The organism is Sphingomonas sp. STIS6.2 (genome assembly GCF_000732685.2).
In the GTDB taxonomy this organism is placed as follows: Bacteria; Pseudomonadota; Alphaproteobacteria; order Sphingomonadales; family Sphingomonadaceae; genus Sphingomonas; species Sphingomonas aerolata.
This window is the reverse complement of the sequence record NZ_JPDP02000038.1, coordinates 1-50,316: the sequence shown is the minus strand read 5'-3', so window position 1 is coordinate 50,316 and position 50,316 is coordinate 1. Positions and strand designations below refer to the sequence as shown.

Genomic DNA, 50,316 nt, shown 5'->3' with positions numbered 1-50,316 from the left:
GGAGGTCATCGCAGAGGTCGAGCAGGCCCGCCCCCGCGGCCTCTATACCGGCGCGATCGGCCGGTTCGATCCCGGCGGCGACGCCGCGCTGAACGTCGCGATCCGCACGCTGACGGTGCGCGACGGTGACGCGGTGATGGGACTCGGCTCGGGGATCGTCGCGGACAGCGTCGCCGACCAGGAATGGCAGGAATGCGCGGACAAGGCGGCCTTCGTCACCGCCGGACAGCGCAAGCTGGACCTGATCGAGACGATGGCGTTCGATCCCGAACACGGGGTGATGCGGCTCGAACTGCATCTCGCCCGGCTGACCGCGAGTGCTGCGGCGCTGGGGTTCAGCTTCGATCGTCACGCCGTTCGGAACGAGCTGCAGGCGGCGACCTTCCGGCTGCGCGGTCCGCGGCGGATCCGGCTGGTCGTCGCAGCATCGGGCGCGGTCGCGATCCAGGTCGGTCCGATGCCGGTCACGCCCGCGCAGATGACGGTCGCGATCGTCCCGCTGCCCGTCGCGCCCGCCGATATCCGGCTGCGCCACAAGACCAGCGACCGCGCCTTTTACGACGACGCGCGGCGTGCCGCGGGCACCACCGAAGTGGTATTCGAGGGGCCCGACGGCTTCCTGACGGAGGGCAGCTTCACCTCACTGTTCGTGCCGCGTGACGGGGTGCTAGTGACCCCGCCTGTGGGCGCGCTGATCCCCGGCGTGCTGCGCGCCGATCTGCTCGCCAGCGGCCAGGCGGTCGAGGGACGGTTGACGCGCGCCGACCTCGCCAACGGGTTCCGTATGGGAAATGCAGTACGTGGGCTCGTTCCGGCCGTTGTTGCGGTTGCGAAATCAGGCGATCGCGGCGTATAGCCCGCGCGAATTCCGCAGGCGCCGCTGCGGTCAACCGCAGAGGTTTCACCATGCACGCATCCGCCGCCCTTGGCCGCATCAGCCCTTCGCCGACCCTCGCGATCACGTCGCGTGTGCTCGAACTGAAGCGCGCCGGCGTCGACGTGATCGGGCTGGGGGCGGGTGAACCCGATTTCGACACGCCCGATTTCGTCAAGGAGGCCGCGATCCAGGCGATTCGCGACGGCAAGACGAAATACACCAATGTCGACGGCACGATCGAGTTGAAGCAGGCGATCGCCGCCAAGTTCGCGCGCGACAACGGCCTGACCTATGCCACCGACCAGATCAGCGTGAACGTCGGCGGCAAGCACACCCTGTTCAACGCGATGGTCGCGACGATCGACCCGGGTGACGAGGTCGTGATCCCCGCGCCCTATTGGGTCAGCTATCCCGACGTCGTGCAGTTCGCCGGCGGTGTACCGGTGATCGTCAAGGCCGGCCCCGAGGTCGGCTACAAGCTCGCACCCGAGGCGCTCGACGCGGCGATCACGCCCAGGACCAAATGGGTGATCCTCAACTCGCCGTCGAACCCGACCGGCGCCGGCTACACGATCGACGAGCTGAAGGCTCTGGGCGCGGTGCTCGCGAAGCACCCGCATGTCTGGATCTTCGCCGACGATATGTACGAGCATATCGTCTATGACGGCTTCAAGTTCGCGACGATCGCCGAGGCCTGCCCCGAGCTGTTCGAGCGCACGCTGACCGTCAACGGCTGTTCGAAGGCCTATGCGATGACCGGCTGGCGGATCGGCTATGCGGGCGGCGCAAGCTGGCTGATCAAGGCGATGGCCAAGCTCCAGTCGCAGTCGACCTCGAACCCGTGCTCGATCGCGCAGGCCGCGGCCGTCGCCGCACTGAACGGCGACCAGTCGTTCCTTGCCGAGCGCAACACCGCATTCCAGGGCCGCCGCGATCTGGTCGTGTCGATGCTGAACGAAATCGACGGCATGGAATGCCCGACGCCCGAGGGGGCGTTCTATGTCTATCCGTCGTTTGCCGCGCTGATCGGCAAGTCGACGCCGAACGGTCGGCTGATCGACACCGACGAGGCGATGGTCGGCTATCTGCTCGACGATGCCAAGGTCGCGGTCGTGCAGGGCGCGGCGTTCGGCCTCAGCCCGGCGTTCCGGATCAGCTATGCCACGTCGGACACGCTGCTGCGCGAGGCCTGCACGCGGATCCAGACCGCCTGCGCCGCGCTGCGCTGATCCGGCACGCCCCGGCAACATCGCGGACATGCCCGGACATCCGCCAGCAACCCTGCTGGCGGATGAACGGATTGGCCACATCGCGTTAATCGACCGTTTCATAAAACGGCATTGTGAAGACGCGGCATCCCCACGACATGCTGGGTCGTAGCTGACGTGATCCACCGGGATCACGCCAAGTCTGATTTCAACAGGAGCGCATGATGCGCAATCTTATCAAGTCGAGCTTTCTCTGGCAGTTTACTGGCGGTTTTGTTCTGGGTGCGCTGGGTCTCCTTGCGTTCCAGCCCGCCGAGGCAACGCAGCCGGTGTATGGCGCGCCCGTGCACACCGCGCCTGCCCAGCACTGAGCCTGCTGAATCCCGGTGATCGGTCGCCGAAAGGCATTCCGCGCCGGGGCTGGAAACGTCATCGAGACGCCCCACATGATCAACATGCACACGCGCCTTTTCGCAACGCTCGCCGCCGTCGGACTCGCCGGTGCGGTCATCGCCACCGGTTCTGCGCAGGCAGAGCGCGCGGTCATCATCCCGGCCGCGACCGTCGACGTCCCGCGGACGGGCGGCCTGCAGACCGCGGTGCTGGCGGGCGGCTGCTTCTGGGGCCTTGAGGCGGTGTTCGAGCATGTCCGCGGCGTCAAGGGCGTGACCGCAGGCTATGCCGGCGGGACGAAGGCGACCGCGAATTACGAGCAGGTGTCGAGCGAAACCACGCGGCATGCCGAGGCGGTGCGGATCAGCTATGATCCCCGCGTCGTGAGCTACGCCACGCTGCTGCGCGTCTATTTTTCGATCGCGCATGATCCGACGCAGCTGAACCGCCAGGGTCCCGACAGCGGAACCAGCTATCGCTCCGCGATCTTCCCGCAGTCCCCGCAGCAGGCGCAGGTCGCACGCGCCTATATCTCACAACTCGGTCAGACGCGGGCGTTCGCGCGGCCGATCGTCACGACGCTGGAAACCGGCAGTTTCTATCCCGCCGAAGCCTATCACCAGGACTTTTTCGACCGGAATCCGACGCATCCCTACATCGTCGCCTGGGACAAGCCCAAGCTCGCGGCGTTCCGCAAGGCCTTCCCGACGATCGCCAGCTGACGCCGGCTGATCGGCTCAGGCGGACATGGCGATCCGCGTGTCCGGTCGCTGCGCGGCGACCGGAAAGCGCAGCATCCGGTCCGCGACCGGCAACAGCGCCTGCGCACCAGGACCCACCGCGCGGATGATCTCGGGATGGTCGACGTCCAGCCCGCCCGTCAGCGATCCGAAGGCGGGCAGGATCAGCTTGGTCTCGGTCGCGACGAAACACCGTCGCGCGACCTGCTTGCCGCGCAGCCGAAGCCGCAATTTGGGATGGAAATGGCCCGAGAGTTCGGGTCGGGTTTCACGGGGATCGGCCTCGTGGCGCAGCACCAGGCCATCGACACAGGCCTCATCGACGACCGTGCCACCGCATCGGTCGAGGATCATCGGGTCATGATTGCCCGTAATCCAGGTCCAGTGGGTCTTTTGCGTCATGGCGCGCAGCATCTCCTGCGCGCGCTGCGGCAGCCGGTCGCAGCCGTCGCTGTCGTGGAAACTGTCGCCGAGACACCAGATCTCGGTCGCGCCGGTCGCGTCGAGCACGGCGGCGAGTTCGGTCAAGGTCGCGATCGAATCATAAGGTGGCAGCATCTGGCCGCGGCTGGCGAACCAACTCGCCTTTTCGAAATGCAGGTCGGCGACCAGCAAGGCGTGTCGCGCGGGCCAGTAAACCGCACCTGCCGCCAGCGCCGAAAGCGTGTGTCCGCCGAACGAAAAGGGAACCATCAGGTGGCCATGCCGTCGGTCGACGTTCGAATCAAGCGATTGTGCAGCGCAGCGTCGAACACTTGCGCATGGCTGCAATCGGCGTAAAGCGCGCCGTCCCATCAGGAGGAGCGCTTTTCGCGCCATGTCGTCCGTCGCCGGAACACCCCAGCCCGCTGAAACGTCCACCGATCTGTCGGCGGCGCATCTTCACCCGCACCCGGCGCTTGCCGCGCTGACCGTGGGGGCGATCGGCGTGGTGTTCGGCGATATCGGCACCAGCCCGCTCTATGCCTTCCGCGAAGCGCTCGGCCAGAGTGCTGCGGGCGGTATCGATCCGAGCGAGATTCTCGGCGTACTCAGCCTCGCGCTCTGGTCGCTGTTCCTCGTCGTCACCGTGAAATACGTCATCTTCCTGATGCGCGCGGACAATCAGGGCGAGGGCGGCGTGCTTGCGCTCGCAGCGCTCGCAAGGCGCGCGCTGGGGGTGCGCTCGAAGATCGCGATCGTGCTCGGGGCCGCCGGCGCGTCGCTGTTCTACGGCGATGCGATCATCACGCCGGCCCTGTCCGTCCTCTCGGCGATGGAAGGGCTGCGCACGATTCCGAGCGCGGCGCACATCTTCAACGAGGGCGTGGTGCGCGCGTTGACGATCGCCATTCTCATCGTCCTGTTCGTGATCCAGTCGCGCGGGACGGCGCATGTCTCGAAGCTGTTCGGTCCGGTCTGCATCGTCTGGTTCGTCGCGATCGGTGCGCTGGGCGTGTGGCATATTGCCGACGAGCCCTCGATCGTCCGCGTTTTCTCGCCGACCTACGGTGTCGCGTTTCTCGCGACGCACGGCGTCACCGGGCTGTTCGTGCTCGGCGCGGTGTTCCTGACCGTCACCGGAGCGGAAGCGCTGACCGCGGACATGGGCCATTTCGGCAAGATGCCGATCCGGATCGGCTGGTTCTTCCTGGTCTTTCCGGCGCTCGCGCTCAACTATCTCGGGCAGGGCGCGTTCGCGCTGTCGCAGCTCGAGGATGCCGCGCGTCGGGGCGTCCCGTTCGTCAATCAGGACTGGTTCTTCCTGATGGCACCCGAATCACTGCGCCCCGCGCTGATCATTCTCGCGGGCTTCGCGACGGTCATCGCCAGCCAGGCGGTGATCACCGGCGCGTTCAGCCTGACGCAGCAGGCGATCCAGCTCGGCCTGCTGCCGCGGCTGCGCATCCGCCAGACCTCGGCGGTGTTCGCCGGGCAGATCTACCTTCCCGCGATCAACTGGCTGCTGCTGATCGGCGTGCTGGTGCTGGTGATCCAGTTCAAGACCTCGTCGGCGATGGCCGCGGCGTACGGTATCGCGGTGACCGGCACGATGGTCGTCACCACGCTGCTCGCCTATATCGTCGTGCGGCACCGCTGGAACTGGTCGCGGCCGCTGGCGCTCGCCGCAATCCTGCCGTTCCTGACGCTCGACCTGATCTTCTTCGGCGCGAACATCCTGCGCGTGATCGAGGGCGGCTGGGTGCCACTGGTGATCGCGGCGTCGATCGGGCTGATCATCTTCACCTGGGTGCGCGGCAAGAAGATCGTCAGCGCGTTCGAGAAGCGGCAGAGCATCCCGCTCAGCGATCTCGCCGCCGCGCTCGAGAAGCGCCCGCCCGAACGCGTGTCGGGGACCGCGGTGTTTCTCACCGCCAATCCGCACGCGACGCCCGGCGCGCTGCTCCACAACCTCAAGCACAACAAGGTTCTGCACGAGCGAAACCTGATCGTCAGCATCCGCACCGCGGATCGTCCGTTCGTCGACCAAGCAGGCCGCGCCAAGGTCGAGCGGGTCGATGACAATTTCTCGATCGTCGTGCTGACCTACGGTTTCATGGAATCGCCCGACGTGCCGCGCGACCTTGGTGTCGGCGCGAAGACCGAGCAGCTCGGGCTCGACCCGATGCGGACGTCGTTCTTCATCGGCCGCAACACGCTCAAGCCCGACGCGGAAAAGGGCATGCCGCCCTGGCAGGACCGGATCTTCATGTTCCTGCAGCGCAACGCGAGCGATCCGACCGATTTCCTGCGGATCCCGCCGGGCAAGGTGCTCGAACTCGGCGAACAGGTCACCGTCTGATCTCCCTCTCCCCCTAGGGGAGAGGGAAGGGGCCCGCACGGCGAAGCCGGGTGGGAAGGGTGAGGGGAGTGTGGCTCGGGACCCTGTCCCAATACCCCTCACCCTTCCGTCGCGCGCGGCTCCTCCCTCCCTCTCCCCCAAGGGGAAAGGGATTCAGCGTCATCCCGCGAACGCCTTGACCAGATCGTACAGATAGTCGCGGCCGTCATAGAGCGATGCGATCCGGATCCGTTCGTTCAGGCCGTGGATCCCGCCCATGTCCTTGTCGATGAACACGCCCGGCGCGCCGTAAACCGGGATGCCTATCGCCTCGAAGAAGATCCCGTCGGTCGCGCCGGTCGACATCAGCGGCAGGATCGGCAGTCCGGGGAAGTGCTTGGCCGCGACCTTGGTTACCGGGCCCATGATCTTGGGGTCGAGCGTCGGCGGGATCGCGGTCGGCCGGACCGGCTGGTTCGCGGTCACGCTCACCTTGGCACCCGCGAGCGACTTCAGCTTCGCCAGCGTGCCGTCGACCGTCTCGCCGGGAAAGATCCGGCAGTTCACATTCGCGGTCGCGCGCTGCGGCAGCGCGTTTTCGGCATGGCCCGCACTCAGCAGCGTCGCGACACAGGTGGTGCGCAGCGTCGAATGCATCGCCTTGTCGCGGCTGACGATCGCATCCGCCGCCTTGTCCTGCGGATTGGCGAGCAGCCGCGTGATCGCGTCGCCCATCGTGCCCGGCATCGCCTTTGCGCTCGCGGCGAAGAAGGCGCGCGTCGTGTCGGTGAAGGTCACGGGGAATTCATGGCCCTGCACCGCCTTCACCGCGTCAGCGAGTTCGTAGATCGCATTGTCGGGCGTCGGCTGCGAGCTGTGCCCGCCGGGATTGGTTGCGGTGAAGGTGTAATTCTGCGCGGCCTTTTCACCGACCTGGATCGCCAGCAGCTGGCGCTTGCCAGTATCGTCGAGCCGCCCGCCGCCGCCCTCGTTCAACGCGAATTCCGCGGCGATCAGATCGGGCTTGCTCGCGGCGAGATATTGCGCGCCGTTCCACGCGAAGGTCGTCTCCTCGCCACAGGTCAGCGCGAGCTTGATCGTCCGCTTCGGCGTGTAGCCCGACGTCTTGAAGCGGATCATCGCGTCGGACCAGATCGCCGCCTGCGCCTTGTCGTCGACGGTGCCGCGCGCATAATAATAGCCGCCCTCCTCGATCAGCGTGAACGGATCGCGCACCCAGTCCTCGCGCTTGGCCTCGACGACGTCGAGATGGCCGAGCAGCAGCATCGGCTTGATCGACGCGTCCGACCCCTTCAGCACCGCGACCAGCCCGCCATCCTTGGGATGCTCGGGCACCGAGAAATAGGTGATGTCGGCATCGGCATAGCCCGCGCTTTTCAGCAGCGCGCCGATCTGCGCGGCGGCTTGGGTGCAGCTGCCCGAGGACAGCGTCGTGTTGGTCTCGACCAGCTCCTTGTAGAGACCGAAGAACGCCTTCTGGTCGGGGCGGCTTTGTGCAAATCCCGTACCGGGCATGGTGACGACGCTCGCCGTCAGCATCATCCCCGCCATCACCCTGCTTACAGCGCGCATCGTCATCCCCTTGATCGTTTATTGCAGCAGCGTTGCAGCGAATGATCGATCACGCAACCTCAACGCGGCGTGACATTGCGCGGCAGGGCAAGCCGCACCTCGCGATTGGCAAAGTCGATGTCGACGCGCCGGAACAACGTCAGCGCATCCATGCCGAGCAGGATCGCGGGCCGGTCCGCCAGCCCGAACTGGCGAAAGGGCGGGGCGTCGACGGCCGTCAGCGCGATCGGCAGGCTGGTGATCGTCAGGCTGCCGATCATGACGCGATCGATCGTCGAATAGTCCGCCATCACCGTCTGTCCGGTAACACCGGTCAGCGCGATCGATTGCGACCGGACCGGCTTGCGCAACAGCTTGCGGCGCAACGCGGCATTGCCCATGCTGACCGATGACCCGGTATCGATGATCACGCGGATCCGGACGCCGTTGCAATAGGCGTCGGTGACGACGAGCTGGCCGAACAGGCTGCGTGCCCGGACGACGATCTCGCCCCGCTCGGTCCGCTCGGTCCGCTCGCGGCGGTTGCGCCGGCGCGCGGGCGTCACGGTCATCGTGCGGGTGTCGAAATCGATTCCCACCGCACGTCCCTGCAGCGTGTCGATCCCCAGCAGCCCCAGCGCGCCCAGATTCTGCGCGGCGATTGCGGGCGCTTCGATTGCCGGGCTGTCGATCGTGCCGACCCGCAGCGCCGGGATGATCACGGTCGCGACGCTGTCCGATCCGGTCATGCCCGTGACGCGGACGATCCGGCCGGGCGCAAGTCGCAACACCGCCGCAAGCTCGCGTGAGATCACAGTGCGTTGTGCGCCGGTATCGACGACGAACTTCTGCGGACTGGTGCCCGCGATCGACACGGGCACGGTCATCCTGCTCTCGTCCTGCCCGAACAGCATCACCGTGTTTGCTGCCGATGCTGCATCATCGACCGGCGCAGCATAAGCGGGCGGGGCGGCGGGTTGCGAGATAGGGTCGGGGGCAGACTGCTGGGCCGCAGCCGGGGCAGCGATGATGAGCAACACCGGGCCTGACCACCTGCGCATGATCCGATGCTGCGCCCGAAACCGACGGACGACAAGTCGTTCGTCCCTGGTTCGTCGCGCGTCCGTTCAGTCGATCCGCATCGCCTCGGCCGCCAGCGCCTCCGCCTCGATCAGCAGGGCGTCGTCGGACGTGTTGGTGGCGACCTTCTCGCGCCCGATCAGCGTCAGGATCGGCACCGCGAGCGGCGTCACGCGCTCGAGATCGACATGCAGCATCGTTTCCGCCGCACGGTCGAGCAGCCCGGCCAGTCGCCCGACATCGGTCATTCGCGCCCGCGCATCCGCCCAGGCGGCTTCCAGCAGCAAATGCGTCGGCTCGTATTTGCGCAGCACGTCATAGATCAGGTCGGTCGAGAAGGTGACCTGTCGCCCGGTCTTGCGCTTGCCGGGGTGCTGGCGCTCGACCAGCCCGCCGATCACCGCGACCTCGCGGAACGCGCGTTTGAGCAGATGCGATTGCTGCACCCAGTCGACGAACTCATGTTCGAGAATATCGGCGGAGAACAGCGATGCCGGGTCGGTGATCTTGTCGATCCCGTACACCGCCAGCGCATAGTCGTTCGCGACGAAGCCGAGCGGTTTGAGCCCCTGCGTCTCCATCCGCCGGGTGATCAGCATGCCGAGCGACTGGTGCGCGTTCCACCCCTCGAAGCTGTAGGCGACCATGTAATGCCGCCCCTCGCGCGGGAAGGTCTCGACGAGCAGCTGCCCGGGTTCGGGCAGGACCGAGCGCAACCGCTGATATTCGAGCCATTCGCGCACATCGTCGGGAAAGCGCGCCCATTCGCCGGGATGCGCGAGGAAGCCGCGGACGCGGTCGGCGAGGTTGGTCGACAGCGGCATCCGGCTGCCGCCATAGGTCGGGATCCGCGCAGGCTTGGAGGTCGCGCGGACGACCAGGTCCTCGGTGTCCATCTTGATGACTTCAAGGCTGAGCCCGGCGAAAAAGAAGGTGTCGCCGGGGCTGAGCTGCGCCGCGAAGCCCTCCTCGACGCGGCCGAGCGCGCGGCCATTGCCGAACCGGACGTTGAGCATCGTCGCCTCGACGATGATCCCGGCGTTCAGCCGGTGCTGGCCGATGAACTTGGGGTGGCTGATCCGCCACGTCCCGTCGGCGTCCTGCGTCAGCCGCTTGAACCGGTCATAGGCCTTGAGCGCATAGCCGCCGTCGCTGATGAAGCCGAGCACGCGCGAGAAAGTCTCGGCCGGCAGCGCGGAATAAGGGAGGGCCGAGCGGACCTCGTCGAGCAGGTCCTCCTCGCGGAACGGCGCGGCGCAGGCGCACGCCATGACATGCTGCGCCAGCACGTCGAGCGCGCCGACGCGGAACAGGTCGGGATCGAGCTCGCCCGCCTCGACCGCGTCCAATGCGGCGCGTGCCTCGAGATATTCGAACCGGTTGCCGGGGACGAGGATCGCCTTGCTCGCCTCGTCGAGCCGGTGATTGGCGCGGCCGATCCGCTGGAGCAGCCGCGACGAGCCCTTGGGCGCGCCCATCTGGATCACGCAGTCGACATTGCCCCAGTCGACGCCGAGGTCGAGGCTCGCGGTCGCGACCAGTGCGCGCAGCTTGCCCTCCGCCATCGCGCCCTCGACCTTGCGCCGCGCCTCGCGCGCGAGGCTGCCGTGATGGACGCCGATCGGCAGCGTGTTCGCATTCACCTTCCACAGATCCTGGAAGATCAGCTCGGCGAGGCTGCGCGTGTTGCAGAACACGATCGTCGTCGCATGCTTCTCGATCTCCGCCATCACCTGCTCGGCGGCATAGCGGCCCGAATGGCCCGACCACGGAATGCGCCCCTCGGGCAGCAGGATCGCGATGTCCGGATCCGCGCCCGCCTCGCCCTGCACCATCGCGACCTGGTCGATATCGCCGTCGGGCGCGAGCCACGCGCGATAACCGTCGGCATCCGCGACCGTCGCCGACAGCGCGACGCGCCGCATCCCCGGCGAGATTGTCTGCAACCGCGCCATGCACAGCGAAAGCAGGTCGCCGCGCTTGCCGGTCGCAAACGCATGGACCTCGTCGATCACGATCGTGCGGATGCCCTCGAACATCGTGATGCTGTCGGGATAGCTGAGCAGCAGCGACAGCGATTCGGGGGTGGTCAGCAGGATCTGCGGCGGTTTCACGCGTTGCCGTGCCTTGCGGTCCGACGGCGTGTCGCCGGTGCGAGTCTCGACGCGGATGTCGACGCCCATCTCCTCGATCGGCGTCAGCAGGTTCCGCTGGACGTCGACCGCGAGCGCTTTCAGCGGCGAGACATAGAGCGTGTGGAGCCCGCTGATCGGCTCCTCGATCAGCTCGGCGAGCGTCGGCAGGAAGCCGGCGAGCGTCTTGCCCGCCCCCGTCGCCGCGACCAGCAGCGCGTGGTGCCCGGCGCGCCCCTGCGCCAGCATGTCGGTCTGATGCCGGCGCGGCCGCCAGCCCCGTGTCGCAAACCAGTCGTCAAGTTGGGGGGGAAGGTCGCTCACGGCCTGTTCACGCATGGTCGTCATATGGGTGCACTATGCCGCAACGCCATGGACGGCGCTCACCCGGTCGGCGATTTGTCGGACCATCGATCTGTTTAGCCTGTGAAAGACCAACCTTGTCGATTCTTCGCCATCTCGCGCCGCTGTCCCTGATCGCGCTGTTGCCCTTTGCCAATGCGACGGCAGCGACGCAGAAGTTCGTCGGCGCAGGCGGCACGGTTCGCCTCGCCTATCCGTCGAGCCTGACCCCGACGCGCAACTTTGCAGGCCGTGCTTTGATGACCAGCGGCTGGCGGACGATGTGGGACGGCACGCTGCCCGGGCGGGGCGTCGGCATCGTCCGGTTCTGGCAGGTCGCAAAGCCGACCGACGGGCAGGGGCAGGTGACCGAGATGATCCAGGTCGGCTTCAGCCGGAGCACGGCGGTGATCGCGCGCTGCACCACCGACGGGCTGACATCGGCGAACAGCCGCCGCCTCGCCGATCGCACGCTCGGCGGTCAGCGCTGGACGACCTATGAGACGGGCGATGCCGGGATGAGCCAGCAGGTCCGAGCGCTCACGCTGCGCAGCGTCATTGGCGGCACCTGCTACGCGGTCGACCGGATCACCTATGCGGCCAAGGCGGGATCGCCGCCGCCGCGCAATGCACCGACCCAGGCGGTCGCCGCGGCGCGGATGGATGCGATCCTGAAGTCGGTCAAGGTCGGCCGGCGGCGCTAGGCGGCCGCGTATGTGCCGCTCTGCTGCCACGCGTGGCACCGCAGCCGCGGCTCGGGCGTAGTAGCGTGATGGCAAAACTCGGCGACTGGCTCGAACCGCACCCGCACGGCATCCTCGTCAAGCCGATCGACGCGTGGATCGATCCGTCGATCCCGAGCGAAAGGGCGCTCGTCACGCACGGTCATGCGGATCATGCGCGCGGCGGCCATGCCGCGGTCTGGGCGACGCCCGAGACGCTGGCGATCATGGACGCGCGCTATGGTCCGCAATCGGGTCATCCGGTCGCCTATGGCGAGACGATCCGCATGGGCGAGGTCGATATCGGTTTCGTCCCCGCCGGCCATGTCCTGGGTTCGGCGCAGATCGTGCTCGACTATCGCGGCGAACGGGTCGTCGTCTCGGGCGATTACAAGCGGCGGAGCGATCCGACCTGCACGCCGTTCGAGCCCGTCAAATGCGACGTGTTCGTCACCGAGGCGACCTTCGGCCTGCCGGTCTTTCGCCACCCCGATACCGGCGACGAGATCGACAAGCTGATCGCCGCATTGCACGCCAATCCCGACCGCTGCGTGCTGGTCGGGGCCTATGCGCTCGGCAAGGCGCAGCGCGTGATCGCCGAACTTCGCGCGCGCGGGCACGAGGCGCCGATCTACATTCATGGTGCGCTCCAGCGGCTGTGCGATCTCTACGCCGATCACGGCGTCCGTCTCGGCACCCTGCTGCCGGTTGCGGACGCCAAGAAGGCCGACATGGCGGGGCATGTCGTGATGTGCCCGCCCGGCGCGCTCAACGATCGCTGGTCGCGGCGCCTGCCCGACCCGATCACCGCGATGGCGAGCGGCTGGATGCGCGTCCGCGGGCGCGCGCGGCAGAAGAATGTCGAATTGCCGCTGATCCTGAGCGACCATGCCGACTGGGACGAGCTCATCGACACGCTCGCCGAGATCGCACCGCGCGAGGTATGGGTCACGCATGGCCGTGAGGATGCGCTCGTCCACTGGTGCATGACCCGCCAGATCAAGGCACGCGCGCTGGCGCTGGTCGGGTTCGAGGACGAGGATGACTAGGCGGATGCCGTCCGCATCGCGGGGGTGATACGCGTTTTGCGCCACGGCAGCCGGCGCCGCTCGAGCAGCGACCGCCACGCCCATTCGACCGGCGCGATATTGAACGCGCGCAGATAGGCATTGGCGAGCCACAACAGGCCGATATTGATCGCCAGCGCGATTCCCATCAGCGCCGCCCAGCCGAACTGGCCGTACAGCCCGAGCGCAAAGGGCGGGAACAGTATCCACAGGCCGATGATCGTCTGCAGGACGTAGAGCGACAGCGCGGTCCGGCCGGCGGCGGCGAAGGGGCGCAACAGCCGCGCGCCGACGATCGTCCCGACCAGCAGATGGACGGTGCCGACATGGCCGAGCGTCATCGCCAGCCGGCTGACCTCCGCGGTCGCCCAGAGCGTCTTTGGCGCGGTGTCGAAGCGCATCTGCTCCGCCGCGCCGATCATCCGCAGCGGGATCGCGATGGCGTAAGCGACCAGCGTCATCCGTACGTAGAAGGCGCGCGATCGTCCGCCCTGCAGGACGCCGAGCTTGTACAGCGCCGCGCCGATCAGCATCACGCCCGCCGCTTCCCACACGAACACCAGCTCGAGCCCGCGGCTCTGCAGATAGGCGATGACACTCCACTGATACGCCGCCCAGGTCATGAAGCTGCCCGTCCGCGCCTTGTCCTCGGCGGCGATTCGCGCGGCATCCTCGGCCTTGGTCCTGGCGCGTCTTGCAGCCCCCTCGGCGACCTTGGTCAGCAGCGTGCGGTCTGCGGCGGTGACCGGTCGCCCGGTGCGCTGCGCGCTCTGGATCGCAGCGACCTGCGCCTGGGTCTGCGTGGTGGAGATATAGCCGTAGGTGCCGCCGGCGAACTGCAGCGCGGCCGCGGACAGGCCGATGGTCAGCAGCAGGCGGGGTCGCAGTCCGCGAAACAGGAAGGCGATCAGCGCCGCGAGACCATAGGTGTGGAGGATGTCGCCCGGCCACAGCAGGACGAGGATGTGCACCACGCCGAACGCGAACAGCAGCAGGTTGCGCGCATAATAGCGCTTCATCACCACGCGCGTCCCCGCGAGCTCCGCGGCGCGGTCGGTCAGGATCACCATCCCGGCGCCGAACAGCATCTCGAGCATGCAGCGCGCGGTCCCGTTGGCGATCACCTCGCGCAGCCACCAGGCGATCTGGTCCTGCGTCGTCCAGCCGAAATGCCGGATATCGTCGAACGACGCGTAGAGCGACCCGCCCATGTCGTTGATGTTCATGAACAGGATGCCCAGGATCGCGATCCCGCGCAGGATATCGAGCACCGCGATGCGCGGCGCGCCATCGGGCTCGGCCGCGGTCATCGGTGGCGACGTCGCGACGCGCTCGGCGTCGCCATCACGGCTGGCGGAAAGGTCGTTCATCGGTCTGGGCCCCCCCGTGATGCAAGCCGGACGCTACGCCGATCCGGTGCGAAGGCAAGCGTCAGCCGGTGCCCTCGAGCGCGCGGGCGCGGCGGCGTTGTACCGAACTGCCGATGCCGAGCGCCTCGCGATATTTGGCAACGGTGCGCCGGGCAATGTCGAAGCCCTTGCCGTCGAGCAATTCCACCAAAGTATCGTCGGACAGGATCTTGGCACCCTCGTTCGCGATCAGCGCCTTGATCGCGCTCTTGACGGCCTGCGCCGACACCGCATCGCCGCCGTCCGCCGACTGGATCGCCGAGGTGAAGAAATATTTCAGCTCGTACAGGCCGCGCCCGCACGAGACATATTTGTTGCTGGTCACGCGGCTGACGGTCGATTCGTGCATCTCGATCGCGTCGGCGACCATCCGCAGCGTCATCGGCCTGAGATGTGCGACGCCGTGGAGGAAGAACGCCTCCTGCTGCTTCACGATCTCGGTCGCGACCTTAATGATCGTGCGCTGCCGCTGGTCGAGCGCCTTGACCAGCCAGTTCGCGCTGGCGAGGCACTCGCTGAGCCACGCCTTCGACGCCTTGTCCTGCTCTCCCCGCGCCAGTTCGGTGTAATAGCTGCGGTTGACGAGGATGCGCGGCAGCGTCGCGGTGTTGATCTCGATGCTCCAGCCGGTCTTGGTCCGCGCGACGAACAGGTCGGGCACGACCGCGTGGCTTGGTTCGCCGCCGAACCGGCATCCGGGCTTCGGATCATAGCCGCGCAGCTCGCGGATCATGTCCGCCATGTCCTCGTCGTCGACCTGACACAGCCGTTTCAGGCGTCCGATCTCGCCGCGCGCCAGCAGGTCGAGATTGTCGATCAGCCGCGCCATGCAGGGATCATAGCGGTCCGCCTCGCGCGCCTGGATCGTCAGGCATTCGGCAAGGTCGCGCGCGCCCACCCCGGTCGGGTCGAAGGTCTGGATCACCGCGAGGACATGCTCGACCCGGGCGAGCGCGACGCCCAGCCGGTTGGCGATTTCGAGCAGCGGTATGGTCAGATACCCCGCCTCGTCGATCTGGTCGATCAGATGCGCCGCGACGAACGCATCATCCGCGGCGATCGCGGGGCCCGCCTGCGCCAGCAGATGATCGGCAAGGCTGAGCCCGGTATCGGCAAAGCCGTCCAGATCGAGACCGTTCCCCTCGCCATCGCTGCCACCGCCCGCGCCGGCCCCGCTCATCGACAGCGCGCCGTCGGTGCCGCTGCCACCGTCGGCGACGCTGTCCTGATGGTGGCTCTCGGTTGCATAGTCGATGTCGAGCGCGGGCTCGTCGCTGCCGACACTGCCGCTCACCAACTCGTCAGCGGCGACGCGTTCGTCACGGGGGGCGTCGCGGGGGGCGGCGTCCGGTTCCGGCCCGGCGTCGCGGTCGGGTCTGTCGCCATCGTCCGCGGCGCCCGCTTCGAGCAGCGGATTGCGCTCGATCTCCTCGGCGATGAACCCCTCGATCTCCAGGTTCGACAACGCCAGCAGCTTGATCGCCTGCTGCAGCTGCGGGGTCATCACCAGCGACTGCGATTGGCGAAGGTCCAGGCGAGGCGCGAGGCTCATGACACTAGAGCGAGAAGCCCTCGCCCAGATAGAGGCGGCGGACGTTCGCGTCCGCGACCAGTTCGGCCGGGCTGCCCGAGAACAGCACGCGACCATCGTAGATGATGTAGGCGCGGTCGACGATGTCGAGCGTCTCGCGGACATTGTGGTCGGTGATCAGCACGCCGATATCGCGGCGCTTGAGATCCTTCACGAGGTCGCGAATGTCGGCGATCGAGATCGGATCGATCCCTGCAAACGGTTCGTCGAGCAGCATGATCGACGGCTCGGCGGCCAGCGCGCGGGCGATCTCCGCGCGGCGACGCTCGCCGCCCGACAGCGCCATCGCGGGCGCGGCGCGCAGCCGGGTCAGCCCGAACTCCTCGAGCAGCGTGTCGAGCTTGCGCTCGCGCACCGCCTTGTCGGGCTCGGACAGCTCGAGCACCGTCAGGATGTTCTTCTCGATCGTCAGCCCGCGGAAGATCGACGTTTCCTGCGGCAGATAGCCAAGGCCCAGGATCGCGCGCCGATACATGGGCAGGCGCGTGATATCGTCGCCGTCGAGCATGATCCGACCCGAATCGGGCTTCACCAGCCCCATCACGGAATAGAAGCACGTCGTCTTGCCGGCGCCGTTCGGCCCGAGCAGCCCGACCACCTCGCCACGCCCGACCGACACCGACACATCGGTCAGGACGGTGCGCTTGTCATAGGATTTGGCGATCGACACGACCTGAAGGCCGTTGGTCGTCGGCGCTTCGACGATCGCGTCGCCGTGCGGGCCGGGGGTTTCGATCGGGGGCAGCGTGGGGGCATCCATCAGGCTTTGGCCTTGCTGAGGGCGGGCGGGTGAAAGCGGCCGGCGGTCGGCTGGCGGGGTTCGCGGATGACCGGCGGTGCGCGCATCGGATCAGTTGCGCTTGGGAACCGAGAAGGTGCCCGTCACGCGCCCGCCCGTCTGGGTCACGGTGCCGCCGCTGGCGGTTGCGCCGCCGCTGCCGCGGACCGACGATCCGTCGATCACCGCGCGGCCGGTGTCGAGGTTCATCGTCAGCCGCCCGCCATTCACGGTGTTGCCACCCTGGGTCAGCGTCACCGCGCCGAGCATCGTGATCACCCGCCGGTTGAGGTCGTAGATCGCATATTGGCTCTTCGCGGTCTGGTCCGGCCGGCGCACCGTCACGCCGCCCGACGCGTCGAGGCGCGACACCTGCGGGTTCCCGCCGACCACTTCGCCGGTATAGGCCACCGTCATCCGCGCCGAATTCAGCGTCATGTCCGCCTGCTTGACCGACACGCCCCCGCTCAGCACGGCGCGGTTCGCCTTGTCCTGAAGCTCGATATGATCCGCGCCGAAATCGATCGGCGCGTTCGAGTTGTGCGCACGTTGCGCGGAGACGCCGGTCGCCGCGAGCGCGGAGAGCATCAGGAGGACGGAGCTTGGTATGAGGTGCATGGCGGCTATTTCGGCCCTCGCGGCACGATCCGCAAGCGCGCATTGCCGTCGAGCCTGACGGTGCGGGCTTCCAGATCGGCATGCAGCTTGTTTGCACTGAACACGCCCTGCGGCACCGTTCCCGTCACCGCACTGCCGCTGTCCATCGTCCGCGCGCGCATGTCGAGCGTCGCATTGGTGGTTTTCAGGTCATAGCCGTTGGGAGCGGTGACGTTGAGCGGGCCGTTCAGCTGCACCTTCTCGGTGTCCATGTCGTAGCGCCCGGAATTCGCCTTGATGTTGGCGGGGCCGTCGGCGAGCTGGAGCTGCGCGCTCAGCGTGTTGAGCTGCACGATCGGTTCGGCCGAACTCTTCTGGATCGCCGAGCGGGCGTCGAGCGTGAACGCCTGGCCCTTCGAATCCTGCCCGCGATATTGCGCGGCCTGCAGCTTCATGCGCTCCTGCGCGACCTCGACCTTGTTCTTGTCGAGCACGAACGATACGTCGCCGCCCGCGGTCAGCGGCGCCATCACAAGGAATGCGGTCAGCACGCCGATCGCGGTCGGCAGGCCGAGTCGCGCCAGTCCGACGACGCGGTCGTGGCGGCTGCCCGGCGCCGCCCAGACCTGACGCGGCGAGCGGGCCTGCCGGATCGTCTTCGCCGATGCGTCGGACGGGGGCGCCATGGTCATGTCAGGCATGCGCAAAGATGTCGATCTCGGGCCATCCGGCGAGATCGAGCGCGGCACGGGTCGGCAGGAAGTCGAAGCATTTCTGCGCGAGCTCCATGCGGCCTTCGCGAATCAACCGCTTGTCGAGCTCTTCCTTCATCCGGTGCAGGAAGCGAACGTCGGACGCGGCATAGTCCTTCTGCGCCTCGCTGAGCTGCGGGCTCCCCCAGTCGGAGGATTGCTGCTGCTTCGACACGTCCTGGCCCAGCAGTTCGCGGACCAGCTCCTTGAGGCCGTGCCGGTCGGTATAGGTCCGGACGAGTCGCGACGCGATCTTGGTGCAATAGGCCGGCGCCGCGACGACGCCGAGATAATGCTGGACCGCGGCGATATCGAATCGTCCGAAATGGTAGAGTTTCAGCCGCTCCGGATCCGCGAGCAGCGCCTTGAGGTTGGGCGCCGCATAGTCGCTGTCGGCCGCGAACCGGACGAGATGTTCGTCCGCGCCACCATCCGACAGCTGCACGACGCAGAGCCGGTCGCGCGGCGTGATGAGGCCCATGGTCTCGGTGTCGACGGCGATCGAGGCGCCCGGTGCGAAGATCCCGGACGGGATGTCGCCTTCATGAAGATACACTGTCATGCGGTGGCCCTAGCGGTCGGGGGCGCCTTGCTCAATGGTCCTCCGCGATGACGCGGGTACGCCATGCTTTTGCCGCGATCATCGCCAATGGGGCAAGCGGACAAGATTCTGTTCGCGATAGCTTGATTTTTGCGCTATGCCCTTCCCCAAGGCGCAAAAGGTTTCGCGCCCGAGGGCCCGCGTTCGTCGTCCGGACACGCCGGCTTTTGGAGAGATTTTGCGGGCGAACCGGGAAGACGATCAGGGCTTATGGGTTTCGATAAAGGTGGCCGCGGGAACCGTGGCGGGCGTGGCCGCGACAAGCGCGACAGCTTCGGCGGCGGCAGCGACGATTTCGGCGGCGGCAGCAGCTTCGGCGGCGGCGGTGACCGGTTCGGCGGCGGCAGCAGCTATGGTGGCGGTGGCAGCAGCTACGGCGGCGGCAGCAGCTTCGGCGGCGGCGGTGATCGCTTCGGCGGCGGCGGCGGTGGCGGCGGTGGTTACCGCGGCGGCGGCGGTGGCGGCGGCTTCAGCGGCGGCGGCGGCGGTGGCGCCGGGCGCGGCATGCCCCCCCAGGTCGTTGGTGAAGGCACCGGCGTCGTAAAGTTCTTCAACGCACAGAAGGGCTTCGGCTTCGTCGTTCGCGATGACGGCGGCGAGGACGTGTTCGTCCACATCAGCGCAGTCGAGCAGGCCGGCATGGTCGCTCTCGCCGAGGGTCAGCCGCTCGGCTTCACGCTCGTCGATCGCGGTGGCCGCATCTCGGCAACCGATCTCAAGATCGATGGCGAGCCAATGGCCGTGACCGATCGTGGTCCGCCGCGTGATCGCGATGCCGGCCCGGGTGCACCCCGTGGCGGTGCCGATCGTGGTGCAGGCGGCGCGCCGCAGCGCCAGCTGACCGGTGAGAAGGCAACGGGTACGGTCAAGTTCTTCAACGCGATGAAGGGCTTCGGCTTTATTCAGCGCGATGACGGCCAGCCTGACGCATTCGTGCACATCTCGGCGGTCGAGCGTGCCGGCATGGCGACGCTGAACGAGGGCGACAAGCTCGAGTTCGAGCTCGAAGTCGATCGTCGCGGCAAGTATGCAGCGGTCAACCTGAGCGCAGGCGGCTAATCCCGTCCGTCCGGTCATCGGGGTTTTTCGAACCAACATGACGATCGGACACAGCCTGATAGCGGCCGGTCTCGCACTTGCGGGGCCGGCCGTTGCCGTTCTGGCGCAGGGCGCAACGGCGCCCCAGCCCGCCACGCGCACATTGGCCGCTCCTGCGCCCGCGCCAGCCGTGCCGATCCTGTCGGTCAGCATCGTGGCCCGCTATCCCCACGATGCGACGGCATTCACCGAAGGCCTGTTGTGGCACGACGGGGCGCTCTACGAGAGCACGGGCAAGGAGGGGCAGTCCGATGTCCGCCGCGTCACGCTCGATGGTCGTATCGTCGCGCGCCGGCGGATCGATCCGGCACAGTTCGGCGAGGGGCTCGGCCTGTGGAAGAACGAGCTGATCAGCCTGACCTGGCATGACGGCATCGCGCACCGCTGGGACGCCCGCACGCTCAAGCCGACCGGCACCAACCGCTATGCGGGGGAGGGCTGGGGCCTGACGAGCGACAAGGACGGCCTGATCCAGTCCGACGGCAGCGCGTCGTTGATCCTGCGCGATCCGAGGACATTGGCCGAGCGTCGCCGGATCGGCGTGACGATCGACGGACGTCCGCTGACGCAGCTCAACGAACTCGAATATGTCGATGGCGCGATCCTCGCCAATGTCTGGCAGACGGGATATCTCGTCCGCATCGCCCCCGGCACCGGCCGCGTCACCGCGATCATCGACCTGCGTCCGCTGGTCGCCGAGATCGGCGCACGCGACCGCGACGCGGTCCTCAACGGCATCGCTTGGGATGCCGCGAAAAAGCGGCTGTTCGTCACCGGCAAGCTCTGGCCGACCCTGTTCGAGATCCGGATCAACGGCTAGGGCGCGGGGATCATCCGGCGGAGCGTGTCGATCCGGTCGGCCTCGGCCGCAGGCTTGTCCGTCCGGATCCGCGCGATCCTTGGGAAGCGCATCGCAATCCCCGACTTGTGCCGCTTCGACTCCTGCAGCGCGTCGAACGCGATTTCGAGCACCATCGTCTTGGCGACCTCGCGCACCGGCCCGAACCGGTTGAGCGTGTTCTTGCGGACGAACGAATCGAGCATCCGCAGCTCCTCGTCGGTAATCCCCGAATAGGCCTTGCCGACCGGCAGCAGCTCGCCCTCCTCGGTCCAGCAGCCAAAGGTATAGTCCGAATAATAGGAGGACCGCCGGCCGCTGCCGCGCTGCGCGTACATCATCACGCAATCCGCGGTGAGCGGGTCGCGCTTCCATTTATACCACAGCCCGACGCGGCGACCGCCGACATAGGGCGAATCGCGGCGCTTGAGCATCACGCCCTCGATCGCCGAGTCGCGCGCACCCGCGCGCACCGCCTCGAGCGCGGTGAAGTCTGCCGCATCGATGACCTGGCTCAGGTCGAAGCGCTCGGCATCGAGCTGCGGCATGAACGCCTCGAGCCGTGCGCGTCGCTTGGTCCAGGGCAGTGCGCGCAGATCCTCGTCGCCATCGATCAACAGGTCATAGAGGCGGACAAAGGCCGGATACTCGGCCAGCATCTTCGCCGACACGGTCTTGCGCCCCAGCCGCTGCTGCAGCGCGTTGAAGCTGGCTGCCCCGCCGCCCTCCTCCAGCGTGCCGCCCTGATGCTCGCCCTTGACCAGCAATTCGCCGTCGACCGTCCCCGGCGTGACGAAGGCGGCGGCGATTTCGGGGAAGCTCGCGGTCACGTCGTCGCCGGTCCGGCTGTAGAGTCGCGTTTCGCCCGCGACATGGACGATCTGCACGCGGATCCCGTCCCATTTCCACTCCGCCGCATAGTCGGCCAGGTCGACGCGCAGATCCTCCAGACCATGGGCGAGCATGAAGGGACGGAAGACGGGGACGTTGGCGGGTGTCGGTTGCGCGCCATGCCCCTCCGCCCAGGCGAACAGCGTCGGATAGGGGGCTGCCAGCCCGTGCCACACCTCCTCGACCGCATCGACGTCGAGCCCGAAGGCGTCCGCCAGCGCGGTCTTCGCGAGGCGCGACGAAACGCCGATCCGCAGCCCGCCGGTCGCCATCTTGAGCAGGGCGAAGCGCTCCTCCGCATCCGAGCGATCGAGCATCGCGGCAAGCGCCGCCGGCGCCTCGGCGCGCGACAGCGTCATCAGCCGGTCGACCACCTGCGAGATCGACAGCGGTTCGGCCGGCACCGGATCCGGCCCCAAGGGCTCGGGCTCGGGCCACAGCAGGGCGACGGTCTCGGCGGTATCGCCGACATAATCGCGGCTCATCCGGAAGAGGACGGGATCGACCCGGTCCTCGATCAACCCGCGGATGACCGCCGATTTGACGCCCGGCAGATCGAGATCGCCGGTCAGCGCCGCCATCGCCCAGCCACGATCGGGGTCCGGCGTCACGCGCAGATAATCGCCGATCAGCTTCAGCTTCGCATTGCGCGACCGCGTATAGGTGAGGGCATCGAGGAGCGCGGCGAAAGCATGCATGATCCGACAACGCGCTGCCCGGCACTCGGCTCCGGGCCGGCGTCCACGTCGCTGCGGGCGTTACATCAAAAAGGCCCCCGCCGTTACCGGCGAGGGCCTTATCGTGGCATCGGCGCGGGCCGATGCGATGTCGTCGCGTCAGTCGATCGCGTTCTTGATTCCCTTGCCGGCCAGCAGACCGAGCACCAGGAAGATCACGAACAGCGCGATCGCGATGAAGAACAGCACCTTGGCGATGCCGATAAACGCCCCGCCGACGCCGCCAAATCCGAGCAGGGCCAGCACGAGGCCGATGATCAAGAAGGTGATGGCGAGCTTCAACATGGGCATTCTCCTGTTCCTGACAGAACCCGTCCCGCCCATGTCTGTTCCGACACGGGCGGGACGGGCGCCGGGATTCAGGCCTTGCGGCTGGCTTCGAACAGGAACCAGGCGCGCTCCTCGGCCTGATCGGTCCACTCGTCGACGATGCCGCTGGTGGCATTGTCCTTGGCCTCGTCGGCGGCGTCCTTGACGATCCGGAACTGTTCGACGAGCTTCAGATTGTCTTCGCGCAGCTCGGCGAGCATTTCGGTCGGTCCGACGAAATCCTTGTCATTGTCAGGGATGCTCTGACGGCGCGAAATGTCGCCGATCGAGCGAAGAGTCGTGTTGCCGGTCTTGCGGACGCGCTCGGCGATCGCATCGGTCACGCCCAGGATCTGTGCCGCCTGGTCATCGAGCAACAGATGATAGTCACGGAAATGCGGACCCGACATGTGCCAGTGAAAGTTCTTGGTCTTCAGATACAAGGCATAGCAATCGGCGAGCGAGGCATTGAGCGCCTCGGCAACCGTCTTCGTGCTGTTGCTGACGAGATCGGTGGGCGTGTCGAGTGCGGGGTTGGTGGCGGGCATCGAAAACTCCATGCATGGGAATGTCTGTGGATCGTTGCGTCAACGAAGCGATAGCTGAAATGCTCCCGTCGCGCATGCGCCATTCCTCATCTGAGTGATCGCTCCGCTAGATCAATCGCGCAGCGCTCAGGCCCAGAATGACCCCCAGGATCACGAATATCAGCCCGATGCCGGTGCGCAGTCGGGCGAGCGGCCATCGGCGCCACGCGGCTTCACCCATCATCGCCGCGGGGACGATCACCACCAGCGATCCGATCGTCGCGCCGATCGCGGCCAGCATCGGTACGGCACTGCGAAGCGCGAGGGCGACCACGATGAACTGTATGCCGTCGCCGAACGCGAGGATGAACAGCCCGAGCATGGTGGTGGCGACCGCGCCGGTCCGCCACCCGCGCAGTGGATCGGGCGCCTTGACCGGCAGCACCGCACCGCCGCCCTGGAGGGTCAGCGCCAGCGCCAGCATCAGCTGGCGCGCATTGGGGGTCAGCAGCGGCGCGACCGCGATCCCGCCCGCGACCGCCAGGCTGCCGGCGAGCAGCAGCGCGAACGCCGCCGCGAGGATCACCAGCTGCGGCTTGCGATACCGATCGGACAGGATCGCGGCGAGCCACGCGGTTCGATCGCCGACCTGCGCCAGCGCGGCGGCTACGAGCGCCGCCATCAGCGCGTCCATCGCTAACGCGTCATGCGCGGGTCATCCCGCGAGCCGCACCGAACAGGCGGCGGCAAAGACATGGCAGGCCTGGACGTCCTGCCGCTCGCTGTAGATCGCGTCGCTCAGCGTCATCAGCCAGCCGTGGACCAGCGCGCCATGTTCGCCGCGCGACAGTGCCGAATCGATGAAGTGCGTGACGGTCACCGCGGGGTTCATGCCGTTGCGATGCGCGATCAGGCGGATCGCGTCGATATCGGGCGCGAGATCGGTCGCGCGGGTATAGGGCGCGCGGACGTCGATCGCGGCGATCCGGGCCGCAAGCTCGGCCTTTACCAGCGCCAGATCCTGGAATTCCGCGACTCGCTCGGCAACCTGCCCCATGATCCCGCCTCCTGTCTTTCTTATGGGATGCATCATGCGCCCATGCCGATAAAGATGCGGTTAAACACCCTGTGATGCGGGATTCCGGGGCGAATATGGGGTGATATGGTTGACTTGGCCGGCAGCATGCGCCATGCGCCGCGACAGATCGGGCGGTGGCATGCGTGCTGCCGCCCTAGCATTTTCAGCCTTAAGGATTGGGCTCATGGCCAAGCCGACTACCGTCAAGATCAAGCTCGTCAGCACCGCGGACACCGGCTTCTTCTACGTCACCAAGAAGAATCCCCGCACGAAGACCGAGAAGCTCTCGTTCAGCAAGTATGATCCCGTCGTGCGCAAGCATGTCGAGTTCAAGGAAGCCAAGATCAAGTAAGTCGACGCGGCGGCGATGCCGTCGCGCGTTTACGATGCGATCGCAAGGCCGCGGGTAGCGATACCCGCGGCCTTTGGCGTTCCTGCGCGGCGGGCCTCGCAGTTCGTTCAGACGAACGCGCGCACCGCTTCCATGAAGCGGGCGAGGCTGATCGGCTTCGAGATATAGGCGTCCGCGCCCGCGGCACGGATCCGGTCCTCGTCCTCGCGACCTGCATAGGCCGTGACCGCCATCACCGGGATCGTGCTGAGCACGTCGTCGGCCTTGAGCTCAAGAATGATCTCATAGCCGGTGACGTGCGGCATCTGGATGTCCATGATGATCAGGTCGGGGGCGAATTCGCGCGCCCGCATCACCGCCTCGCGCCCGTCGCGTACAGGTTCGGCAAGGTAATCATGCGCCCGCAAAAGGTCGCAGAATAGTTTCAGGTTGAGTTCGTTGTCCTCGACAACGAGCACCTTCTTTGCCACGCGAACCACCATTCGTTTCAAGAAGGATGACAATAGGCAATGCGCGGCGCCGTTACAAATGAAGACGCTGAGGCCCTGGCGCTGCAAGCCCTGGTATGGACGCTGAGCGAGCCGGACCGAGCGATGCGCCTGTTGTCGGTGACCGGACTCGACCCTGCCGACCTGCGCACGCGGGCAGGGGAGCCCGCCGTGCTCGCGGCGGTACTCGGTTTCCTCGAATCGCACGAACCCGATCTTGTCGCCTGCGCCGAAACGCTCGGCATCAGGCCCGAGGCGCTGGTCCGCGCGCGGATGACGCTCGATCCGGGGTTCGAGGCATGAAGCCGCTGCTGATCAGCGATTGCGACGAAGTGCTGCTCCACATGGTCAAGCATTTCGGCACCTGGCTCGACGAGGCGCATGATATCGATTTCGAGATTGGCCACGGCGATTTCGCCAACAGCATGACGCGCCGCGACGGCGGGCCCGCGCCCACGCGCGAGGACATGTGGGCACTGCTCGGCGGGTTCTTTCCTGCAGAGATGCACCGCCAGACTTTGGTGCCGCATGCCCGCGAGGCGCTCGCGACGCTCGCCGAGATCGCGGACATCGTGATCCTGACCAATTTGCAGGACGAATGTCGCCTGCCGCGGATCGAGCAGCTCGCCGCGTTCGACATCGCCCACCGTGTCGAGTGCAACCAGGGCGGCAAGGGCGACCCCGTCGCGCGGCTGGTCGCCGAATATGGCAACCCCGTCACGGTGTTCGTCGACGACCTTGCGGTGCATCACGAATCGGTCGCGCGGCATGCGCCGGGCGTCCACCGGCTGCACATGGTGTCCGAGCCGACGCTGGCGGGGGCGGTGCCCAGGGCGCCCGCCGCGCATGCCCGGATCGACGACTGGCGCGAGGCGCAGGCCTGGATCGCCGCGCGGTTCGCCGCCGGGGTGCCCGCGGACGCTTGACCCGCCCCCCGTGGCTGTGGTGAGATCGCGCACATGACCGATCGTATCGACCGCAAGCTCGAAGAGCTTGGCCTGACGCTGCCGCAGGCCGCCGCCCCCGTCGCATCCTATGTTCCCGCCGTCGAGGCGAACGGGCTGCTCCACATCTCCGGCCAGCTGCCGTTCAAGGATGGCCAGATCGTCACCGGCCGCCTCGGCGACGGCGTGTCGCTCGAGGACGGGCAGGACGCGGCGCAGCGCTGCGCGCTGATGCTGGTCGCGCAGATGAAGGCGGCGCTCGGCTCGCTCGGCCGCGTCGAGCGGATCGTGAAGCTCGGCGTGTTCGTCAATTCGCACGGCGACTTCACCGATCAGCCCAAGGTCGCGAACGGCGCATCCGACCTGATGGTCCAGCTGTTCGGCGAGGCCGGCAAGCATGCCCGCTCGGCCGTCGGCGTTCCCGTGCTGCCGCTGGGTGCCGCGGTCGAGATCGATGCGATCGTCCAGGTCTCGGCCGCTTGAGCCCAGACGCTTGAGCCTGACGCCTGCGCGCCTATTTTAGGAGCGCATGACAGCCATCACCGCCCGCATCGCCCAAGGCGTTACCTCGATCGCGGCGGAGGACTGGGACGCCTGCGCCGGCGACGCGAATCCGTTCGTCGGCCACGCCTTCCTCGCCGCGCTCGAGGCGTCCAGAAGCGTCGGTGGACGATCGGGGTGGCAGGCGCTGCCGGTGGTCGTCGATGGCGACGACGGCAGGCCGGCCGGCATCGCGCCCGCTTATGCCAAGAGCCACAGCCAGGGCGAATATGTCTTCGACCAGGGCTGGGCCGATGCGTGGGAGCGGGCAGGGGGGCAGTATTACCCCAAATTGCAGATTGCCGCGCCGTTCAGCCCGGTACCCGGCCCACGGCTGCTCCTGCGCGACCCGGCGGTCGCGCCCGCGCTGATCGCCGCGCTCGAGGCGGTGACCGATCAGAGCGGTCTGTCCTCCGCGCATGCGACCTTCATCGCTCCAGCCGAGGTCGCGCTGTTCGAGGCCGCCGGATGGCTGATCCGTCAGGGCACGCAGTTCCACTGGACCAATGACGGCTATGCGAGCTTCGACGATTTCCTCGCCGCGCTCGCCAGCCGCAAGCGCAAGGCGATCCGCAAGGAGCGCGCCGCCGCGGTCGAGGGACTGACGATCCGCCACCTGACGGGCGCGGAGATCACGCCCGCGCACTGGGACGCGTTCTGGGTCTTCTACCAGGACACGGGCAGCCGCAAATGGGGCCAGCCCTATCTGACGCGCGGCTTTTTCGATCGGATCGGTCAGACGATGGGCGACCGGGTGCTGCTGATCCTCGCCGAGCGTGACGGCGTGCCGATCGCGGGGGCGCTCAACCTGATCGGTGCGGACACGCTCTACGGCCGCTATTGGGGCGCGACCGAGGAGGTGCCGTTCCTCCATTTCGAGCTCTGCTATTATCAGGCGATCGATGCGGCGATCGCGCGCGGGCTGACGACGGTCGAGGCGGGCGCACAGGGCGAACACAAGCTTGCGCGCGGCTATGCGCCGGTCGCGACCTATTCGGCGCATTACATCCCGGATCCGGGCTTCCGCCGCGCGATCGCCGACTTTCTCGTCCGCGAACGCGAGGCGGTCGCCTCCGACCGCGAGTATCTCGGCGAGCTTACTCCGTTTCGGCGGGCGGAACCGCCGACCGGTTGACCTTGTACAGCACGCTGGTGCCGTCGCGGCGGATCGGGGTCAGGTCGCGGATCAGCGCGGGGTCGAACGCCGGCGGATGGATCAGCCATACATAATCGAACGCGTCGCGCGGGAAATGCTCCAGCGCCATCGCGATCGGCCGCCAGAACTGGCCACGACAGCGGATATCCGTAACGATCTCGGACGGATCATGCGCGAAGCCGCGCGCGATCGGATAGCGCGTCGTCATCAGCTGTCCGCCCGCCATCGACCACTGGTCGTTGGTGAAGGCCAGCCGCCGCTCGAGCAGCAGCGCCGGGACATGCTCGAGGCGCGAATAGGCCCAGTCGTCGCGACAGCGCCGCCCGACAAACGAGACCACGCGCGCCCGCTCGGGCACAGTGTCGATCGCGGCGATCGCCTGGTCGTAGCTGCGGTCATAGATCAGGAAGCTGATCGTGGTGCCCGCCAGCCGGACCGCGAAGAAGCTGAACCCCAGCACCGCCAGCGTCGCGGCACCGCGCAGCGAGAGGCGGTTGCGCGGGCGCAGCGCGATGATCGCGAACGCCAGCATGAACGGCGCGAGGCGCATGTCGGCATAGGCTGAGCCGAATACGATGCGCGGCAACAGGATATAGACGAGCGCGAGGAACAGCGCGGACAGCGCGAGATTGCGCGAATATTCGATCGTCTGGTCGCGCACGCCGCGGAACAGGATCACGAACAGCACGGTGACCGACGCGATGTCGAACGCCATCCAGCGATCGCGCAGGACCATCGTGATCCAGTTCATCTTCCAGCGCCAGTTGAACCAGTCCTGCGTCTTGCCGGTGACGTGGTCGCCCGACCGCCACAGCACCATCATCACCATCGGCAGCGCCAGCGGGATACAGCTGAGCCCGGCGCGGATGAACGCGCCGATCCAGCCCTTGATCGCGCCTTCGCCGCGCACCCCGGTCTTGCGGATGTCGTGCTGGCGGATCAGCTCGGCGGAGAAGGCGAGCACGCCCAGCACGCCCCAGCCGAAGGTATGGCACAGCCAGAGCAGGCAGGATCCGGGCACGAACAGGATCGTGCGCAGCCGCAGCCGCTCGAGCCGCCCGAGGCGGAGCCACAGCGCGAACATGTTGAGCGCGAGCGCCATCGCCAGTGCGAAGTTCACGAAGCCGAACTGGAACGGATAGCTATAGGCGAGCGGCAGCGCGAACAGCGCGGTCGCCGGGATCCGGCCATGCACCTCGCGCGCGATCCAGAGCAGTCCGGTGACGGTGAGCGCGGGGATCGCCATGACGATCAGCTTCACCGCGAGCTGCAACCCGAAGATCGGCGCGAGCGGCACGATCAACAGGTCGATGCCGAGATTGCCGATCAGCTGCCAGCGGAAATCATACCATTGGCTGAGCCAGGGATTGTCGCCGATCGCGAGCTGGACGCGGTAGCGCCCCATATGCCCGGGCAGATCGACCAGCGGCGGCACCTCCGGCCACAGCAGCGGGATGATCGATGCCAGCGCAACGCACGCGACGAACGTGCGCGTCTGCCACCAGTGAAGTTCCGTTGTTGTCCCCCGCGCCATCCCTCGACGCCTAGCGCCGCAGGGGGGCATTCGACAAGCGCCGACCGCGCCGCATTGCGACGGAATACACCGCCGGGGCTCCCGGCCCCCGAGTGTCGGGGGACGGGAGCCGGTATCGCTCACACCTGGTCGCGGCGGCCCAGCAGGCGCAGGCGCAGCGCGTTCAGCTTGATGAAGCCGGCCGCGTCGCGCTGGTCATAGGCGCCCTGATCGTCCTCGAACGTCACGACCTTTTCCGAATAGAGCGAGTTGGGCGACTTGCGGCCGACCACATACACGCCGCCCTTGTAGAGCTTCAGCCGGACGGTGCCCGACACCTTCTCCTGGCTGTGATCGATCGCTGCCTGGAGCATCTCGCGCTCGGGCGAGAACCAGAAGCCGTTGTACAGCAGCTCGGCATAGCGCGGCGCGAGCTCGTCCTTCAGATGCGCCGCGCCGCGATCGAGCGTCAGCTGCTCGATACCGCGGTGCGCGAGGTGATAGATGGTGCCGCCTGGCGTCTCGTACATGCCGCGGCTCTTCATGCCGACGAAGCGGTTCTCGACCAGGTCGAGACGGCCGATGCCGTGACGGCGGCCATAGTCGTTGAGCGTCGACAGCAACGTCGCCGGGCTCATCCCCTCGCCGTTGATCGCGACGCCGTCGCCACGCTCGAAATCGATCGTGATGTACTCGGGGACGTCGGGCGCGTCCTCGGGGTTCACCGTGCGCGAATAGACATAGTCGGGGACCTCGTCCCACGGATTCTCGAGCACCAGCCCCTCGGACGAGGTGTGGAGCATGTTCGCATCGGTCGAGAAGGGTGCCTCGCCGCGCTTGTCCTTGCTGACCGGGATCTGGTGCTGTTCGGCGAACTCGATCAGCCTGGTGCGGCTGGTCAGGTCCCATTCGCGCCACGGTGCGATCACCTTGATGTCGGGCGACAGCGCATAATAGCCGAGCTCGAAGCGGACCTGGTCGTTGCCCTTGCCGGTCGCGCCGTGGCTGACCGCGTCGGCGCCGACCATCCGGGCGATCTCGATCTGGCGCTTGGCGATCAGCGGGCGTGCGATCGACGTGCCGAGCAGGTACAGCCCCTCGTACAGCGCGTTCGACCGCATCATCGGGAACACGTAATCGCGCACGAATTCCTCGCGCAGATCGTCGACGAAGATGTGCTCGGGCTTGACGCCCATCATCTCGGCCTTCGCGCGTGCGGGCTCGAGCTCCTCGCCCTGGCCCAGATCCGCGGTGAAGGTGACGACTTCGCAGTTGTAGGTCTGCTGGAGCCATTTCAGGATCACGCTGGTGTCGAGGCCGCCCGAATAGGCGAGGACGACCCGATTGATGCCGGCGTCGCCGGCGGCGCGGTTGATCTGATCGGTCACGGGCAAGATCCTTTGGGCAATATCCAATGCCCGCGCCCCTATGCGCTGGACGTCCTGCATGCAACCGGAGCATGCAACCCGCCGCATTCATGGCGCGTACAACCAACCCGCGCTACGTGCGCCCCCAGATCATTTGGAGTGTCCCGACCGTGCTACGTCAAACGCTTACCCTGTTCGTCCTCGCCGGCCTCGCGACGCCCGCGCTGGCGCAGGAGACCCGCGCCTCCGTGTCCGCCAAGTTCAAGGCCGAGTTCGCCGCGCGCGATACCAACAAGGACGGCGTCCTGACGCGCGCCGAGGTCCAGGCGGGGATCAGCCAGATGAAGGTCGGGCCGGGGCGCCCGGATCCGGTCCACGCCAAGCGGCTCGCCGAGCTGTGGTTCAGCAGCGCGGACACCAACAAGGACGGCAAGGTCACGCAGCCCGAGGCCCAGGCGTTGCTCGCCGCGACCTTTGCGAAATATGACGCGAACAAGGACGGCAAGATCGGCGGCGACGAGCGATCGGCCGCGAAGTCGCAGATGCAGGGCAGCCGCTGAGGCCACGCCTATAGGGGGGCATCCATCTACGGAGTCCCCCCCGTAAAGTCGTCATCCCCGCGGAGGCGGGGATCCAGACCGGCTGGCTTTTCGGTTCCATCACCGGAGCCTGCCAGTCTGGATTCCCGCCTCCGCGGGAATGACGAACGGCGGGAAATCAGCCCGCGCGCAACGCCCGTTCACCCTCGATCATATAGTCGCGCGTCAGCGGCAGCGTAATCCGGCTCTTCGACAGCTGGATCTGGTAATTGACCATCCCCCCGGTCCGGAACGCCGCGGCGGCACCCGCAAGGTAGAAGGTCCACATCCGGTAGAAGCGCTCGTCATACAGCGCGACGATCGCATCCTTCGCCGCAACCGTCCGGTCGTACCAATGGTCGATCGTCAGCGCGTAATGCACGCGCAGCACCTCGATATCGGTCGGGAAGAACTTCAGCCCCTCATAGCCGCGGACGATCTCCGACAGTGCGGGGTTGTAGCCGCCGGGGAAGATGTACTTGGTCGTGAAGGTGTCGGTCACGCCGGGCCCGCCCATGCGGCCGATCGTGTGGAGCAGCATCACCCCGTCCGCGCTCAGCAGGTCGCGGCACTTGCGGAAGAACGTCTTGTACTGCGGCGGGCCGACATGCTCGAACATGCCGACCGACACGATCCGGTCGAACGTACCCGTCAGCGCGCGATAGTCGATCAGCTCGAATTTCACCTTGTCCGCGACGCCGGCCTCCTCGGCACGCCGCCGCGCGACCTTCAGCTGTTCCTCGCTCAGCGTGACGCCCAGGACCTCCGCCCCGGTCTTGGCGTGCAGGTACAGCGCCATGCCGCCCCAGCCGCAGCCGATGTCGAGCACGCGCATGCCGGGCTGGATCGCGAGCTTGGCGGCGATATGCGCCTTCTTGTCGTCCTGCGCCTGTTCCAGGCTGTTGCCGGCATCGGTGAAGTACGCGCACGAATATTGGCGATCGGCGTCGAGGAACAGGTCGTACAGCCGGTCGGACAGGTCGTAATGATGCGCGACGTTCTTCTTCGACCGGCGCGCCATATTCACCCGGTCGACGCGGTGGACAACCTTGTCGAGCAGCTTGATCGGCAGCGAGGGATTGAGCCCGCCGCCGCGCTCCCACGGGCTGTTGCCCTTGAGCAGGTTGACGAGGTCTCGAATGTCGCCGCGCTCGATCACCAGGCGGCCGTCCATGAACGCTTCCGCCGCGCCCAGCGCCGGGTGGCGGACGATCGCGCCCGCAACACCTGGGGCGGTGAGGCGGATCGTGACGGGGTTGTAGGCAGGGTCGGGCGTGCCGAACTGCTTGGTGGTACCGTCCGCGTGGATCAGCGTGAGTTCGCCGGTTTTTACCTGCCGGGCGAGAAAGCGATCGAATAGGGCCATGTCGTGTTAGCTAATGACTGGTACGGAAATGCGCCACCCCCCGGGCGGCGTCAGATTCCCGCATACCAATCATAATCCACGTTATCTTCCCAATAGCCGCCCTTGCCCTTGCCGATCCCGGCCAGGCTGGCGACGGCGTCTATCGCCATGATATATTTGGCATGTTTGTAGCCAAGCTGGCGTTCGACGCGCAGCCGGACGGGGGCGCCGTGCGCGACGTCGAGAATCTGGTCATTCAACGCCCAGGCGAGGATCGTCTGTGGGTGGAATGCGTCGATCAGGTCGATCGACTCGTAATAGGGCGTGCCCCGGTACAGGTCGGCGCAGGTGAAGACGATGTAGCGCGCGGTGTCGCGGATTCCCGCAGCCTGCAACAGCGTGGCAAGCTTCGGGCCCTGCCACTTGGCGATCGCCGACCAGCCCTCGACACAGTCGTGCCGCGTGATCTGCGCGCGCGCGGGCATCTGGCGGAGCTGCGGCAGCGAGAGCGACAGCGGCCGGTCGACCAGCCCGCCGACGCGCAACCGATAGTCCGCGAAGTTGTTCACCAGCAGCTCGGTATAGGCCGGGGTGCCGGGGTTGCGCGTGCCGTTCGACCGGAAGATCGGCGACATCTGCGCCGCACTGAACTCGGGGACGAGTGCGTTGCGGTTGGTCAGCGCGCGTTGCAGCCCGCGGTTCATCTCTTCGCCCATGAACAGGATCTTGCGCGCCTCGGGATGCTGGATGATCTTGTCGCACCCGGTGAGCAGCGCACCGGCGCCGACCGCCGCGCCCGCGACCAGCGAGCGGCGGGTGATGATGGTGCTCATGCGGCGTCCTCCCCGGTATGCGCGGGGACGTGCCCCGGAACGGTAAAGCGTCCGGTGATCATCGATCGCACCTCGTTCCACGCGCCCGCCAGGATCACGAGCGCGAGGTGGGCGATGATGAACAGCACGAGCGCGACCATCGCGATGAAGTGGATCGACCGCGCCGACTGCCGCCCGCCGAAAATGTCGAGCAGCCACGGCCAGGCGGCATCCATCGCCGGCGACATCGCCAGCCCGGTGAGGATCATCACCGGCAGCAGGATGAAGATCGTCGCGACATAGGACAGCTTCTGCAGGATGTTGTACGCGGCGGGCCGCTTCGGATCGTGGAAGCGCAGCGCCAGATGCTCGCGCACGTCATGCGCCACCTCGCGCGGCGCAAGCTCGCCCGCCCGGACGCGAAGGTCGCGCTGGAAATGCCGGTTGAACAGGCTGACGATCATGAAGCCGAGCAGCGCGAACGACAGGACCAGTGCGAAGAACAGGTGCCAGCGGCGCGAGATGGCGAGGTTGTAGCTCGCCGGGATCGTCAGCAGGTTGATCAGCGTCACCACCCAGCCCGGCCATTGGTCGAGCGTCGTCCACGCCTGATCGAAGTTCGCGCCATAGCGGCCCCAGTAGAATCGCGGATGCGCCTTCAAGATGCCGATCCCGCTGCCGATCATGATGAACATCGCCACCGCGGTGATCCAGTGCCACAACCGCGTCGCGATCCGGTGGCGTTTGATGACGGTGACAGGGGCAGTGGCGATAGGGCGGGCGGGATCGTTCATGCTTGGCCTTCGCTTTAGGCGACAAGCTCCGACCATAGCAGGGATACGCGTATGACCGAATGGCATTCTTACGAACCGGCGAGCGGCCATCGCCTGCCGCATGATCCGCTCAACGCGATCGTCGCGCCGCGCCCGATCGGCTGGGTGAGCACGCTGTCCGCGGACGGCGTGCCCAATCTCGCGCCCTACAGCTTCTTCAACCTGTTCAACTACACCCCGCCGCTGATCGGCTTTTCGTCGATGGGGTGGAAGGACAGCGTCGCCAACATCGCCGCGACCGGCGAATTCGTCTGGAACCTCGTCAGCCGCGACCTGGGCGAGGCGATGAACGCGACCGCTGCCAATGTCGCGGCGGACGTCGACGAATTCGCGCTTGCGGGGCTCGAGACGCTGGCGTCGCTGCACGTGAAGCCGCCGCGCGTCGCGGCGAGCCGTGCGCAGTTCGAATGCAAGGTGACGCAGATCGTCCGGCTGGAAACCAAGGAGAGGCGCGAACTCGACCAGTGGCTGGTGCTCGGCGAGGCGGTCGCGATCCATATCGACCCGGCGATGCTCGACGACGGCGTGTACCAGACCGCGCGCGGCGAACCGATCCTGCGCGGCGGCGGCCCGGCGGATTACTTCGCGATCACCGAGGAGTCGCTGTTCAAGATGCGTCGGCCGGGTTGACCTGAGGAGGTTGGTTCACCCGCGAAGGCGGTGCCCAGACTGGTTCCCCGCCTTCGCGGGGAAACAATTCTCAGCCATACGCCCGCCAGAAGAACACGATCGTCGTCGCGATCGTTACCAGCAGCGTCCACACCCGGATGACCTTGGCGGGCAGCACCAGCCCGAGCTTCGCGCCGAAATGCCCGCCGACGATCCCGCCGAGCAGCATCGGTATGCACAGCGCCCAATAGACCATGCCGGTGGCGATGAAGACGAACGTCGCCGCCAGATTGGCGACCGCGAGCATCAGCGTGCGCGGTGCGGCAAGCATGGCGGGCGTTGCGCCCGACAACAGCCCCCAGGCGGCGGTCAGCATCAGCCCGACACCGCCGCCGAAATAGCCGCCATAGACGCCCAGCATCGCCTGCACCGCGACCAGCGATTTCGGCCCGATCTCGACGCGCGACCGCAGCCAGAGCGACGCCTGCGTGCCGAACGCGATCGCCAGCGTCGCGAACAGCAGCAGCCACGGCACGATCAGGTCGAACGCGCGCGCCGAGGTCGCGACGAGCAACAGGCTGCCGACGAGCCCGCCGACGAACGTGATCCCCGCCATCGTCCGCATGCCGACGCCCGACACCGGCTCCAGCCCGTGCCGGTAGGTCCATGCGCTAGCCATCGCGCCTGGCTGGAGCGAGACGTTGCTCGTCGCGTTGGCGAAGGTCGACGGCACGCCCAGCCCGATCAGCGCGGGCATCGTCGCAAAACTGCCGCCACCCGCCAGCGCGTTCATCGCGCCGCCCAGGAATCCCGCACCCGCCGCCAGTGCCACCACACCCAAATCAGGCAAGCGCGGCTTCGCGATCGAGCTGTGCGCGGCTCTTCTTCTCCGACGCGGTCTTCAGCTGCCCGCACGCCGCATCGATGTCGCGACCGCGCGGGGTGCGCACCGGCGCGGAAATGCCCGCGCCGAACACGATGCTCGAAAACGACTTGATCCGCTCGGGCGTCGAGCACTCATAGACGGCGCCCGGCCACGGGTTGAACGGGATCAGGTTCACCTTGGCGGGCAGCTCATATTTGCGCAGCAGCCGGACGAGTTCGTGCGCATCGGCGTCCGAATCGTTCTTGTCCTTCAACATCACGTACTCGAACGTGATCCGCCGCGCATTGTTCGTGCCGGGATAATCCGCGCACGCCTGTAGCAGTTCCTCGATCCCGTATTTCCGGTTGAGCGGCACGATCTCGTCGCGCACCTCCTTGGTCACCGCGTGCAGCGACACCGCGAGGTTCACGCCGATCTCCGCCCCCGCGCGCGCCATCATCGGCACCACGCCGCTGGTCGACAGCGTGATCCGCCGGCGGCTGAGTGCGAGCCCCGCACCGTCCATCACCAGCTTCAGCGCATCGCGGACATTCTCGAAATTATACAGCGGCTCGCCCATCCCCATCATCACGATGTTGGTGAGCATCCGCCCCTCGGGCTGGCTCGGCCATTCGCCGAGCGAATCGCGCGCGAGCATCACCTGGCCGACGATCTCGGCGGGGGTCAGGTTGCGGACCAGCCGCATCGTGCCGGTGTGGCAGAAGGTGCAGTTCAGCGTGCAGCCGACCTGGCTCGACACGCAGAGCGTGCCGCGATCCGCGTCGGGGATGAACACCATCTCGTAATCCTGCGCGTCGTCCGATCGCAGCAGCCACTTGCGCGTGCCGTCGGTCGACACCTGTGCCTCGACCACGTTGGGCCGGCTGATCACGAAGCGCTGCTCGAGCCACGGGTGCATCGTCTTCGAGATGTCGGTCATCGCCGAAAACTCGGTCGCGCCGCGATTGTAGATCCAGTGCCACAGCTGTTTCGCGCGCAGCTTGGCCTGTTTCTCCTCGAGCTGCGACGTCTCCAGCGCCATCCGCAGATCGGCGAGCGACAGCCCGAGCAGGTCGATACGCCCGTCGCTGCGCGGCACGAAGCTGCGGGGAACGGGCACGGGATCGATGTGCCCGGGGATGGGCATGAGGTTCGCGGCGGTCTGCATGGGGCGGCCCTTAGCGGAAATTTGCCGATTTTTCTACAGGCTGCGTGGAGCGAAGCGTTGCCGCCATGATCACCACGCATAGCCCCACACAATAACACCTCCCCGGCGAAGGCCGGGGCCCAGTTGGGGGGCGGAGGTAAGGACGGTTAGCCCGTCGTTACGACCACCTTTCCACCTGGCCCCCGGCCTTTGCCGGGGAGGTAGAGAGAAGGGAGGCTACCCCCCGCGACACGCCAGCACCGCGGCATCGATCGCCGTCGCCGCGCCCGACAGCGCATAGACATCCGCGAACGGCCGCCCGCCGACGCCGACCGCCTCGACGCTCATGCTCCGCCCCGATCGCAGCGCGGCGACGATCGCGCGGTCGCTGGGGGCGTCGCTCGCCCATGCGTCCAGCCCGTTCGCGACCAGCGCGAACCGGCGTTCGCCGACCGTCAGCGTCACCCCGGCGGAGCGATCGCGCTCGCGGCTCAGGCGGATGTACAGCGAGGCGCGCAGGCCGCGCTTCGGCCAGGTCGCGATGGTCGCGAAACCCGTCGTGCGCCCGCCCGCCATCACCGGCCGCGCGATCGCGTAGCAGCGCGGCGGCGCCGCGTCGCGGAACGCGCCCCATCCCCGGTAGATGCCGATCGTGTCGCGCGCCGTCGCCGGTGTCGCGACCGCGAAGGCCAGCAGCACCGCCAGCTTCACGCGGGGGCGAAGCCGGTGCCGCGGTGCGGGACGGTCGCGCGGCCCTGCTCGACCAATGTCACCGACCCTTGCGGCAATCCGGGTGCAACCGCGGCGCCGAGCACCGGGTCGACCGGCGCACCCGTCATCGCGCCCAGCATCACCCGGCTCGAAATCCCGTGCATGATCACGAGCCGGTCGCCCGGATCCTGCGCGGTGTCCGTCAGCCAGCCGCCGACCCGTGCCGCGATCTGCGGATAGGTCTCTCCGTCGGGCGCGGGTTTCAGCGTGCCGCCGGGCATCATCACCGGCCCGACCTCGTCGACGACATCGGCGTAATAGCGGCCGCCCCACGACCCCATGTCGATCTCGACCAGCCGCGGGTCGGTGCGCGCATCGTGCCAGTCGAGCTCGAGATGCTCGCAGATCACCGCCAGCGTCTGCAGCGCACGCCCGGTCGGCGACGCCCACAGCGTCAGCACAGGCCTGGCCCCGAGCAGGTCCCGCAACGCACGGCCGAGCTCGTCGGCCTGCGCGAATCCGGCGCGCGTCAGCGGCGTGTGGGCGGCATTGCCCTGCAACCGGTGCGCGGCGTTGAACACGGTTTCGCCATGCCGTGCGACGAAATCCCGGCCAAGCCTGACGGGCGGTTTGCCGGTTGGACCGAGGTCCGCTGCACGTTGCCGAGGGATTGGAATCATGGCCCGCATTTCAACCCCCTGTTGCGCAAAAGCAACGGATTTCCGTGTTTATCTGGGGTTCATGCAACGCCTGTCGGATTGGTCCATTGGAGCCATCCACCCCGCGTTCGGGGGTGACGAAGATCAATGGAGTATCCCAATGCGTAAGCTTATCGCCGCATCGCTGTTCGCGACCACCGCCATTGCCGCCCCCGCGCTGGCACAGACCAACCCGACCTTCACCGGCCCGCGCGTCGAGGCCACGCTCGGCTACGACCACACCGGCGCCGGCAGCAGCGTGTCCAACAACAACGGGCGCGACGACCAGAAGATCGACGGCCTGCTGTACGGCGGCGGCATTGGCTACGACATCGCGACCTCGAGCAACATCGTGCTCGGCGCCGAGGCCGAACTGACCGGTTCGACCGCGAAGAGCGACCGCAACGACTATACCAGCGACTTCGGCTTCGGTCGCGTCAAGCAGGGCCGCGACATCTATGTCGGTGGCCGCGTCGGCTATGTCGTCGCGCCGACGACCATGATCTACGCGAAGGGCGGCTACACCAACGCCAAGCTGAACGTGCTCGCGGGCGACACCAACCAGACCACCGACACCGACTTCAACCTCGACGGCTGGCGGATCGGCGCGGGCGCCGAGCATGCGGTCGGCCCGAACAGCTATGCCAAGCTCGAATATCGCTATTCGAACTATGAGCGCAGCAACATCGACTATGCGACCGGCGGCACCAGCGGCCGATTCGACGTCGACACCGATCGTCATCAGGTCGTCGCCAGCTATGGCTTCCGCTTCTGATTGCGGTTTAACGCGACGTTTACCGTGATCAAAGAAGGGTCGGGGCGCTTGCTCCGACCCTTTATTGTTGGGTAAGCCATCTGCGGATTGCCCCCAGCCCCGAATCCGGCTGTGGAGGCCGGGGGAATTTTGATGAAGGCGACGATCGAACGCGCAACGCTCCTCAAGGGGCTGAGCCATGTCCAGTCCGTGGTGGAACGGCGCAACACCATCCCCATCCTGTCGAACGTGCTGATCGAGGCGACGGCCGAAGGCACGCTGAAGCTGATGGCGACCGATCTGGATCTGCAGATCAACGAATCGATTGCAGCCGCGGTCGACCAGCCCGGCGCGACCACCGTGTCCGCGCACACGCTGTTCGACATCGCGCGCAAACTGCCCGAGGGCAGCCAGGTCCAGCTCGCCGCCTCGGAAGGCCGGATGAGCATCATCGCGGGCCGCGCACGCTTCTCGCTCGGCACGCTGCCGCGCGACGACTTCCCGGTGATCGCGGAAGGCGAACTGCCCACCCAGTTCGAACTGCCCGCCGAGACCTTGAAGCAGATCATCGACAAGACGCGCTTCGCGATCTCGACCGAAGAGACGCGCTATTATCTCAACGGCATCTTCCTCCACGTCGCGGACGGCGACAGCGCGAACCCGGTGCTGAAGGCCGCCGCGACCGACGGCCACCGCCTCGCGCGCGTCACGCTGCCGCGGCCCGAGGGCGCCGAATCGATGCCCGACGTGATCGTGCCGCGCAAATGCATCGCCGAGCTCCGGAAACTGCTCGACGAGGTCGACGGCTCTGTCGGCGTGTCGCTGTCGCCCACCAAGATCCGCTTCGACCTCGGCCAGGCGATCCTGACCTCGAAGCTGATCGACGGCACCTTCCCCGATTACAGCCGCGTGATCCCGACCGGCAACGACAAGATCCTCAAGATCGACCCCAAGAGCTTCATGGAAGGCGTCGACCGCGTGTCGACGATCGCCACCGAGAAGACCCGCGCCGTCAAGATGGCGCTCGACCGCGACAAGATCACGCTGTCGGTGACCTCGCCCGAAAACGGCACCGCCGCCGAGGAAGTTCCCGGCGATTATGTCGCGCTCCCGTTCGAGATCGGCTTCAACAGCCGCTATCTGATGGACATCCTCGCGCAGATCGATGGCGACATGGTCGAGGTCCACCTCGCCGACGCCGCCGCCCCGACGCTGATCCGCGAAAACGACAAGTCGCCCGCGCTCTACGTGCTGATGCCGATGCGCGTCTGACCGTCGCACGCTGGCGATCGCGTGAAAGGCCATCCTGCGGGGTGGCCTTTTTCGTTTGAAGGCTCGATCGGATCTGATACTGACATTGCTGTTAGTAAGGAGTCGACTCGATGGCGAAGCTTCCTCCCTTTCCTGGTACGACCGGTCGTCGCGACTGGCGGACCGCGATGGATGCGATCCGGAAGCTCCTCGCCAATGGCGACGACACGACTCAGGTGTTCCGGATCATGCGCGCGCTGAACGTCGGCAATGCGCCGATGAACTATGCGCGGCTGATCGCGACCGAGCGGGGCGGGCGGATCGCCTATGAGCAGGTCGAGCTGGCGCGGCGCTTCTCCGATCCGGTGTTCGTCGCGAGCTTTGCGCCCGGCACGGTCGGCGCGGCCTATCGCCATTTCCTCGAGACCACGGGTTATTCGGCGGACGGGCTCGTCGAGGTGTCGCGGCTGGTGCCGAGCGAGGACGATCTGGCGCATCCCTATGCGTGGTTCGGCCGGCGGGTGCGCGACACGCATGACATCTGGCACGTGCTGACCGGCTACAAGGCGGACGAGAGTCTCGGTGAGGCGGCGCTCGTCGCGTTCAGCTATGCGCAGGTCGGCGGGCTCGGCTGGGCGCTGATCGGGTCGGCGGCGGCGCTCAAGAGCCTCCGCGTCACCGGCAACGCCTTGTTCGCAAAGGCGGTCTGGGAGGGCTATCGCAACGGCCGCAAGGCAGAATGGATTTCGGGCGAGGATTATCTGACCCTGCTGCACGAGCCGCTCGATGCGGCACGCGCGCGGCTCGGGATCGCGACGCCGGTCGCCTATCTGCACGCGCAGCGCGAACTCGGCCCCGCGCTCGCCTCCTATCTGAGCGCGCAGAAGGCGGGCGCCGTTCCCGAGCGGATCGCCGCCTGACGCAAAGGCTGACAGCACGCCGGGATTGCCGCTAAGGCCGGTGCGATGCTGTCGCGCCTCGTCCTTACCGATTTCCGCAATCATGCCGACCTGACGCTCCAGCCGGGGGCGGGGTTCGTGGTGCTGACCGGTGCGAACGGCGCGGGCAAGACCAATATCCTCGAGGCGGTCTCGCTGTTCGCCCCCGGCCGGGGGCTGCGCCGGGCGGCGCTCGGCGAGATGGCGCGGCAGGGCGGTGCGGGCGGTTTCGGCGTCGCGGCGACGCTCTGCCCCTCCGCGCGAGGTGAGACGTCCGTAGCTGGGGACGAACGCGACCAGCATGCTGACGCCGGTAGCCACATCGGCGATGTCGATATCGCGACCGGCGCGCTGACATCGGCGCCCGAGCGCCGCATCGTCCGCGTCCAGGGTGCGACCACCACCGCCAATACGCTCGCCGAATGGCTGACGGTGCTGTGGCTCACCCCCGCGATGGACCGGCTGTTCGTCGCCCCCGCGGGCGAACGCCGCGGCTTTCTCGACCGGCTGACGCTCGCGCTTGCACCCGGGCACGCGCATCATGCCGCGCGCTACGAGGCGGCGATGCGCGCGCGCAACCGGCTGCTTGGCGACGAAGGCCGTCCCGATGGCGACTGGCTGTCCGCGCTCGAGGCGCAGATGGCCGACCATGGCGACGCGCTCGATGCCGCGCGCCGCGAAACGGTCGATCTGCTCGGCGCGCGGCTGGCGGGCGAGACGGACGGCGCATTTCCGCGGGCGGGCCTCGCGCTCGACGGCTGGGCCGGCGATGCCGCGCCGCTCGCGGTTGCGCTCGCCCAGGGTCGCGCGCGCGATGCCGCCGCCGGGCGGACCCTGGTCGGGCCGCACCGTGTCGACCTGATCGTCACGCACCACGACAAGGCGCGCGCCGCGTCGCTCGCCTCGACCGGCGAGCAGAAGGCGCTGCTGCTCGGCATCGTCCTTGCGCATGCCGAACTGGTCGCCGAGCGGACCGGCCAGCCGCCGGTCCTGCTGCTCGACGAGGTCGCGGCACATCTCGATCCGGCGCGGCGTGCGGCGCTGTTCGATCGGCTGGCGGGACGCGGGCAGGTGTGGATGACCGGCACCGAGGATGCGCTGTTCGATGCGATCGACGCGCAGGCGACGCGGATCGCGGTCGGGCCCGGCTGAACGCGCGCTGTCAATGCGCGTCACGGCGCGTTCAAGCGGGCGCGGGCAAATCCCGGTTCATCGCGCCCCGGTCCATAGCGGGGGCGACGGAGAGACATGATGAAGACGACTATCGCACGCGCCGCATTCGGACTGGTCATGATCGCGGCAACCACCGCACCGGCATTCGCGCAGGCGCGCTATGACATGAGCAACCCGCCCTGGTCGCGCCCCGGTTACAGGCTGGCGGGCGCGGGCGTGCCGATCCTGTTTCCCGAACTCCGCAATACCGCGCGGGGCCGTGCGTTCGTGATGCCCAATTTCGACGCGAACGGCGATGGCCGGATCAACCGGCAGGAGGCCGGTGACGCCAACCGCGAATTCGCCCGCATCGCCGGGCCGCGTCGCGACCGGTTCGACTGGGCCGCCTATGGCCGCGACCCGGGAGGCTATCGCGGCGACCGCGGCGGCGGCACCACTGTAGTCGAGACCACCACGACCTGGGACCGCGGCGCGATGCGCAACTACGGCTTCCGCCAGACGCCACGCGGCGCGACGCTGACCCTGCAGGAGGACGTGCTGTTCCGCACCGACAGCGCGGTGCTGCGCCCCGGCGCGATCGAGAAGCTGCGCCCGCTATCGCGCTATCTGCGCGGCAATCCGGGCGTCCGCGTCGCGATCGACGGATTCACCGATTCGCGCGGGTCCGATGCGCACAACCAGGACCTGTCCGAGCGCCGCGCGGCGAGCGTCCGCCAGGCGTTCGACGACATGGACGTCGTCCGCGCGCGCTTCAGCGTCGTCGGCCATGGCGAGCGCCAGCCGGTCGCGACCAACGCGACCGCCGCCGGCATGCGCCTCAACCGCCGCGTCGAAGTCACCCTGCTCGGCCAACGCGCCGACCGCTTCTGACGGTGAACTCCCTCTCCCCCCGGGGGAGAGGGAAGGGGCCCGCGGCCCTTGCCGTGGGAAGGGTGAGGGCAAGTGAGGCTCGGGAGCGCGCGCCAAAGCCCCTCACCCTTCCGTCGCCTGCGGCGCCTCCCTCCCTCTCCCCCGAGGGGAGAGGGGCAGGCCTGCCTCCACCACCCCGGCGAAGGCCGGGGCCCAGGTGGGGGACGTCATCTGACGGAAGGCGTCGCTGCGTTACGACGACCTTTCCAACTGGGCCCCGGCCTCCGCCGGGGAGGCGGCGTGTTTGGAGCAAGGCCAGAGCCGACCGCTGTCCTACGCCTCACGACCCGACCCCCGCGCCACAGGCCATTTCGCTTCCGTTTCGGGCGTGCGATGCCTATATGCTGGGCATGGCATCCAACCCTGAATCCAACAATCCCAACCTGCCCAACCAGGGCGACTATGGCGCAGACTCGATCAAGGTCCTCAAGGGCCTCGACGCGGTCCGCAAGCGCCCCGGCATGTATATCGGCGACACCGACGACGGGTCGGGCCTCCACCACATGGTGTTCGAGGTCAGCGACAACGCGATCGACGAGGCGCTGGCCGGGCATTGCGACCGGATCGACATCGTCCTGAACGCCGACGGTTCGGTCAGCGTCACCGACAATGGCCGCGGCATCCCCACCGGCATCCACACCGAGGAAGGCGTGTCCGCAGCCGAGGTCATCATGACCCAGCTCCACGCTGGCGGTAAGTTCGAGAACACCAGCGACGAGAACGCCTACAAGGTCTCGGGCGGCCTGCACGGCGTCGGCGTCTCGGTCGTCAACGCACTCAGCGAATGGCTCGACCTGACGATCTGGCGCGACGGCAAGGAGCATTACATGCGCTTCGCGTTCGGCGACGCGGTGCTCCCGCTCAAGATCGTCGGCGACGCGGCCGAGGGCCAGAAGGGGACGCGAGTCACATTCTTCCCGTCGCCCGCGACCTTCAAGATCACCGATTTCGACTTCGACAAGCTCGAGCACCGCTACCGCGAACTCGCCTTCCTCAATTCGGGCGTGCGCCTGTTCCTGACCGACGCGCGGCACGAGGAACTGAAGACCGTCGAGCTCTATTACGAAGGCGGGATTGCCGCGTTCGTGAAGTATCTCGATCGCGCCAAGCTGCCGTTGATGCCCGAGCCGGTCGCGATTTCGGGCACGCGCGACGACGTCACGATGGACGTCGCGCTTCAGTGGAACGACTCTTATTACGAGAACGTCCTCGCCTTCACGAACAACATCCCGCAGCGCGACGGCGGCACGCACATGGCCGCGTTCCGCGCCGCGCTGACCCGCACGCTTAACAATTATGCCGAGAAGTCGGGCCTGTTGAAGAAGGAAAAGGTCCAGCTCACTGGCGAGGACATGCGCGAGGGTCTGACCGCGATCGTCTCGGTCAAGCTGCCCGACCCGAAGTTCAGCAGCCAGACCAAGGACAAGCTCGTCTCGTCCGAAGTCCGCCAGCCCTTGGAAAGCCTGATGGCCGACAAGATGGCCGAATGGCTCGAGGAGAACCCCGCGCACGGCAAGGCGATCGTCGCCAAGATCATCGACGCCGCCGCCGCCCGCGAAGCTGCCAAGCGCGCGCGCGAACTGACTCGCCGCAAGGGCGTGATGGACATCGCCTCGCTGCCCGGCAAGCTCGCCGACTGCCAGGAGCGCGATCCCGCCAAGTCTGAGTTGTTCCTCGTCGAGGGTGACTCGGCCGGCGGTTCGGCAAAGCAGGGCCGCGATCGCCATTTCCAGGCGATCCTCCCCCTGCGCGGCAAGATCCTGAACACCGAGCGCGCGCGCGAGGACCGCATGTTGTCGAGCCGCGAGATCGGCACGCTCATCACCGCGATGGGCACCGGCATCCGCGACGATTTCAACGCGGACAAGCTGCGCTACCACAAGATCGTCATCATGACCGACGCAGACGTCGATGGCGCGCACATCCGCACGCTGCTGCTGACGCTGTTCTACCGTCACATGCCCAAGATCATCGAGGGCGGCTATCTCTACATCGCGCAGCCGCCGCTCTACAAGGCGACCAAGGGCCGCTCCGAGATGTACCTGAAGGACGATGCCGCGCTCGACGAATATCTGGTCGATGCAGGCGTCGGGTCGATGGTCCTCGAAGGGCCCGGTGGCGCCCGCTCGGGTCGCGACCTGAAGGATCTGGTCGATCATGCGCGCCGCATGCGCACGCTGATGCGCTACGTCCCCAAGCGCTATGACGCGGGCATGATCGAGGCGCTGGCGCTGGGCGGCGTGTTCGATCCCGAGGCGTCGGTCGCGGACCGCACGTCGCGGCTCGAGATCGTCACGCGTCGCCTCGAACTCGACGACGGCGATGCGCGCTGGACCGCCGAGCTGACGCAGGATGGCGGCATCCATTTCCAGCGCGCGTGGCGCGGGGTGACTGATCACCACATCATCGAGGCGAGCTTCCTCGTCTCGGCCGAGGCGCGCAAGCTGCACGCCCTGTCGGCCGAGCAGTCGGACAGCTATGCGCGCACCTCGAACCTCGTCCCCGCGAGCAAGGCGGCGCATGCCGACGAGCCCGAGGTGGAAGACGCCGCAGAGACCGGTGCCGGCGTGATCGGGTCCGCCACCGCGGTCGCGACGCGCGGCTCGACGCAGGTGTCGCGCCCGAGCCATCTGCTCGACGCGATCCTCGCCGCCGGCCGCAAGGGCCTTGCGATCCAGCGCTACAAGGGGCTGGGCGAGATGAACGCGGAACAGCTGTGGGAAACCACGCTCGATCCGTCGGTCCGCTCGATGCTGCGCGTCACCGCGGTCAATGCCGAGAGCGCGAACGAGATATTCACGCAGCTGATGGGCGAAGTCGTTGAGCCACGCCGCGAGTTCATCCAGGACAACGCGCTCAACGTCGCCAATCTCGACGTCTAGGGCGCGTTTCGCTTCCCCGGACCGACGCGCAGGGATCGTTCGATCCGTGTGCGTCAGTCCGGTTCGGCCCTGCGTGGCGCGTCGGTCTTGCGGATGATCGCGCCGAAATGCGTCTGGCCGTCCTCGCGCCACATCGACAGCGACAGGGTGACGGCCAGTTTCGACCCGCCGCGGTGCGTCGCCTCGAGGGTGGCGGTCGTCCCGACCAGATGCGCAGCCCCGCGGGCCGCGAGCTGCTGCAGGCTCAGGGGATTACCCCGTTCTCGCGGGTCGATGATGGCGATCGTCTGACCCAGCGCCTGGTTGGTGCTGAAACCGAACAGCGTCTCGCACGCCGCGTTCCAGACGATGATCCGGCCGTCATGATCCGCACATAGAATGCCATCGGGAGAGGTCGCGGCGAAATTGTCGAAGCGGGACCGGCCCGGGTCGGGCAGCTGCGGCACGTGGTTCGCCAGCGGCGACCCCTCACGCAGGCTGCGCGCGAGTTCGGGGGTGTCGAGCCAGCGTTCGCGGGGGGCAAGCCCGCCATCGACCGCGACATAGACCATCTCCGCCACGCTGCTGACGTTCAGCTTGCGCAGCGCCTGCGCGCGATGCCCCTCGACCGTACGCGGGCTGATCGCCATCGCCTGCGCGATCGCCTTGTTCGTCTGGCCGACGATCATCGCGCGCACGACATTGCGCCCGCGCTCGGTCAGCAGGTCGAGACGCGCGCGCGCCGCGCCGCGCTGCAGCGTCCAGTTCACCAGCGTCGCGACCCGTTCGAACGCGCGGTCCAGCGCGGCCGCCAGCGTTTCGGGCTCGAGCGGCATGTCGAGCACTTCGGTCGCGCCCAGTTTCATCGCCTCGACGGTGACCGTCGCATCGGTCCGCGCCGTGATCGCGATCGCCGGCCAGCGGATGTCGCGTTGTGCCAGCGCGGAGAGCAGCCCCAGGCCGTGCGCCGGCGGCGTTCGCAGTTCGATCAGGATCGGCGCGGGCTTGAGCGTCGGCAATTGCTCGAGGAACAGGTCGGCATGGGCAAAGGGCCAGACCGTGATGCCCGACGGCTTCAGACAGGCCTGCAGATGCCGCCGCGTGCCGCTGTCGTCGTCGATGACGTATAGGATCATGGCTGCTCCGGTCGGTGGCGGTGCCAGGGGCCAAAGAATGGTGCCGCGGCCGGGACGATGAAATTCGGCGTTACACGGTAAAGTCCAAGAGTTCGAGGGGGCTGTCGCGGGCGTTCAATAGGTGATGCTGACCCAGAGGATGTCGCTGTAGGATCCCGGCTTCAGCTGCGTCTGGCGGGCCGGTGCGCGGGCATAGACGGGAATCGCGGTGCTGGTGGCGACCGCGGTGCTGCTGACGGTGCTGCTGCCATTGGTGCCGTCGCCCCAGACCCGTGAGTGCGCAGGATCGATATAGAGATTGTAGAGCAGCGCCTGGGCGCCGCCGGTCATGGTCCGCGCGCCATAATCGCCATTGCCCGGGCCGATCGCGATGACGACGCTGGTTTCGACGTCGCAGCTGATCGCGATGCTGGTGACGGCATCCTGTGGCGCCGATGCGAACGGATCATAGCGGCCCAGACTCAGTTGCTGCGGACTGACGCTGCAACTGGCAGCCGCTGCCGGCGCCGCGGTCGCGAGTAGTGCGAAGACAAACGCGGCGGTGATCGCGCTGCGACCGATCATGAGGTGCATGTGAAGGTTCCGAGATCGGGTTGGGTCTGTCCGGCGGGGACGAAGTCGAAGGCGAAAGCGCATCCGCCGCCGGCAAAGGTGGCAGACACGCGATTGCGCGTGGCCAGCCCGGTCAGATAGGCGTCGCCGCCGGGCGCCAGCAGAAAGGCTTCGCCCGCGCCGTTCAGGTGGAGCACGGTGCCGGCGGGAAGCGGGTTGCCGTCCGCACCGACCACCCGGAGCCGCGCATCGCTTGCGGCGCGTGCGCCGAACCGTACCGCGACGCCGCTGCGATCATAGGGCCGCACCGTGCGCGCGGTCTCGTCGATGATCGCGTCGAGCGGCAGATCCTCGGCCTCGATCCGGATATGATTGTCCTGAAACGGCAGCAGTCGCGGGATGACCAGCACGCCCGCCGCGTTCGTCCGGCCGACCAGCTGGTTGTCCGAATAGACGCGGACATTGGCGTAGGGGCCGACGCGCACGGTCCCGAAGCTCTGCTCGATCCGACGCGCGGCGAATACCGCGCCATCGACCGTCGCGACCGATCCGACCAGCTGCAGCCGCCCGCCCGACGCACCGTTCAGCCGGGTCACCTGCGCATCGATCCGGCCGATGCCGCTCTGGGCATTGACCTCTGCATCAAGCCGCTCGATCGCCCCGGTTTCCGCCTGCAGCCGGTATCCGACGCCGTCGCCATAAGGGAGGTTGCGTTGCAGCGTCGTCGTTGCGCCAAGTTCGCCGTCGCGCTGCTGCACGCCGGCGGTAGCACTGGTCCGCTGGCCGAACGGGACGGTGAGGCGGAACTGCACCGTCGTGTCGCGCGCGCCGGCAAAGCTCCGGCTCGCATTGAGGCTGAGCGCGCCGATCCGGCGGAGCCGCATCGACGCATTGGCATTGCCCGACAGGATATCCCCGCGCTGGTCGCGGCTGCGGCGCCACAGGAGAGAAGCTGTGACCGATCCATAGGGCGTGGGCGTGCCGATAAAGCCGGTCACCGTGCTGCGCGCGCGCCGATAGGCGGTCGAATCGCCGACCGTCGCATAGTCCGCGGTGGTGATCTCGCCATTGCCGCCCAGCGACAGGCCGCGCGTCTGGCGTTCGAACCCGATCCCGAACAGGCCGCCGCCGCCCCGGTCCGAATGGCTGCCCGCGGCCGAGAGCGAGAAGATCCCGACCGCGGGCCACAAGGCGCTGACCTGCATGCTGGTCGCCTGCATCTTGCGGGTGGTTTCGCCATGCGCCTCGACCGTCAGCCGCTCGGTCACGCCGTAGCGATGCGTCGCCGACAGGATCGGCGTGCCATAGTCGAAGCTCGCCCGCGTGAAATTGTGGCGCAACACGCCGATCTCGTACGAGAAATCATGCAGCCCCCGGCGCAGGATCTGCGGCGCGGCATAATAGGATTGCGTCACCCGCGTCTCGCGACCCAGCGCGTCACGCACCACCAGCTGGATATCGCCGCTGCCATTGACCACCGGGACGTCGGTCAGCGCGAACGGTCCGGACGCGACCGTCTGGCGGTTCTGGAGGATGTTGTTGACATAGAGGTCGACGACCGAGGGGACGGCCGCGCTGCCGTTCAGCGTCGGCAGCGCCATCGTCAGATAGCCCGGCTGCGTCGCGAAATTGGTCGCGAGCTGAAGGCCCGCGAACCGCAGCGCGCCGGTTCCGGTGCTGCCGCGCGTCACGCCGTCGCCGATCCGCAGCGATCGCAGCCGCGCCGGGTCGTCGATCGTCCAGTTGGTATCCAGCCTGACGAGGCTGCGCCGTCCGTCGCCACTATTCCCCGTGCCGGCGATGAAGCCCGTCCCCATCGTCCCCGCGCCGCTGAACGCGCCCAGCTCGAACAGACCGTCGAGCGAGGACGCGCCTGACGCGGTCTGTGCGGACAGGTCGTAATTGAGGAAGCCGCCGATCCCGCTGCGCGTCATCGGCCCGTCGGTCCGGCCCGACAGCAGCGCGCTCGACGGCATGAACAATGCAGCCGGCGCGGTGATCGACAACGTCTGCGTCGCATCGTCGAGGCCGGCGACGAGTCCTTCCGCCGTGTCGAGCCGAAGATAGGTCTCGCCCTCGAATAGCCGCGTGTCGTCCTCTTTCAGCACCAGCCGCCAGGCGAGCGCCGCGTCTCCGGTGACGTACAGCGCATCCGCATCGTACAGCACCCAGACCGGATCGGGCTGATCGATGCCGTTGATCCGGATCGCGAGCAACGCCAGACGCAGGTCCGCCGGCGCCGCAGCCTGCCCCGCCGCCGGGATGGGCGCGGGGTCGGCAGCGATGCTGGGCGAACCCGCGGCCAGAAGCACGATTGCCAGACTAGCGCGCGGCCAGATTCGCCGTGACTTCGTGCTCGCCATCGGCGGTGCGGATCGCAAGCGTCAGCGGCGTCCCGGTCGTGAGTTCGGGGTGCTTGCCGATCTCCCATTGGCGCATGCTCTGCGGCAGGACGACGCCCATCGCGTTGCTCAGCACGGTCGATGTGCCGCCCGTCCCCGTCCCCGTCCGATGTGCGATGCCGGTGACCTGCGCGATGGCGCCGCCGGTGTTGCGCGCTTCGAGGACGATATCGCCGGCCGGACGCCGCCAAGCAGTCCAGGCGACGTCAGCCTTGGCGGCCGGATCGGCGACGATATAGAGCGGCAGGGTCAGCTTGACCGCGATACGCACGCCGTTCGCCG

The 50,316-nt window shown here is 67.4% G+C and carries 51 protein-coding genes; 22 read left to right on the top strand and 29 right to left on the bottom strand.

From position 1 onward, the window contains the following. The 4 genes from sphst_RS05620 to msrA form a co-directional block, all read left to right on the top strand. The coding region (locus tag sphst_RS05620; RefSeq protein ID WP_199848924.1) for an aminotransferase class IV at window positions 1-856 on the top strand (856 nt) is incomplete at its 5' end. A gap of 50 nt (window positions 857-906) precedes the next feature. Then, the gene (locus sphst_RS05615; protein WP_031394758.1) at window positions 907-2,106 is read left to right on the top strand and encodes a pyridoxal phosphate-dependent aminotransferase; all 1,200 of its coding nucleotides are present in this window, start codon (window positions 907-909) and stop codon (window positions 2,104-2,106) included. Between the two features lie 203 nt (window positions 2,107-2,309). Then, a complete protein-coding gene (locus tag sphst_RS20850) occupies window positions 2,310-2,456 on the top strand; it encodes a hypothetical protein (protein ID WP_167396704.1) in 147 nt (48 codons plus the stop codon). Window positions 2,457-2,540: 84 nt separating this feature from the next. Further along, window positions 2,541-3,200 (top strand): peptide-methionine (S)-S-oxide reductase MsrA, encoded by a 660-nt coding sequence (msrA, locus tag sphst_RS05610; RefSeq protein ID WP_031394757.1) that lies wholly within the window; start codon window positions 2,541-2,543, stop codon window positions 3,198-3,200. Window positions 3,201-3,215: 15 nt separating this feature from the next. On the opposite strand, the gene pdeM is transcribed toward msrA, so the two are convergent. Further along, the gene (gene pdeM, locus sphst_RS05605; protein ID WP_051916445.1) at window positions 3,216-3,911 is read right to left on the bottom strand and encodes a ligase-associated DNA damage response endonuclease PdeM; all 696 of its coding nucleotides are present in this window, start codon (window positions 3,909-3,911) and stop codon (window positions 3,216-3,218) included. 124 nt (window positions 3,912-4,035) lie between these two features. Here pdeM and sphst_RS05600 point away from each other — a divergent pair, with 124 nt between their 5' ends. Then, window positions 4,036-6,000, top strand: coding sequence for a potassium transporter Kup (locus sphst_RS05600; RefSeq protein WP_042466152.1), 1,965 nt, complete (start codon window positions 4,036-4,038; stop codon window positions 5,998-6,000). Between the two features lie 159 nt (window positions 6,001-6,159). Here the strand turns inward: sphst_RS05600 and sphst_RS05595 are convergent, their stop codons facing one another. The 3 genes from sphst_RS05595 to sphst_RS05585 form a co-directional block, all read right to left on the bottom strand. Continuing rightward, complete coding sequence (locus sphst_RS05595; protein WP_442800383.1) at window positions 6,160-7,551, bottom strand: M20/M25/M40 family metallo-hydrolase; 1,392 nt, start codon at window positions 7,549-7,551, stop codon at window positions 6,160-6,162. Window positions 7,552-7,631: 80 nt separating this feature from the next. Beyond that, window positions 7,632-8,612, bottom strand: a complete 981-nt coding sequence (locus sphst_RS05590; RefSeq protein WP_056406768.1) for an aspartyl protease family protein — start codon at window positions 8,610-8,612, stop codon at window positions 7,632-7,634. Window positions 8,613-8,678: 66 nt separating this feature from the next. Continuing rightward, a complete protein-coding gene (locus sphst_RS05585; RefSeq protein ID WP_031394750.1) occupies window positions 8,679-11,102 on the bottom strand; it encodes a ligase-associated DNA damage response DEXH box helicase in 2,424 nt (807 codons plus the stop codon). A gap of 101 nt (window positions 11,103-11,203) precedes the next feature. Between sphst_RS05585 and sphst_RS05580 the strand changes: the two genes are divergently transcribed. Then, complete coding sequence (locus sphst_RS05580; protein WP_031394749.1) at window positions 11,204-11,809, top strand: hypothetical protein; 606 nt, start codon at window positions 11,204-11,206, stop codon at window positions 11,807-11,809. Between the two features lie 68 nt (window positions 11,810-11,877). Next, window positions 11,878-12,876, top strand: coding sequence for a ligase-associated DNA damage response exonuclease (locus sphst_RS05575; RefSeq protein ID WP_031438833.1), 999 nt, complete (start codon window positions 11,878-11,880; stop codon window positions 12,874-12,876). On the opposite strand, the gene sphst_RS05570 is transcribed toward sphst_RS05575, so the two are convergent. From sphst_RS05570 to sphst_RS05545, 6 genes are all read right to left on the bottom strand, one after another. Next, window positions 12,873-14,264: a DUF418 domain-containing protein gene (locus sphst_RS05570; protein WP_081877624.1), complete on the bottom strand. Its 1,392-nt coding sequence runs from the start codon at window positions 14,262-14,264 to the stop codon at window positions 12,873-12,875. The two genes, sphst_RS05575 and sphst_RS05570, sit on opposite strands and share 4 nt — an antisense overlap. A 61-nt stretch (window positions 14,265-14,325) precedes the next feature. After that, window positions 14,326-15,855, bottom strand: coding sequence for an RNA polymerase factor sigma-54 (gene rpoN / locus sphst_RS05565; protein ID WP_031394746.1), 1,530 nt, complete (start codon window positions 15,853-15,855; stop codon window positions 14,326-14,328). A 4-nt stretch (window positions 15,856-15,859) separates the two neighbouring features. After that, window positions 15,860-16,654: an LPS export ABC transporter ATP-binding protein gene (gene lptB / locus sphst_RS05560; RefSeq protein ID WP_107045271.1), complete on the bottom strand. Its 795-nt coding sequence runs from the start codon at window positions 16,652-16,654 to the stop codon at window positions 15,860-15,862. A gap of 90 nt (window positions 16,655-16,744) precedes the next feature. Then, the gene (locus sphst_RS05555; protein ID WP_199848923.1) at window positions 16,745-17,290 is read right to left on the bottom strand and encodes an LptA/OstA family protein; all 546 of its coding nucleotides are present in this window, start codon (window positions 17,288-17,290) and stop codon (window positions 16,745-16,747) included. Between the two features lie 5 nt (window positions 17,291-17,295). Beyond that, a complete protein-coding gene (lptC, locus tag sphst_RS05550) occupies window positions 17,296-17,961 on the bottom strand; it encodes an LPS export ABC transporter periplasmic protein LptC (protein ID WP_234387468.1) in 666 nt (221 codons plus the stop codon). Window position 17,962: 1 nt separating this feature from the next. Continuing rightward, window positions 17,963-18,583 (bottom strand): ribonuclease D, encoded by a 621-nt coding sequence (locus sphst_RS05545; RefSeq protein ID WP_031396597.1) that lies wholly within the window; start codon window positions 18,581-18,583, stop codon window positions 17,963-17,965. Window positions 18,584-18,832: 249 nt separating this feature from the next. Between sphst_RS05545 and sphst_RS21540 the strand changes: the two genes are divergently transcribed. Both sphst_RS21540 and sphst_RS05535 read left to right on the top strand, forming a co-directional pair. Beyond that, a complete protein-coding gene (locus tag sphst_RS21540; RefSeq protein ID WP_107045269.1) occupies window positions 18,833-19,681 on the top strand; it encodes a cold-shock protein in 849 nt (282 codons plus the stop codon). A gap of 37 nt (window positions 19,682-19,718) precedes the next feature. Continuing rightward, window positions 19,719-20,540, top strand: a complete 822-nt coding sequence (locus sphst_RS05535) for a glutaminyl-peptide cyclotransferase (RefSeq protein WP_031395542.1) — start codon at window positions 19,719-19,721, stop codon at window positions 20,538-20,540. Here the strand turns inward: sphst_RS05535 and sphst_RS05530 are convergent. From sphst_RS05530 to sphst_RS05510, 5 genes are all read right to left on the bottom strand, one after another. After that, window positions 20,537-22,147, bottom strand: coding sequence for a cisplatin damage response ATP-dependent DNA ligase (locus sphst_RS05530; protein WP_031395541.1), 1,611 nt, complete (start codon window positions 22,145-22,147; stop codon window positions 20,537-20,539). The genes sphst_RS05535 and sphst_RS05530 overlap by 4 nt on opposite strands. A 138-nt stretch (window positions 22,148-22,285) precedes the next feature. Next, window positions 22,286-22,471, bottom strand: a complete 186-nt coding sequence (locus tag sphst_RS05525) for a DUF1328 domain-containing protein (RefSeq protein ID WP_031395540.1) — start codon at window positions 22,469-22,471, stop codon at window positions 22,286-22,288. Window positions 22,472-22,545: 74 nt separating this feature from the next. Beyond that, the gene (locus sphst_RS05520) at window positions 22,546-23,043 is read right to left on the bottom strand and encodes a Dps family protein (RefSeq protein ID WP_031395539.1); all 498 of its coding nucleotides are present in this window, start codon (window positions 23,041-23,043) and stop codon (window positions 22,546-22,548) included. Window positions 23,044-23,149: 106 nt separating this feature from the next. After that, entirely contained in the window at window positions 23,150-23,704 is a 555-nt protein-coding gene (locus sphst_RS05515; RefSeq protein WP_234387466.1) for a TMEM165/GDT1 family protein, read from the bottom strand. Window positions 23,705-23,737: 33 nt separating this feature from the next. After that, entirely contained in the window at window positions 23,738-24,079 is a 342-nt protein-coding gene (locus sphst_RS05510; protein ID WP_042466204.1) for a hypothetical protein, read from the bottom strand. Window positions 24,080-24,284: 205 nt separating this feature from the next. Here sphst_RS05510 and rpmG point away from each other — a divergent pair, with 205 nt between their 5' ends. Continuing rightward, on the top strand, window positions 24,285-24,452 hold the full coding sequence (gene rpmG, locus sphst_RS05505) for a 50S ribosomal protein L33 (RefSeq protein ID WP_017977469.1): 168 nt from the start codon (window positions 24,285-24,287) through the stop codon (window positions 24,450-24,452). Window positions 24,453-24,559: 107 nt separating this feature from the next. Here the strand turns inward: rpmG and sphst_RS05500 are convergent, their stop codons facing one another. After that, the gene (locus tag sphst_RS05500) at window positions 24,560-24,922 is read right to left on the bottom strand and encodes a response regulator (RefSeq protein ID WP_031395282.1); all 363 of its coding nucleotides are present in this window, start codon (window positions 24,920-24,922) and stop codon (window positions 24,560-24,562) included. Between the two features lie 39 nt (window positions 24,923-24,961). Between sphst_RS05500 and sphst_RS05495 the strand changes: the two genes are divergently transcribed. From sphst_RS05495 to sphst_RS05480, 4 genes are read left to right on the top strand one after another with little or no spacing between them, the layout of a single operon-like run. Beyond that, complete coding sequence (locus tag sphst_RS05495) at window positions 24,962-25,243, top strand: DUF3572 domain-containing protein (protein WP_031395281.1); 282 nt, start codon at window positions 24,962-24,964, stop codon at window positions 25,241-25,243. Then, window positions 25,240-25,866 (top strand): hypothetical protein, encoded by a 627-nt coding sequence (locus tag sphst_RS05490; protein WP_056406780.1) that lies wholly within the window; start codon window positions 25,240-25,242, stop codon window positions 25,864-25,866. Before sphst_RS05495 ends, sphst_RS05490 begins: the two co-directional genes overlap by 4 nt. 33 nt (window positions 25,867-25,899) lie before the next feature. Beyond that, on the top strand, window positions 25,900-26,367 hold the full coding sequence (locus tag sphst_RS05485) for a RidA family protein (protein WP_031396590.1): 468 nt from the start codon (window positions 25,900-25,902) through the stop codon (window positions 26,365-26,367). Between the two features lie 46 nt (window positions 26,368-26,413). Continuing rightward, the gene (locus tag sphst_RS05480; protein ID WP_031396589.1) at window positions 26,414-27,559 is read left to right on the top strand and encodes a GNAT family N-acetyltransferase; all 1,146 of its coding nucleotides are present in this window, start codon (window positions 26,414-26,416) and stop codon (window positions 27,557-27,559) included. Here sphst_RS05480 and sphst_RS05475 read toward each other — a convergent pair. Together sphst_RS05475 and sphst_RS05470 are read right to left on the bottom strand one after the other, a co-directional pair. Continuing rightward, window positions 27,522-29,114, bottom strand: coding sequence for a hypothetical protein (locus tag sphst_RS05475; RefSeq protein ID WP_051916706.1), 1,593 nt, complete (start codon window positions 29,112-29,114; stop codon window positions 27,522-27,524). The genes sphst_RS05480 and sphst_RS05475 overlap by 38 nt on opposite strands. A 119-nt stretch (window positions 29,115-29,233) precedes the next feature. Then, the gene (locus sphst_RS05470) at window positions 29,234-30,481 is read right to left on the bottom strand and encodes an argininosuccinate synthase (protein WP_234387459.1); all 1,248 of its coding nucleotides are present in this window, start codon (window positions 30,479-30,481) and stop codon (window positions 29,234-29,236) included. 149 nt (window positions 30,482-30,630) lie between these two features. Here sphst_RS05470 and sphst_RS05465 point away from each other — a divergent pair, with 149 nt between their 5' ends. Then, window positions 30,631-31,020 carry an EF-hand domain-containing protein gene (locus sphst_RS05465; RefSeq protein ID WP_031396586.1) on the top strand — a complete coding sequence of 130 codons (390 nt, stop codon included), beginning with the start codon at window positions 30,631-30,633 and terminating at the stop codon, window positions 31,018-31,020. 157 nt (window positions 31,021-31,177) lie between these two features. On the opposite strand, the gene sphst_RS05460 is transcribed toward sphst_RS05465, so the two are convergent. Genes sphst_RS05460 through sphst_RS05450 form a run of 3 tightly spaced genes read right to left on the bottom strand, consistent with a single transcriptional unit; the run spans window position 31,178 to window position 33,989 of the window. Then, window positions 31,178-32,404, bottom strand: a complete 1,227-nt coding sequence (locus sphst_RS05460) for an SAM-dependent methyltransferase (protein WP_031396585.1) — start codon at window positions 32,402-32,404, stop codon at window positions 31,178-31,180. Between the two features lie 50 nt (window positions 32,405-32,454). Further along, window positions 32,455-33,216 (bottom strand): molybdopterin-dependent oxidoreductase, encoded by a 762-nt coding sequence (locus tag sphst_RS05455; RefSeq protein WP_031396584.1) that lies wholly within the window; start codon window positions 33,214-33,216, stop codon window positions 32,455-32,457. Further along, a complete protein-coding gene (locus sphst_RS05450; RefSeq protein WP_031396583.1) occupies window positions 33,213-33,989 on the bottom strand; it encodes a cytochrome b/b6 domain-containing protein in 777 nt (258 codons plus the stop codon). Before sphst_RS05450 ends, sphst_RS05455 begins: the two co-directional genes overlap by 4 nt. Window positions 33,990-34,040: 51 nt before the next feature. Between sphst_RS05450 and sphst_RS05445 the strand changes: the two genes are divergently transcribed. Continuing rightward, a complete protein-coding gene (locus tag sphst_RS05445) occupies window positions 34,041-34,658 on the top strand; it encodes a flavin reductase family protein (protein WP_031396582.1) in 618 nt (205 codons plus the stop codon). A 70-nt stretch (window positions 34,659-34,728) separates the two neighbouring features. Here sphst_RS05445 and sphst_RS05440 read toward each other — a convergent pair whose 3' ends face one another. The 4 genes from sphst_RS05440 to sphst_RS05425 all read right to left on the bottom strand — a co-directional run bounded on the left by sphst_RS05440 (window position 34,729) and on the right by sphst_RS05425 (window position 38,040). Further along, complete coding sequence (locus sphst_RS05440; protein WP_234387457.1) at window positions 34,729-35,487, bottom strand: sulfite exporter TauE/SafE family protein; 759 nt, start codon at window positions 35,485-35,487, stop codon at window positions 34,729-34,731. Continuing rightward, the gene (rlmN, locus tag sphst_RS05435) at window positions 35,480-36,670 is read right to left on the bottom strand and encodes a 23S rRNA (adenine(2503)-C(2))-methyltransferase RlmN (protein WP_031394082.1); all 1,191 of its coding nucleotides are present in this window, start codon (window positions 36,668-36,670) and stop codon (window positions 35,480-35,482) included. Before rlmN ends, sphst_RS05440 begins: the two co-directional genes overlap by 8 nt. Before the next feature lie 216 nt (window positions 36,671-36,886). Beyond that, entirely contained in the window at window positions 36,887-37,345 is a 459-nt protein-coding gene (locus sphst_RS05430) for an invasion associated locus B family protein (protein WP_442800382.1), read from the bottom strand. Between the two features lie 11 nt (window positions 37,346-37,356). Beyond that, a complete protein-coding gene (locus sphst_RS05425) occupies window positions 37,357-38,040 on the bottom strand; it encodes a histidine phosphatase family protein (RefSeq protein WP_107045267.1) in 684 nt (227 codons plus the stop codon). A gap of 139 nt (window positions 38,041-38,179) precedes the next feature. On the opposite strand from sphst_RS05425, the gene sphst_RS05420 reads away from it, so the two are divergent. From sphst_RS05420 to gyrB, 6 genes are all read left to right on the top strand, one after another. After that, window positions 38,180-38,833 carry an outer membrane protein gene (locus sphst_RS05420; RefSeq protein ID WP_031395115.1) on the top strand — a complete coding sequence of 218 codons (654 nt, stop codon included), beginning with the start codon at window positions 38,180-38,182 and terminating at the stop codon, window positions 38,831-38,833. A 132-nt stretch (window positions 38,834-38,965) separates the two neighbouring features. Then, window positions 38,966-40,084 (top strand): DNA polymerase III subunit beta, encoded by a 1,119-nt coding sequence (dnaN, locus tag sphst_RS05415; protein ID WP_031395114.1) that lies wholly within the window; start codon window positions 38,966-38,968, stop codon window positions 40,082-40,084. A gap of 110 nt (window positions 40,085-40,194) precedes the next feature. Continuing rightward, a complete protein-coding gene (locus sphst_RS05410) occupies window positions 40,195-40,983 on the top strand; it encodes a Coq4 family protein (protein ID WP_107045266.1) in 789 nt (262 codons plus the stop codon). Between the two features lie 45 nt (window positions 40,984-41,028). Further along, window positions 41,029-42,153: a DNA replication/repair protein RecF gene (gene recF / locus sphst_RS05405; protein WP_107045265.1), complete on the top strand. Its 1,125-nt coding sequence runs from the start codon at window positions 41,029-41,031 to the stop codon at window positions 42,151-42,153. A gap of 99 nt (window positions 42,154-42,252) precedes the next feature. Then, on the top strand, window positions 42,253-43,044 hold the full coding sequence (locus tag sphst_RS05400; protein WP_234387448.1) for an OmpA family protein: 792 nt from the start codon (window positions 42,253-42,255) through the stop codon (window positions 43,042-43,044). A gap of 389 nt (window positions 43,045-43,433) precedes the next feature. Then, a complete protein-coding gene (gene gyrB, locus sphst_RS05395) occupies window positions 43,434-45,965 on the top strand; it encodes a DNA topoisomerase (ATP-hydrolyzing) subunit B (protein ID WP_031394810.1) in 2,532 nt (843 codons plus the stop codon). A gap of 53 nt (window positions 45,966-46,018) precedes the next feature. Here the strand turns inward: gyrB and sphst_RS05390 are convergent, their stop codons facing one another. From sphst_RS05390 to sphst_RS05375, 4 genes are all read right to left on the bottom strand, one after another. Further along, entirely contained in the window at window positions 46,019-47,080 is a 1,062-nt protein-coding gene (locus sphst_RS05390; RefSeq protein WP_031394811.1) for a LuxR C-terminal-related transcriptional regulator, read from the bottom strand. A gap of 114 nt (window positions 47,081-47,194) precedes the next feature. Further along, window positions 47,195-47,653: a Csu type fimbrial protein gene (locus sphst_RS05385; protein ID WP_159043531.1), complete on the bottom strand. Its 459-nt coding sequence runs from the start codon at window positions 47,651-47,653 to the stop codon at window positions 47,195-47,197. Further along, the gene (locus sphst_RS05380) at window positions 47,641-49,944 is read right to left on the bottom strand and encodes a fimbria/pilus outer membrane usher protein (protein ID WP_159043530.1); all 2,304 of its coding nucleotides are present in this window, start codon (window positions 49,942-49,944) and stop codon (window positions 47,641-47,643) included. Before sphst_RS05380 ends, sphst_RS05385 begins: the two co-directional genes overlap by 13 nt. Window positions 49,945-49,954: 10 nt before the next feature. After that, the coding region (locus sphst_RS05375; protein WP_199848921.1) for a hypothetical protein at window positions 49,955-50,316 on the bottom strand (362 nt) is incomplete at its 5' end.

Excerpts from the sequence above, each read along its gene's own strand:
- sphst_RS05615 (WP_031394758.1), top strand. The coding sequence starts at position 907 with ATGCACGCATCCGCCGCCCTTGGCCGCATCAGCCCTTCGCCGACCCTC.
- sphst_RS20850 (WP_167396704.1), top strand. The coding sequence starts at position 2,310 with ATGCGCAATCTTATCAAGTCGAGCTTTCTCTGGCAGTTTACTGGCGGT.
- msrA (WP_031394757.1), top strand. The coding sequence starts at position 2,541 with ATGCACACGCGCCTTTTCGCAACGCTCGCCGCCGTCGGACTCGCCGGT.
- pdeM (WP_051916445.1), bottom strand. The coding sequence starts at position 3,911 with ATGGTTCCCTTTTCGTTCGGCGGACACACGCTTTCGGCGCTGGCGGCA.
- sphst_RS05600 (WP_042466152.1), top strand. The coding sequence starts at position 4,036 with ATGTCGTCCGTCGCCGGAACACCCCAGCCCGCTGAAACGTCCACCGAT.
- sphst_RS05595 (WP_442800383.1), bottom strand. The coding sequence starts at position 7,551 with ATGGCGGGGATGATGCTGACGGCGAGCGTCGTCACCATGCCCGGTACG.
- sphst_RS05590 (WP_056406768.1), bottom strand. The coding sequence starts at position 8,612 with ATGCGCAGGTGGTCAGGCCCGGTGTTGCTCATCATCGCTGCCCCGGCT.
- sphst_RS05585 (WP_031394750.1), bottom strand. The coding sequence starts at position 11,102 with ATGCGTGAACAGGCCGTGAGCGACCTTCCCCCCCAACTTGACGACTGG.
- sphst_RS05575 (WP_031438833.1), top strand. The coding sequence starts at position 11,878 with ATGGCAAAACTCGGCGACTGGCTCGAACCGCACCCGCACGGCATCCTC.
- sphst_RS05570 (WP_081877624.1), bottom strand. The coding sequence starts at position 14,264 with ATGAACGACCTTTCCGCCAGCCGTGATGGCGACGCCGAGCGCGTCGCG.
- rpoN (WP_031394746.1), bottom strand. The coding sequence starts at position 15,855 with ATGAGCCTCGCGCCTCGCCTGGACCTTCGCCAATCGCAGTCGCTGGTG.
- lptB (WP_107045271.1), bottom strand. The coding sequence starts at position 16,654 with ATGGATGCCCCCACGCTGCCCCCGATCGAAACCCCCGGCCCGCACGGC.
- sphst_RS05555 (WP_199848923.1), bottom strand. The coding sequence starts at position 17,290 with ATGCACCTCATACCAAGCTCCGTCCTCCTGATGCTCTCCGCGCTCGCG.
- lptC (WP_234387468.1), bottom strand. The coding sequence starts at position 17,961 with ATGACCATGGCGCCCCCGTCCGACGCATCGGCGAAGACGATCCGGCAG.
- sphst_RS05545 (WP_031396597.1), bottom strand. The coding sequence starts at position 18,583 with ATGACAGTGTATCTTCATGAAGGCGACATCCCGTCCGGGATCTTCGCA.
- sphst_RS21540 (WP_107045269.1), top strand. The coding sequence starts at position 18,833 with ATGGGTTTCGATAAAGGTGGCCGCGGGAACCGTGGCGGGCGTGGCCGC.
- sphst_RS05535 (WP_031395542.1), top strand. The coding sequence starts at position 19,719 with ATGACGATCGGACACAGCCTGATAGCGGCCGGTCTCGCACTTGCGGGG.
- sphst_RS05530 (WP_031395541.1), bottom strand. The coding sequence starts at position 22,147 with ATGCATGCTTTCGCCGCGCTCCTCGATGCCCTCACCTATACGCGGTCG.
- sphst_RS05525 (WP_031395540.1), bottom strand. The coding sequence starts at position 22,471 with ATGTTGAAGCTCGCCATCACCTTCTTGATCATCGGCCTCGTGCTGGCC.
- sphst_RS05520 (WP_031395539.1), bottom strand. The coding sequence starts at position 23,043 with ATGCCCGCCACCAACCCCGCACTCGACACGCCCACCGATCTCGTCAGC.
- sphst_RS05515 (WP_234387466.1), bottom strand. The coding sequence starts at position 23,704 with ATGGCGGCGCTCGTAGCCGCCGCGCTGGCGCAGGTCGGCGATCGAACC.
- sphst_RS05510 (WP_042466204.1), bottom strand. The coding sequence starts at position 24,079 with ATGGGGCAGGTTGCCGAGCGAGTCGCGGAATTCCAGGATCTGGCGCTG.
- rpmG (WP_017977469.1), top strand. The coding sequence starts at position 24,285 with ATGGCCAAGCCGACTACCGTCAAGATCAAGCTCGTCAGCACCGCGGAC.
- sphst_RS05495 (WP_031395281.1), top strand. The coding sequence starts at position 24,962 with ATGCGCGGCGCCGTTACAAATGAAGACGCTGAGGCCCTGGCGCTGCAA.
- sphst_RS05490 (WP_056406780.1), top strand. The coding sequence starts at position 25,240 with ATGAAGCCGCTGCTGATCAGCGATTGCGACGAAGTGCTGCTCCACATG.
- sphst_RS05485 (WP_031396590.1), top strand. The coding sequence starts at position 25,900 with ATGACCGATCGTATCGACCGCAAGCTCGAAGAGCTTGGCCTGACGCTG.
- sphst_RS05480 (WP_031396589.1), top strand. The coding sequence starts at position 26,414 with ATGACAGCCATCACCGCCCGCATCGCCCAAGGCGTTACCTCGATCGCG.
- sphst_RS05475 (WP_051916706.1), bottom strand. The coding sequence starts at position 29,114 with ATGGCGCGGGGGACAACAACGGAACTTCACTGGTGGCAGACGCGCACG.
- sphst_RS05460 (WP_031396585.1), bottom strand. The coding sequence starts at position 32,404 with ATGGCCCTATTCGATCGCTTTCTCGCCCGGCAGGTAAAAACCGGCGAA.
- sphst_RS05455 (WP_031396584.1), bottom strand. The coding sequence starts at position 33,216 with ATGAGCACCATCATCACCCGCCGCTCGCTGGTCGCGGGCGCGGCGGTC.
- sphst_RS05450 (WP_031396583.1), bottom strand. The coding sequence starts at position 33,989 with ATGAACGATCCCGCCCGCCCTATCGCCACTGCCCCTGTCACCGTCATC.
- sphst_RS05445 (WP_031396582.1), top strand. The coding sequence starts at position 34,041 with ATGACCGAATGGCATTCTTACGAACCGGCGAGCGGCCATCGCCTGCCG.
- rlmN (WP_031394082.1), bottom strand. The coding sequence starts at position 36,670 with ATGCAGACCGCCGCGAACCTCATGCCCATCCCCGGGCACATCGATCCC.
- sphst_RS05425 (WP_107045267.1), bottom strand. The coding sequence starts at position 38,040 with ATGATTCCAATCCCTCGGCAACGTGCAGCGGACCTCGGTCCAACCGGC.
- sphst_RS05420 (WP_031395115.1), top strand. The coding sequence starts at position 38,180 with ATGCGTAAGCTTATCGCCGCATCGCTGTTCGCGACCACCGCCATTGCC.
- dnaN (WP_031395114.1), top strand. The coding sequence starts at position 38,966 with ATGAAGGCGACGATCGAACGCGCAACGCTCCTCAAGGGGCTGAGCCAT.
- sphst_RS05410 (WP_107045266.1), top strand. The coding sequence starts at position 40,195 with ATGGCGAAGCTTCCTCCCTTTCCTGGTACGACCGGTCGTCGCGACTGG.
- recF (WP_107045265.1), top strand. The coding sequence starts at position 41,029 with ATGCTGTCGCGCCTCGTCCTTACCGATTTCCGCAATCATGCCGACCTG.
- sphst_RS05400 (WP_234387448.1), top strand. The coding sequence starts at position 42,253 with ATGAAGACGACTATCGCACGCGCCGCATTCGGACTGGTCATGATCGCG.
- gyrB (WP_031394810.1), top strand. The coding sequence starts at position 43,434 with ATGGCATCCAACCCTGAATCCAACAATCCCAACCTGCCCAACCAGGGC.
- sphst_RS05390 (WP_031394811.1), bottom strand. The coding sequence starts at position 47,080 with ATGATCCTATACGTCATCGACGACGACAGCGGCACGCGGCGGCATCTG.
- sphst_RS05385 (WP_159043531.1), bottom strand. The coding sequence starts at position 47,653 with ATGCACCTCATGATCGGTCGCAGCGCGATCACCGCCGCGTTTGTCTTC.